At 53.1% G+C, this 57671-nt stretch carries 52 protein-coding genes and 1 other annotated feature (1 of these 53 running past the window's edge); of the genes, 40 read left to right on the top strand and 12 right to left on the bottom strand.

Annotated features, from left to right (window positions below):
- A protein-coding gene (arcA, locus tag PGR23_RS20110; protein WP_002887843.1) for a two-component system response regulator ArcA crosses the window boundary here: on the bottom strand, positions 1-653 show its 5' portion. Its footprint begins 64 nt before the window's first position; 653 of the gene's 717 nt are visible here — the first part of the coding sequence; it begins with the start codon at positions 651-653; the stop codon falls past the left edge of the window.
- A gap of 95 nt (positions 654-748) precedes the next feature.
- Between arcA and yjjY the strand changes: the two genes are divergently transcribed.
- The 7 genes from yjjY to PGR23_RS20075 all read left to right on the top strand — a co-directional run bounded on the left by yjjY (position 749) and on the right by PGR23_RS20075 (position 7510).
- Positions 749-889: a protein YjjY gene (gene yjjY, locus PGR23_RS20105; protein ID WP_001541509.1), complete on the top strand. Its 141-nt coding sequence runs from the start codon at positions 749-751 to the stop codon at positions 887-889.
- Between the two features lie 395 nt (positions 890-1284).
- Positions 1285-1971 (top strand): tRNA/rRNA methyltransferase, encoded by a 687-nt coding sequence (locus tag PGR23_RS20100; protein ID WP_396279941.1) that lies wholly within the window; start codon positions 1285-1287, stop codon positions 1969-1971.
- A 210-nt stretch (positions 1972-2181) separates the two neighbouring features.
- On the top strand, positions 2182-2250 hold the full coding sequence (thrL, locus tag PGR23_RS20095) for a thr operon leader peptide (RefSeq protein WP_004222578.1): 69 nt from the start codon (positions 2182-2184) through the stop codon (positions 2248-2250).
- Positions 2189-2307, top strand: a sequence feature (Thr leader region). (Overlaps the previous gene by 62 nt.)
- A gap of 25 nt (positions 2308-2332) precedes the next feature.
- Positions 2333-4795, top strand: a complete 2463-nt coding sequence (gene thrA, locus PGR23_RS20090) for a bifunctional aspartate kinase/homoserine dehydrogenase I (RefSeq protein WP_045395882.1) — start codon at positions 2333-2335, stop codon at positions 4793-4795.
- A 1-nt stretch (position 4796) separates the two neighbouring features.
- The gene (thrB, locus tag PGR23_RS20085) at positions 4797-5726 is read left to right on the top strand and encodes a homoserine kinase (RefSeq protein WP_045395879.1); all 930 of its coding nucleotides are present in this window, start codon (positions 4797-4799) and stop codon (positions 5724-5726) included.
- Between the two features lie 3 nt (positions 5727-5729).
- Entirely contained in the window at positions 5730-7010 is a 1281-nt protein-coding gene (thrC, locus tag PGR23_RS20080; protein ID WP_049060232.1) for a threonine synthase, read from the top strand.
- A gap of 194 nt (positions 7011-7204) precedes the next feature.
- Complete coding sequence (locus PGR23_RS20075) at positions 7205-7510, top strand: DUF2502 domain-containing protein (RefSeq protein ID WP_047078007.1); 306 nt, start codon at positions 7205-7207, stop codon at positions 7508-7510.
- A 38-nt stretch (positions 7511-7548) separates the two neighbouring features.
- Here the strand turns inward: PGR23_RS20075 and yaaA are convergent, their stop codons facing one another.
- A complete protein-coding gene (yaaA, locus tag PGR23_RS20070; RefSeq protein WP_045395869.1) occupies positions 7549-8322 on the bottom strand; it encodes a peroxide stress protein YaaA in 774 nt (257 codons plus the stop codon).
- A 77-nt stretch (positions 8323-8399) separates the two neighbouring features.
- Positions 8400-9830, bottom strand: coding sequence for an alanine/glycine:cation symporter family protein (locus PGR23_RS20065; RefSeq protein ID WP_396279940.1), 1431 nt, complete (start codon positions 9828-9830; stop codon positions 8400-8402).
- Between the two features lie 202 nt (positions 9831-10032).
- On the opposite strand from PGR23_RS20065, the gene tal reads away from it, so the two are divergent.
- From tal to PGR23_RS20050, 3 genes are all read left to right on the top strand, one after another.
- Positions 10033-10986 (top strand): transaldolase, encoded by a 954-nt coding sequence (gene tal / locus PGR23_RS20060; RefSeq protein ID WP_045395864.1) that lies wholly within the window; start codon positions 10033-10035, stop codon positions 10984-10986.
- Positions 10987-11096: 110 nt separating this feature from the next.
- Complete coding sequence (gene mog / locus PGR23_RS20055; RefSeq protein WP_047078005.1) at positions 11097-11684, top strand: molybdopterin adenylyltransferase; 588 nt, start codon at positions 11097-11099, stop codon at positions 11682-11684.
- Between the two features lie 113 nt (positions 11685-11797).
- The gene (locus PGR23_RS20050) at positions 11798-13102 is read left to right on the top strand and encodes an MFS transporter (RefSeq protein ID WP_045395857.1); all 1305 of its coding nucleotides are present in this window, start codon (positions 11798-11800) and stop codon (positions 13100-13102) included.
- Positions 13103-13142: 40 nt separating this feature from the next.
- On the opposite strand, the gene satP is transcribed toward PGR23_RS20050, so the two are convergent.
- Entirely contained in the window at positions 13143-13709 is a 567-nt protein-coding gene (satP, locus tag PGR23_RS20045) for an acetate uptake transporter (RefSeq protein ID WP_045395854.1), read from the bottom strand.
- A gap of 443 nt (positions 13710-14152) precedes the next feature.
- Here satP and dnaK point away from each other — a divergent pair, with 443 nt between their 5' ends.
- The 4 genes from dnaK to PGR23_RS20025 all read left to right on the top strand — a co-directional run bounded on the left by dnaK (position 14153) and on the right by PGR23_RS20025 (position 18884).
- Positions 14153-16069: a molecular chaperone DnaK gene (gene dnaK / locus PGR23_RS20040; protein ID WP_045395850.1), complete on the top strand. Its 1917-nt coding sequence runs from the start codon at positions 14153-14155 to the stop codon at positions 16067-16069.
- A gap of 87 nt (positions 16070-16156) precedes the next feature.
- Positions 16157-17299 (top strand): molecular chaperone DnaJ, encoded by a 1143-nt coding sequence (gene dnaJ / locus PGR23_RS20035; protein ID WP_020079653.1) that lies wholly within the window; start codon positions 16157-16159, stop codon positions 17297-17299.
- 170 nt (positions 17300-17469) lie between these two features.
- Positions 17470-18414, top strand: coding sequence for a LysR family transcriptional regulator (locus tag PGR23_RS20030; protein ID WP_047043928.1), 945 nt, complete (start codon positions 17470-17472; stop codon positions 18412-18414).
- Between the two features lie 125 nt (positions 18415-18539).
- Entirely contained in the window at positions 18540-18884 is a 345-nt protein-coding gene (locus tag PGR23_RS20025) for a phage holin family protein (protein ID WP_047078003.1), read from the top strand.
- A gap of 60 nt (positions 18885-18944) precedes the next feature.
- Here the strand turns inward: PGR23_RS20025 and PGR23_RS20020 are convergent, their stop codons facing one another.
- Together PGR23_RS20020 and PGR23_RS20015 are read right to left on the bottom strand one after the other, a co-directional pair.
- Positions 18945-19478: a glycoside hydrolase family 108 protein gene (locus PGR23_RS20020; protein ID WP_047043932.1), complete on the bottom strand. Its 534-nt coding sequence runs from the start codon at positions 19476-19478 to the stop codon at positions 18945-18947.
- Positions 19479-19493: 15 nt separating this feature from the next.
- On the bottom strand, positions 19494-19937 hold the full coding sequence (locus tag PGR23_RS20015) for a winged helix-turn-helix domain-containing protein (protein WP_047043934.1): 444 nt from the start codon (positions 19935-19937) through the stop codon (positions 19494-19496).
- A gap of 390 nt (positions 19938-20327) precedes the next feature.
- Between PGR23_RS20015 and PGR23_RS20010 the strand changes: the two genes are divergently transcribed.
- From PGR23_RS20010 to nhaR, 14 genes are all read left to right on the top strand, one after another.
- Positions 20328-22439, top strand: a complete 2112-nt coding sequence (locus PGR23_RS20010) for a glycosyl hydrolase family 18 protein (protein ID WP_396279938.1) — start codon at positions 20328-20330, stop codon at positions 22437-22439.
- Positions 22440-22527: 88 nt separating this feature from the next.
- The gene (locus PGR23_RS20005; protein WP_396279937.1) at positions 22528-25596 is read left to right on the top strand and encodes a chitinase; all 3069 of its coding nucleotides are present in this window, start codon (positions 22528-22530) and stop codon (positions 25594-25596) included.
- 320 nt (positions 25597-25916) lie between these two features.
- Positions 25917-26609 carry a winged helix-turn-helix transcriptional regulator gene (locus tag PGR23_RS20000; protein WP_047043940.1) on the top strand — a complete coding sequence of 231 codons (693 nt, stop codon included), beginning with the start codon at positions 25917-25919 and terminating at the stop codon, positions 26607-26609.
- Positions 26610-26923: 314 nt separating this feature from the next.
- On the top strand, positions 26924-27466 hold the full coding sequence (locus PGR23_RS19995; protein ID WP_047043942.1) for a fimbrial protein BcfA: 543 nt from the start codon (positions 26924-26926) through the stop codon (positions 27464-27466).
- A gap of 70 nt (positions 27467-27536) precedes the next feature.
- The gene (locus PGR23_RS19990; protein WP_380378242.1) at positions 27537-28223 is read left to right on the top strand and encodes a fimbria/pilus periplasmic chaperone; all 687 of its coding nucleotides are present in this window, start codon (positions 27537-27539) and stop codon (positions 28221-28223) included.
- A 7-nt stretch (positions 28224-28230) separates the two neighbouring features.
- Positions 28231-30834 carry a fimbrial biogenesis usher protein gene (locus PGR23_RS19985; protein ID WP_396280118.1) on the top strand — a complete coding sequence of 868 codons (2604 nt, stop codon included), beginning with the start codon at positions 28231-28233 and terminating at the stop codon, positions 30832-30834.
- A 30-nt stretch (positions 30835-30864) separates the two neighbouring features.
- Positions 30865-31842, top strand: a complete 978-nt coding sequence (locus tag PGR23_RS19980; RefSeq protein WP_396280117.1) for a fimbrial protein BcfD — start codon at positions 30865-30867, stop codon at positions 31840-31842.
- Positions 31842-32378: a fimbrial protein BcfE gene (locus PGR23_RS19975; protein ID WP_396279936.1), complete on the top strand. Its 537-nt coding sequence runs from the start codon at positions 31842-31844 to the stop codon at positions 32376-32378. Before PGR23_RS19980 ends, PGR23_RS19975 begins: the two co-directional genes overlap by 1 nt.
- Positions 32371-32907, top strand: coding sequence for a fimbrial protein BcfF (locus PGR23_RS19970; RefSeq protein WP_396279935.1), 537 nt, complete (start codon positions 32371-32373; stop codon positions 32905-32907). Before PGR23_RS19975 ends, PGR23_RS19970 begins: the two co-directional genes overlap by 8 nt.
- On the top strand, positions 32900-33598 hold the full coding sequence (locus PGR23_RS19965; RefSeq protein ID WP_396279934.1) for a pili/flagellar-assembly chaperone: 699 nt from the start codon (positions 32900-32902) through the stop codon (positions 33596-33598). The genes PGR23_RS19970 and PGR23_RS19965 overlap by 8 nt, the downstream gene beginning before the upstream one ends.
- A gap of 58 nt (positions 33599-33656) precedes the next feature.
- On the top strand, positions 33657-34496 hold the full coding sequence (locus tag PGR23_RS19960; RefSeq protein WP_047077994.1) for a DsbA family protein: 840 nt from the start codon (positions 33657-33659) through the stop codon (positions 34494-34496).
- A 60-nt stretch (positions 34497-34556) separates the two neighbouring features.
- A complete protein-coding gene (locus PGR23_RS19955) occupies positions 34557-34847 on the top strand; it encodes a hypothetical protein (protein ID WP_396279933.1) in 291 nt (96 codons plus the stop codon).
- 121 nt (positions 34848-34968) lie between these two features.
- A complete protein-coding gene (gene nhaA / locus PGR23_RS19950) occupies positions 34969-36144 on the top strand; it encodes a Na+/H+ antiporter NhaA (protein ID WP_045395807.1) in 1176 nt (391 codons plus the stop codon).
- Between the two features lie 50 nt (positions 36145-36194).
- Positions 36195-37094, top strand: coding sequence for a transcriptional activator NhaR (nhaR, locus tag PGR23_RS19945; protein WP_045395806.1), 900 nt, complete (start codon positions 36195-36197; stop codon positions 37092-37094).
- A 97-nt stretch (positions 37095-37191) separates the two neighbouring features.
- On the opposite strand, the gene rpsT is transcribed toward nhaR, so the two are convergent.
- Entirely contained in the window at positions 37192-37455 is a 264-nt protein-coding gene (gene rpsT, locus PGR23_RS19940; RefSeq protein ID WP_001518655.1) for a 30S ribosomal protein S20, read from the bottom strand.
- 330 nt (positions 37456-37785) lie between these two features.
- Between rpsT and ribF the strand changes: the two genes are divergently transcribed.
- The 6 genes from ribF (at position 37786) to rihC (ending at position 44590) form a co-directional block, all read left to right on the top strand.
- Positions 37786-38724, top strand: a complete 939-nt coding sequence (gene ribF, locus PGR23_RS19935) for a bifunctional riboflavin kinase/FAD synthetase (protein ID WP_045378895.1) — start codon at positions 37786-37788, stop codon at positions 38722-38724.
- 45 nt (positions 38725-38769) lie between these two features.
- On the top strand, positions 38770-41586 hold the full coding sequence (gene ileS / locus PGR23_RS19930; RefSeq protein ID WP_047043960.1) for an isoleucine--tRNA ligase: 2817 nt from the start codon (positions 38770-38772) through the stop codon (positions 41584-41586).
- Positions 41586-42083 carry a signal peptidase II gene (gene lspA, locus PGR23_RS19925; RefSeq protein ID WP_045395800.1) on the top strand — a complete coding sequence of 166 codons (498 nt, stop codon included), beginning with the start codon at positions 41586-41588 and terminating at the stop codon, positions 42081-42083. Before ileS ends, lspA begins: the two co-directional genes overlap by 1 nt.
- Positions 42084-42206: 123 nt before the next feature.
- Positions 42207-42656: an FKBP-type peptidyl-prolyl cis-trans isomerase gene (gene fkpB / locus PGR23_RS19920; protein WP_047043962.1), complete on the top strand. Its 450-nt coding sequence runs from the start codon at positions 42207-42209 to the stop codon at positions 42654-42656.
- A 1-nt stretch (position 42657) separates the two neighbouring features.
- Positions 42658-43608: a 4-hydroxy-3-methylbut-2-enyl diphosphate reductase gene (gene ispH, locus PGR23_RS19915; protein ID WP_015368325.1), complete on the top strand. Its 951-nt coding sequence runs from the start codon at positions 42658-42660 to the stop codon at positions 43606-43608.
- A gap of 67 nt (positions 43609-43675) precedes the next feature.
- Positions 43676-44590 (top strand): ribonucleoside hydrolase RihC, encoded by a 915-nt coding sequence (rihC, locus tag PGR23_RS19910; RefSeq protein ID WP_047043966.1) that lies wholly within the window; start codon positions 43676-43678, stop codon positions 44588-44590.
- A gap of 9 nt (positions 44591-44599) precedes the next feature.
- On the opposite strand, the gene PGR23_RS19905 is transcribed toward rihC, so the two are convergent.
- Positions 44600-45529: a LysR family transcriptional regulator gene (locus PGR23_RS19905; RefSeq protein WP_047065102.1), complete on the bottom strand. Its 930-nt coding sequence runs from the start codon at positions 45527-45529 to the stop codon at positions 44600-44602.
- Positions 45530-45799: 270 nt separating this feature from the next.
- On the opposite strand from PGR23_RS19905, the gene PGR23_RS19900 reads away from it, so the two are divergent.
- The 5 genes from PGR23_RS19900 to PGR23_RS19880 all read left to right on the top strand — a co-directional run bounded on the left by PGR23_RS19900 (position 45800) and on the right by PGR23_RS19880 (position 52570).
- Positions 45800-46855 (top strand): 4-oxalomesaconate tautomerase, encoded by a 1056-nt coding sequence (locus PGR23_RS19900; protein ID WP_063413954.1) that lies wholly within the window; start codon positions 45800-45802, stop codon positions 46853-46855.
- Positions 46856-46900: 45 nt separating this feature from the next.
- The gene (locus PGR23_RS19895; protein ID WP_045395790.1) at positions 46901-48334 is read left to right on the top strand and encodes an anion permease; all 1434 of its coding nucleotides are present in this window, start codon (positions 46901-46903) and stop codon (positions 48332-48334) included.
- Positions 48335-48425: 91 nt separating this feature from the next.
- Complete coding sequence (locus PGR23_RS19890) at positions 48426-49688, top strand: SLC13 family permease (RefSeq protein WP_063413956.1); 1263 nt, start codon at positions 48426-48428, stop codon at positions 49686-49688.
- A 54-nt stretch (positions 49689-49742) separates the two neighbouring features.
- A complete protein-coding gene (locus tag PGR23_RS19885) occupies positions 49743-52028 on the top strand; it encodes a hydratase (protein ID WP_059355901.1) in 2286 nt (761 codons plus the stop codon).
- A gap of 176 nt (positions 52029-52204) precedes the next feature.
- Complete coding sequence (locus PGR23_RS19880; protein ID WP_047050152.1) at positions 52205-52570, top strand: DUF805 domain-containing protein; 366 nt, start codon at positions 52205-52207, stop codon at positions 52568-52570.
- On the opposite strand, the gene PGR23_RS19875 is transcribed toward PGR23_RS19880, so the two are convergent.
- The gene (locus tag PGR23_RS19875) at positions 52515-53447 is read right to left on the bottom strand and encodes a LysR family transcriptional regulator (protein WP_396279931.1); all 933 of its coding nucleotides are present in this window, start codon (positions 53445-53447) and stop codon (positions 52515-52517) included. The genes PGR23_RS19880 and PGR23_RS19875 overlap by 56 nt on opposite strands.
- Before the next feature lie 92 nt (positions 53448-53539).
- Here PGR23_RS19875 and PGR23_RS19870 point away from each other — a divergent pair, with 92 nt between their 5' ends.
- Entirely contained in the window at positions 53540-54169 is a 630-nt protein-coding gene (locus tag PGR23_RS19870) for a hypothetical protein (protein WP_063413960.1), read from the top strand.
- Between the two features lie 5 nt (positions 54170-54174).
- Here the strand turns inward: PGR23_RS19870 and citB are convergent, their stop codons facing one another.
- From citB to PGR23_RS19855, 3 genes are all read right to left on the bottom strand, one after another.
- Positions 54175-54879 carry a citrate response regulator transcription factor CitB gene (gene citB, locus PGR23_RS19865; RefSeq protein WP_045395773.1) on the bottom strand — a complete coding sequence of 235 codons (705 nt, stop codon included), beginning with the start codon at positions 54877-54879 and terminating at the stop codon, positions 54175-54177.
- The gene (citA, locus tag PGR23_RS19860) at positions 54872-56500 is read right to left on the bottom strand and encodes a citrate sensor histidine kinase CitA (RefSeq protein ID WP_047065098.1); all 1629 of its coding nucleotides are present in this window, start codon (positions 56498-56500) and stop codon (positions 54872-54874) included. The genes citB and citA overlap by 8 nt, the downstream gene beginning before the upstream one ends.
- A gap of 427 nt (positions 56501-56927) precedes the next feature.
- Positions 56928-57671 (bottom strand): sodium ion-translocating decarboxylase subunit beta (locus PGR23_RS19855; RefSeq protein WP_430915650.1); only part of this gene is annotated, 744 nt, incomplete at its 5' end.

The raw sequence follows: 57671 nt of genomic DNA, 5'->3' as shown, positions 1-57671 counted from the left end.
GTATCCGGCGTGGATTCGAAATGCTTACGAATGCGACGAATGGTCACGTCCACGGTACGGTCATGCGGCTTCAGCTCGCGACCGGTCATTTTCTTCAGCAGCTCTGCGCGTGACTGGATTTTGCCCGGGTTTTCGCAGAAGTGCAGCATCGCGCGGAATTCGCTACGCGGCAGCTTGTACTGCTCGCCGTTTGGGCTCACCAATGAACGGCTGTTGATATCCAGTTCCCAACCGTTGAACTTGTAGCTCTCAACGCTGCGACGCTCTTCGCTCACGGTACCCAGGTTCATGGTACGGGAGAGCAGGTTACGCGCGCGGATAGTCAGTTCACGCGGGTTAAACGGTTTAGTGATATAGTCATCGGCGCCGATTTCGAGGCCAAGAATTTTATCAACTTCGTTGTCGCGGCCGGTAAGGAACATCAGCGCGACGTCAGCCTGCTCACGCAGTTCACGCGCGAGCAGAAGACCATTTTTACCTGGCAGGTTGATATCCATGATCACCAGGTTGATATCATTTTCAGACAGGATCTGATGCATTTCCGCGCCATCGGTCGCTTCGAATACATCATAACCTTCTGCTTCGAAAATACTTTTTAACGTGTTGCGTGTTACCAACTCGTCTTCAACGATAAGAATGTGCGGGGTCTGCATGTTTGCTACCTAAATTGCCAACTAAATCGAAACAGGAAGTACCAAAGTCCCTGACCTGCCTGGTACATGCCACAAATTAACATGTCCGGCGTAACATGACTAAAGTACGTAATTGCGTTCTTGATGCACTTTCCATCAACGTCAACAACATCATTAGCTTGGTCGTGGGTACTTTCCCTCTGGACCCGACGGTGTCAAAAACGGCTGTCATCCTAACCATTTTAACAGCAACATAACAGGCTAAGAGAGGCCGAACACCCAATAAAACTACGCTTCGTTGACATATATCAAGTTCAATTGTAGCACGTTAACAGTCTTGTGAAATCATTGCATCGATTTGCGATTTATCGTCACATTTCTTACACAGCTCAATTAGTTGCAGCTATGAATTAATAAATGCAATGAATCCAAAGCCCGTAGACAAATGAAAACTGAAATATCATTGCCAAACATATGGATAAATGCGTTCTGTTAACATACTCCGTATTGGTGTCCAATGTGAACAGTTTAGTTTTTTTTAAGAGTAATAAAGCTCATTTTTAGTGATTTTTGTTGCAAATTTGTAAATTTTCGCCGCGTAAAATGGGGGAGACCGCAGAGTCGCGCCGCGTAAGTGGATAAGGGAAGCATAATGCGTTTATCGATCATTTTAGTGGCCCCCGCGAGGGCTGAAAACATCGGCGCGGCGGCGCGAGCGATGAAAACCATGGGATTCAGCGAACTGCGGATTGTCGATAGCGAAGCGCATCTGCAGCCCGCCGCGCGCTGGGTTGCGCATGGTTCGGGAGATATTTTAGATAATATAAAAACCTATCCGACGCTTGAGCAGGCCCTGCACGATGTCGACTTTACCGTCGCCACTACCGCCCGCAGTCGCGCGCGTTTTCACTACTACGCCACGCCGCAGCAGTTGCTACCGCTGCTGGAAGAAAAAGCACAATGGATGAAACATACGGCGCTGGTCTTTGGCCGTGAAGATTCCGGATTAACTAACGATGAACTGGCGCTGGCCGATGTGCTTACCGGCGTGCCGATGGTCGCCGATTATCCCTCCTTGAATCTTGGGCAGTCGGTAATGGTGTATTGCTATCAGCTGAGCTCGCTGCAGCAGCAGACTGCGGTTCAGGCGCCTGAAACCGACGAAAAACAATTGCAGGCGCTACGTCAGCGGACGCTTTCGCTACTTGGACGCTTGGGTGTCGATGACGACATAAAACTGGCCGACTGGCTACAGCAGCGGATCGGCCTGTTACAACAGCGCGACACCGCCATGTTGCATCGATTGCTGCATGATATTGAAAAAAAACTATCTGAATAAAATCCTGTTATAAGTAATTTTTATGGTTGAATGTACTAATTTCAACGGCAACCGTCTGGCAATGCGGCGGAAATATCGGGGCGCTGTGGCGTAATGACGGTGTTGGTTGAAAAGTCGCCAATTTAGAAATTCGTTGACTTAAGCAGGCAGATACTTTAACCAATATAGGCAGGACACAAGACAGATAAAAATACAGAGTACACAACATCCATGAATCGCATCGGCATGATTACCACCATTATCACCACCACCATTACCACAGGTAACGGTGCGGGCTGACGCGTACAGGAAACAACAGAAAAAAGCCCGCACCTGAACAGTGCGGGCTTTTTTTTTGACAAGAGATCAAGGGGTAAGAACCATGCGAGTGTTGAAGTTCGGCGGTACATCAGTGGCAAATGCAGAACGTTTTCTGCGGGTTGCCGATATCCTGGAGAGCAATGCCAGGCAGGGGCAGGTTGCGACCGTGCTGTCTGCCCCGGCGAAAATCACCAACCATCTGGTCGCAATGATTGAAAAAACCATTAGCGGTCAGGACGCTCTTACCAATATCGCCGACGCTGAACGCATTTTTGCCGACCTGCTGCAGGGACTGGCCGACATTCAACCAGGCTTCCCGCTCGCACAGCTGAAAACTTTCGTAGACCAGGAATTCGCGCAGATTAAACACGTGTTGCACGGTATCAGCCTGCTGGGCCAGTGCCCGGACGGCGTTAATGCCTCGCTGATCTGCCGCGGTGAAAAGCTCTCTATCGCTATCATGGCGGCGCTGCTGGAAGCGCGCGGCCACAAGGTCAGCGTGATTAATCCGGTCGAAAAACTGTTGGCCGTCGGCCACTACCTTGAATCCACTGTTGATATTGCTGAATCTACCCGCCGTATCGCCGCCAGCCAAATCCCGGCAGACCACATGGTGCTGATGGCCGGCTTTACCGCCGGTAACGAAAAGGGTGAGCTGGTGGTTCTCGGGCGTAATGGTTCTGATTACTCTGCTGCCGTGCTGGCAGCCTGTATGCGCGCCGACTGCTGCGAAATCTGGACCGACGTTGATGGCGTTTATACCTGCGACCCGCGTCAGGTACCGGATGCGCGTCTGCTGAAATCCATGTCTTATCAGGAAGCGATGGAGCTCTCCTATTTCGGCGCTAAGGTACTGCATCCGCGCACTATTGCTCCCATTGCCCAGTTCCAGATCCCCTGCCTGATTAAAAATACCGGTAATCCGCAGGCGCCGGGTACGCTTATCGGCGCCAGCCTTGATGAAGACGGCCTGCCGGTAAAAGGGATCTCTAATCTTAACAATATGGCCATGTTCAACGTTTCCGGGCCGGGAATGAAAGGCATGGTCGGTATGGCGGCGCGCGTTTTCGCCACCATGTCCCGCGCCGGTATCTCCGTGGTGCTGATTACCCAGTCTTCTTCGGAATACAGCATCAGCTTCTGCGTGCCGCAAAGCGACAGCGCGCGGGCGAAGCGTGTGATGGAAGAGGAATTTTATCTCGAACTGAAAGAAGGGCTGCTGGAGCCGCTGTCAATCATGGAGCGGCTGGCGATCATCTCCGTCGTGGGCGATGGAATGCGCACGCTGCGCGGTATCTCGGCGAAATTCTTCGCCGCGCTGGCGCGCGCCAATATTAATATCGTGGCGATTGCCCAGGGCTCTTCCGAGCGTTCAATTTCGGTGGTCGTCAGCAACGACGACGCGACTACCGGCGTGCGCGTCACGCATCAGATGCTGTTTAACACCGACCAGGTCATCGAAGTCTTCGTGATTGGCGTCGGCGGCGTCGGCGGCGCGTTAATCGAACAGATTAAGCGCCAGCAGAGCTGGTTGAAGGGCAAGCATATCGATCTGCGCGTATGCGGCGTCGCCAATTCACAGGCGCTGCTGACGAACGTCCATGGCTTGAATCTGGAAAACTGGCGTAGCGAACTCGCGGAAGCGAAAGAGCCCTTTAATCTGGGCCGTTTAATCCGTCTGGTGAAAGAGTATCACCTGCTGAACCCGGTTATCGTCGATTGTACCTCCAGCCAGGCGGTGGCCGATCAGTACGCTGACTTCCTGCGTGAAGGTTTCCATGTGGTGACGCCGAATAAAAAGGCCAATACCTCTTCGCTGGATTACTATCACCAGTTGCGTCACGCCGCCAGCAGCTCGCGGCGCAAGTTCCTCTACGACACCAACGTCGGCGCGGGTCTGCCGGTCATTGAAAACCTGCAGAACCTGCTGAACGCTGGTGATGAGCTGGTGCATTTTTCCGGGATCCTCTCCGGCTCGCTTTCCTTTATTTTTGGTAAGCTGGATGAGGGCATGAGCCTTTCTGAAGCCACTAAACTGGCGCGCGAGATGGGCTATACCGAACCGGACCCGCGCGACGATCTTTCCGGCGTGGATGTGGCGCGCAAGCTGCTGATCCTTGCCCGCGAAACCGGGCGCGAGCTGGAGCTCTCGGATATTATCGTTGAGCCTGCGCTGCCTGCCGACTTCGACGCCAGCGGCGATGTCGAAAGCTTTATGGCGCGACTGCCGACGCTTGACGATCAATTCGCCTCGCGGGTTGCTAAAGCGCGCGACGAGGGTAAAGTCTTACGCTACGTCGGCAATATTGAAGAAGATGGCGTCTGCCGGGTGAAAATCGCCGAAGTCGACGGCAACGATCCGCTGTTCAAGGTGAAAAACGGCGAGAACGCGTTGGCATTTTACAGCCACTATTATCAGCCTCTGCCGCTGGTGCTGCGCGGCTATGGCGCGGGGAATGACGTGACGGCGGCTGGCGTGTTCGCCGACCTGCTACGCACCCTGTCATGGAAGTTAGGAGTTTAAGATGGTCAAAGTATACGCCCCGGCTTCCAGTGCCAATATGAGCGTCGGTTTTGATGTGCTGGGAGCGGCGGTGACGCCGGTTGACGGCACCTTGCTGGGGGATAACGTCTCGGTAGAGACGGCGGCGGAGTTTAGCCTACGTAATGTAGGCCGCTTCGCCGGCAAATTACCGTCGGCGCCGCAGGAAAATATCGTTTATCAATGCTGGGAAGCCTTTTGCCGCGAGATCGGTAAAACGGTTCCGGTGGCGATGACCCTGGAAAAAAATATGCCGATCGGCTCGGGCCTTGGCTCCAGCGCTTGTTCGGTGGTCGCCGCGCTGGTGGCAATGAATGAGTTTTGTGGTAAGCCGCTGAATGAAACCCGAATGCTGGCGCTGATGGGCGAGATGGAAGGGCGCATCTCCGGCAGCGTTCACTATGATAACGTGGCACCCTGCTACCTTGGCGGTATGCAACTGATGATCGAAGAAAATGGCATCATCAGCCAGCAGATCCCGGGTTTTGATGAATGGTTGTGGGTGCTGGCCTATCCGGGGATTAAGGTCTCTACCGCCGAAGCGCGTGCGATTCTTCCGGCGCAGTATCGCCGCCAGGACTGTATCGCCCACGGTCGTCACCTTGCAGGGTTTATTCACGCCTGCTATAGCCGTCAGCCGCAGCTGGCGGCAAAGTTAATGAAAGATGTTATCGCCGAACCGTACCGTACCAAACTGCTGCCGGGCTTCAGTGAAGCGCGTCAGGCGGCGATGGAGATCGGCGCGCAGGCTTGCGGTATCTCCGGCTCCGGCCCGACGCTGTTCGCGTTGTGCGATAAACCGGACACCGCGCAGCGCGTCGCCGACTGGCTGGCCGCGCATTATCTGCAAAATCAGGAAGGCTTCGTTCATATTTGCCGGCTGGACACGGCGGGCGCTCGAGTAGTGGGATAAGTGATGAAACTGTATAACTTAAAAGATCATAACGAACAGGTCAGCTTCGCGCAGGCCGTGACGCAAGGGCTTGGCAAACAACAGGGGCTGTTCTTTCCGCACGATCTGCCGGAATTCAACCTGACCGAAATCGACGAAATGCTGGAACAGGATTTCGTGACCCGCAGCGCGAAAATCCTGTCGGCCTTTATTGGCGACGAGATCCCGCAGAATGAACTACAGGCCCGCGTTGCCGCGGCGTTCGCCTTCCCGGCGCCGGTAAGTCAAGTACAGGATGATATCGGCTGCCTGGAACTGTTCCACGGTCCGACGCTGGCGTTTAAAGACTTTGGTGGCCGCTTTATGGCCCAAATGCTGACGCATATCGCGGGCGATAAGCCGGTGACGATTCTGACCGCGACCTCCGGCGACACCGGCGCGGCCGTGGCGCACGCCTTCTACGGCCTGCCGAACGTCAAAGTGGTTATCCTCTATCCGCGCGGTAAGATCAGCCCGCTGCAGGAGAAGCTGTTCTGTACCCTGGGCGGCAATATCGAAACCGTGGCGATTGACGGCGACTTCGACGCCTGTCAGGCGCTGGTTAAGCAGGCGTTTGACGATGAAGAGCTGAAGGTCGCGCTTGGCCTCAACTCCGCCAACTCTATTAACATCAGCCGCCTGCTGGCGCAGATCTGCTACTACTTCGAGGCGGTCGCGCAATTGCCTCAGGAAGCCCGCAATCAGCTGGTGGTGTCGGTGCCAAGCGGCAACTTCGGCGATCTTACTGCCGGCCTGCTGGCGAAATCGCTGGGGCTGCCGATTAAGCGTTTTATTGCCGCGACCAACGCCAATGACACCGTGCCGCGCTTCCTGCAGGATGGCAACTGGGCGCCGAAGGCGACGCAGGCGACCCTGTCTAACGCGATGGACGTCAGCCAACCGAACAACTGGCCGCGCGTGGAGGAGTTATTCCGCCGTAAAATATGGCGTCTGAATGAACTGGGCTATGCTGCGGTGGATGATGAAACTACTAAAGCGACCATGCGTGAATTGAAAGCCATCGGCTATACCTCGGAACCGCATGCGGCCATTGCCTATCGCGCGTTGCGCGACCAGCTGCAGCCGGGAGAATATGGGTTATTCCTCGGAACGGCGCATCCGGCTAAATTCAAAGAGAGCGTAGAAGAGATCCTACAGGAGACGTTGCCGCTGCCGAAAGAACTGGCCGACCGCGCCGACCTGCCGCTGCTCTCGCACAATCTCCCAGCCGACTTCGCCGCGCTGCGTAAGCTGATGATGGGCTAGCATTGCCATTCCGCTGTTCGTTAAACCGGGCTCCGCGCCCGGTTTTTTTACGCCCGAAAATGGAGAGATTGTGTAAAACTGACCAATAAATGCGGAAGAGCATAAATTCAGATTGCGGAGAATAAACAGGGTAGTTTTGCAGGGTTAATATTTTGTTATCGACCCATGATGGGGGCGAATAGAAGGGGTTGCTTATGACAATGCTGAAACCTGTTTTGCTGGCGCTTTCTCTGCTGCTGGTCGCTCCTGCGTTGGTTCATGCAGATGAAATTACCCTGATCCCGGCGGTGAAGCTGCAAATCGGCGACCGTGATGATTATGGACGCTACTGGGACGGCGATCGCTGGCGCGATCATGACTGGTGGGCGAGCCATTATGACTGGCGCGACGACCGCTGGCGTCCGCATGATGATTATCGCCGCCACGATCGCGATGACGATGACGATGACGATCAAGGCCATCATGGTCATGGCCACGAGCGGCATCACCACGACGACTAATCGTTCCGCCCCCGGCGCCATACCGGGGGCATTCAGGCTTACTGCTCGTGGCGTTTAAACACCAGTTCGCCGTTCTCCGATGCCTGCGCATCAAAGAAATAACCTTCGCTATCAAACTCCTGCAGTTGATCCGGACGGGTTAAACGGTTCTCTATGATAAAGCGGCTCATCAGGCCGCGCGCTTTTTTGGCATAGAAGCTGATCACCTTGAATTTGCCGTTTTTCTCATCGAGGAATACCGGCTTAATCAACTGTCCCTGCAATTTTTTCGGTTTTACCGATTTAAAATACTCATCGGATGCCAGGTTGATAACGATATCGTCGCCCTGCGCCTGCAGCGCCTGATTGAGCTTATCGGTAATGACATCGCCCCAGAAATGATACAAATCTTTGCCCTGCGGATTTTCCAACTTGATGCCCATCTCCAGACGATAAGGCTGCATCAAATCCAGCGGACGCAACACGCCGTAAAGCCCGGATAACATACGCAGATGCTGCTGGGCGAAATCGAAATCCGCTTCGCTAAAGGTTTCAGCCTGCAGTCCGGTATAAACGTCGCCTTTGAAGGCCAGTATCGCCTGACGGGCATTCTGCGGGGTAAAGTCCGGATGCCAGTCGTGAAAACGGGTGGCGTTGAGGTCGGCAAGCTTATCGCTGATGCTCATCAGCTTACCGATTTGCGGCGCCGTCAGCTTACGGGCGATACCGATAAGCTGTTGAGAATACTCCAGGAGTTCGGGCTGAGTATAGCGCGTCGTTGCCAGCGGGCTTTGATAATCGAGCGTTTTAGCAGGTGAAATCAGAATCAGCATATCCAGTCCTTGCAGGGAATTTCGACGAATTTTAACAAAAAAAGAGTACGGTGGGAGCGATTGCTGCGATTACCGCGCTATTCACGCGGTATCTCATCCCAGGCGCCTGGCGCCAGATGTTGCTGAATTTCCGGATAGCGAGCGGGATCGAAGACCGGCTGTACGCCGAGTTTACGCTGGCGCAGATAATCGCTGGCGAGGATCCGTACCGTTGGCGACAGCAGCAAAATCGCCGTTAAGTTAGTGATAGCCATCAGCGCCATAATAATATCCGCCAATTGCCAGACCACCGGCAGGCTTACCAGAGTGCCTGCCAGTACCATGAATACGGTAATGACCCGGAGCGTCCAGATATGCAGCGGCTTAGTGAGCCGCAGGAAGATCAGATTATTTTCGGCATAAATATAATTGGCGACAATCGAACTGAAAGCGAAAAGCAGTAGTACGGCAGCCACCAGACCAGGACCCCAACTGCCAATGAGATCGCCCATCGCGTGCTGCATGGTTTGAATCCCACTGACCACATTATCGCGGTTTTCGCGCGGCGCCAGCAGGATAATCACCGCGCTGGCGGTACAGATAACGATGGTATCAATAAAGACGCCAATCATCTGGACGATGCCTTGCGCCGCCGGATGCGGCGGCCATGAAGCCGCGGCGGCGGCGGCGTTTGGCGTGGAGCCCATCCCCGCTTCATTGGAAAACATCCCGCGCTGAAAACCGCCGGTAAGCGCCTGGCTGATGGTATAGCCCACCGCGCCCGCCGCCGCTTCCTGCCAGCCGAAAGCGCAGCGGAAGATGGTTTCAAAGACCGCGGGTAGGGCGGAGAAGTGCCAGAGGCCAATCAACAGGCTGGCGCCCACCCACAGCAGGGCCATCAGCGGGACAAACCACTGCATCAATCGCGCCACGCCGCGTAATCCATGAACGATGATTAACAGCGTCGCGGCGGCCAGCGCGGCGCCGACGGCGACCATCGGAAAATCGAAGGCATAGGCCATGGCGTGCGCCACCGAGTTGGCCTGCACGGTATTGAAAATCACCCCGTAGGCAAGCAGAAGTAGAATCGAGAAGACCACGCCCATCCAGCGCATCTCAAGGCCGCGAGCCATATACCACGCCGGGCCGCCGCGGAACTGGCCTGCGCTATCGCGCTCTTTGTACAATTGGGCAAGCGAGCATTCAGCGAAGCTACTGGCCATACCGAGTAGCGCGGAGACCCACATCCAGAACACCGCGCCGGGGCCGCCGGCGGCAATCGCTAACGCCACGCCCGCCAGATTACCGCTGCCGACGCGCGCCGCCAGACTGGTGCACAGCGCCTGAAAAGACGTTAAGCCGCCGGGCTGCGGGCGGAGGCTTTTTTTAAGGCTTTTGCCAAACTGACGAATATAACGGAACTGCACAAATTGCGTTCGCCAGGTGAACCAAATACCGGCGCCCAGTAATAGATAAATCATTACCGAGCCCCAGAGTATTTCATTGATAAACGAGAGAAAATCAGGCATTAAACGTCCTCTTGTCCATGCCGGCGCGCGGTGTAAGCGCTACCACTCCGGTGACAATCCTTTAGCATTCAGATAATTAATATGTCGAGTTTATCACACTCTGCGCTCTTGCATTGTCGGCGGTTGCGCTGACCCTATGGCGTGTTATCATCTTGGCAGACCGGTTACATCCCCTTAACTGCTGTTTAAGAGAAACACTATCATGACGGATAAATTGACTTCTCTGCGTCAGTACACCACTGTCGTAGCTGACACCGGAGATATCGCGGCAATGAAGCTGTATCAGCCTCAGGATGCCACCACCAACCCTTCTTTGATCCTCGGCGCGGCTCAGATCCCTGAGTACCGTAAGCTGATTGACGACGCTGTTGCCTGGGCTCGCAGCCAGAGCAGCGATCGCGCACAGCAGATTATCGATGCTTCCGACAAACTGGCGGTGAACATCGGTCTCGAAATCCTTAAACTGATCCCGGGCCGTATTTCTACCGAAGTTGATGCCCGTCTGTCCTACGACACCGATGCTTCCATCGCTAAAGCGAAACGCCTGATCAAACTGTATAACGATGCCGGTATCGGCAACGATCGTATCCTGATCAAACTGGCTTCGACCTGGCAGGGCATTCGCGCCGCCGAGCAGCTGGAAAAAGAAGGCATCAACTGTAACCTGACCCTGCTGTTCTCCTTCGCTCAGGCTCGGGCTTGCGCCGAAGCGGGCGTCTTCCTGATTTCTCCGTTTGTTGGCCGTATCCTCGACTGGTACAAAGCGAACACGGATAAGAAAGAGTACGCGCCGGCAGAAGATCCGGGCGTGGTTTCCGTTAGCGAAATCTACGAGTACTACAAGCAGCACGGCTATGAAACCGTGGTAATGGGCGCAAGCTTCCGTAACGTTGGCGAAATCCTTGAGCTGGCCGGCTGCGACCGTCTGACCATCGCCCCTGCGCTGCTGAAAGAGCTGGCGGAAAGCGAAGGCGCTATCGAACGTAAACTGGCGTTTAGCGGCGAAGTGAAAGCGCGCCCGGAACGCATCACTGAATCCCAGTTCCTGTGGCAGCACAACCAGGATCCGATGGCGGTAGACAAACTGGCGGAAGGTATCCGTAAGTTTGCCATCGACCAGGAAAAACTGGAAAAAATGATCGGCGACCTGCTGTAATCATCCCAGCGTGACCGGGCTGCCGGTCACGCTACTTCTTTTGAATCCTGTCTGTAATTCTCTCCAGCGTGTATCATTCCGCTTAATTGCACTATTTGAACGGAATGAATATGAATAAATTACGCATCGGCTTAGTTTCTATTTCTGACCGCGCCTCCAGCGGCGTTTACCAGGACAAAGGTATTCCTGCGTTGGAAGAGTGGCTGTCGCGTGCGCTGACAACGCCCTTTGAACTGCAGACTCGCCTGATTCCCGATGAACAGCCCATCATTGAACAGACGCTGTGCGAGTTGGTTGACGAGATGGGCTGTCATCTGGTGTTAACCACCGGCGGCACCGGCCCGGCGCGTCGTGATGTGACCCCGGACGCAACTTTAGCCATTGCCGATCGTGTGATGCCCGGTTTCGGTGAGCAAATGCGCCAGGTTAGCCTACACTTTGTGCCGACGGCTATCCTATCCCGGCAGGTTGGCGTCATCCGCAAGCAGGCGCTGATCCTCAACCTGCCAGGCCAGCCGAAAGCCATTCAGGAAACCCTCGAAGGGGTGAAAGACGCTGAAGGTAAAGTGCTGGTGCATGGTGTCTTTGCAAGTGTACCTTATTGTGTACAGTTGCTTGAGGGGCCGTATGTGGAGACGGAAGCGAGCGTTGTAGCAGCTTTTCGCCCGAAAAGCGCACGGCGTGAAACTTTATCCTGAATTTAATGCATTGCTGATATAACCTGTATTGCCGGTGGTGTGCTGTTTTATTTACGGTATAGTGTTTTTTACTTTACACATTGCGTAATATTACTGCGGACGAAACGTCAGTTATGTCACAACACACCCGAGCACTGAATCGACAAGATTATAAAACTCTGACGCTGGCCGCCCTCGGCGGGGCGCTGGAGTTTTATGACTTCATCATTTTTGTCTTCTTCGCCGCGGTCGTCGGCGAACTATTCTTCCCGGCGGATATCCCGGAATGGCTACGCCAGGTACAGACCTTCGGTATTTTTGCCGCGGGTTATCTGGCGCGCCCTCTTGGCGGCATTATCATGGCCCACTTTGGCGATCTGGTCGGGCGGAAGAAAATGTTCACCCTCAGTATTCTGCTGATGGCGCTGCCGACGCTGGCGATCGGCCTGCTGCCGACCTATGCCTCAATGGGCATCGTTGCGCCGCTGCTATTACTGCTCATGCGTATTTTACAAGGGGCGGCGATTGGCGGTGAAGTGCCGGGTGCCTGGGTCTTTGTAGCCGAACATGTCCCGGAAAAACGCATCGGTATCGCCTGCGGCACCCTGACCGCGGGGTTGACCGTTGGGATCCTGTTGGGATCGGTAGTGGCGACGCTTATCAACACCAGCATGACGCCGCAGGGTATCCACGACGGCGGCTGGCGTATTCCTTTCCTGCTGGGTGGCGTGTTCGGTCTGGTAGCCATGTACCTGCGTCGTTGGCTGCAGGAGACGCCGATATTTCTTGAGATGCAACAGCGCAAAGCGCTGGCGCAGGAGCTGCCGGTGAAGGCGGTGGCGCTCAAGCACCAGAAGGCCGTTATCGTTTCGATGCTACTCACCTGGCTGCTTTCCGCCGGGGTGGTAGTGGTGATCCTGATGTCGCCGGTGTGGCTGCAAAAACATTATGGCTTTGCGCCGGCGATTACCCTGCAGGCCAATAGCATCGCCACGATTATGCTGTGTATTGGCTGTTTACTCGCCGGTCTGGCGGCAGACCGATTCGGCGCCAGCCGCACTTTTATCGTCGGTAGCCTGCTGTTAGCGGCGGCCAGTTGGGCCTTTTACCACCTTTCCGGCGCCAGCCCGCAGCGGCTGTTCCTGCTGTATGGCACGGTTGGACTGTGTGTCGGCGTGGTGGGGGCGGTACCTTACGTAATGGTGCGCGCCTTCCCGGCGGAAGTGCGTTTTACCGGCATCTCGTTTTCCTACAATTTGTCATACGCCATTTTCGGCGGCCTGACGCCGATTGCCGTCACGATGCTGATGGGGGTTTCGCCGATGGCGCCGGCCTGGTACGTACTGGCGCTGTCGCTGATGGGGCTGGGTCTGGGTATTTGGCTGCGTCAGGGGTTGACGGCGCAGGCGGTTTTACCGCAAGGAGAACTGCAGCGTTAAATTTAACGCCGCCGCCCGCGTTGTGGGCGGCGGCAGGCCATTAGCGTGGCTCGCCAATCGGCAGGACGGTACGGCCGAACTGCTCGTTCAACACTTCACCCATCGCCAGGTAAATAGCGCTCGCGCCGCATACCAGGCCGATCCAGCCGGCAATTTTAACAATGCCTTCGTTATCAACCAGGTGGCCAATCGCCAGCAGCGCGAACAGCACCGTCAGGCTCAGGAACACGAACTGCAGCATGCGCGCGGCTTTCAGCGTGCCGAAGAACATGAACAACGTAAAGATACCCCACAGGCCAAGATACATGCCCAGGAAATGCGGATTCGGCGCATCAGCCAGGCCCATTTTCGGCATCAGGAGGATCGCGACCAACGTCAACCAGAAGGAGCCGTAGGACGTAAAAGCGGTTAAACCAAAGGTGTTGCCTTTTTTATACTCGAGCAGGCCGGCAAAAATTTGCGCAATGCCGCCGTAAAAAATGCCCATCGCCAGGATAGCTACATCGAATGCGAAAAGGCCGCTATTCGCCAGGTTAAGCAGAATAGTGGTCATGCCGAAACCCATAAGGCCCAGCGGTGCCGGATTAGCCAACTTAGTGTTGCCCATAATTCCTCAAAATAATGATTAGAAAGGGAAGCATTACCCCGCCACTTGCGGTGGGGCGCGGCATAATAATGAGGCGTGCAGAGGCTGTCTATGATCTGGCGGGGTATTTTTCAGCAATTTACCTTTCGCGGCGATAATGGCGAACTCTTTGGCGAACTCGTGCGATATCCAGTGAATATGTTCTTATTTACTATTTATTTTTTTGTATGGATTATGACGGCTATTTTGTCCGTCTGGCATGTTGTTCGCTCTCGCACCTGTGCTCTGCCATAAAAATTTTTTTTGGCCTGCCCCTTGATGAAAACCAGCGCGACCCCATCTTGTAGTCAACCGCAGTGAAGAACCTGAAAAAAAATGATGTCAGGGTAGTTGAAACCGCACGTTTCGCCCTTATTACAGGTTCACAACCACATGTTGATCGAATTTTTAGTGGAGACGTTTAGATGGGTAAAATTATTGGTATCGACCTGGGTACTACCAACTCTTGTGTAGCGATTATGGATGGCACTACCGCTCGCGTGCTGGAGAACGCCGAAGGCGATCGCACCACGCCTTCTATCATTGCCTATACCCAGGATGGTGAAACTCTGGTTGGTCAGCCGGCTAAACGTCAGGCAGTGACAAACCCGCAAAACACCCTGTTTGCGATTAAACGCCTGATTGGTCGCCGCTTCCAGGATGAAGAAGTTCAGCGTGACGTTTCCATCATGCCGTACAAAATCGTTGCCGCAGATAATGGCGACGCATGGCTTGATGTGAAAGGCACCAAAACCGCGCCGCCGCAGATTTCTGCTGAAGTGCTGAAGAAAATGAAGAAAACCGCTGAAGATTACCTGGGTGAGCCGGTAACTGAAGCTGTTATCACCGTACCTGCGTACTTCAACGATGCTCAGCGTCAGGCAACCAAAGATGCCGGCCGTATCGCGGGTCTGGAAGTCAAACGTATCATCAACGAACCGACTGCCGCTGCGCTGGCATACGGTCTGGATAAAGAAGTCGGCAACCGTACTATCGCGGTATACGACCTCGGTGGTGGTACCTTCGATATTTCTATTATCGAAATCGACGAAGTTGACGGCGAAAAAACCTTCGAAGTTCTGGCAACCAATGGTGATACCCACCTGGGTGGTGAAGACTTCGATACTCGTCTGATCAACTACCTCGTTGACGAGTTTAAGAAAGAGCAGGGCATTGACCTGCGCAACGACCCGCTGGCGATGCAGCGTCTGAAAGAAGCTGCAGAAAAAGCGAAAATTGAGCTGTCTTCCGCTCAGCAGACCGACGTTAACCTGCCGTATATCACCGCAGACGCGACCGGTCCGAAACACATGAACATTAAAGTGACTCGCGCGAAACTGGAAAGCCTGGTTGAAGATCTGGTTAACCGTTCCATCGAGCCGCTGAAAGTTGCCCTGCAGGATGCCGGTCTGTCCGTTTCCGATATCAACGACGTGATCCTCGTTGGTGGTCAGACTCGTATGCCGATGGTGCAGAAGAAAGTTGCCGAGTTCTTTGGTAAAGAACCGCGTAAAGACGTTAACCCGGATGAAGCTGTGGCTATCGGCGCAGCGGTTCAGGGTGGTGTTCTGACTGGTGAAGTTAAAGACGTTCTGCTGCTGGACGTTACCCCGCTGTCGCTGGGTATCGAAACCATGGGCGGCGTGATGACCGCGCTTATCAGCAAAAACACCACTATCCCGACCAAGCACAGCCAGGTGTTCTCTACTGCGGAAGACAACCAGTCCGCGGTAACCATCCATGTGCTGCAGGGTGAGCGTAAACGCGCTTCTGATAACAAATCTCTGGGTCAGTTCAACCTGGATGGTATTAACCCAGCGCCGCGCGGTATGCCGCAGATCGAAGTAACCTTCGATATCGATGCTGACGGTATCCTGCACGTTTCCGCGAAAGATAAAAACAGCGGTAAAGAGCAGAAGATCACCATCAAGGCTTCTTCCGGTCTGAATGAAGAAGAAATTCAGAAAATGGTTCGCGAAGCGGAAGCTAACGCTGAATCTGACCGTAAGTTCGAAGAGCTGGTTCAGACCCGTAACCAGGGCGACCATCTGCTGCACAGCACCCGTAAGCAGGTTGAAGAAGCAGGCGACAAACTGCCGGCTGATGACAAAACTGCAATCGAGTCTGCGCTGACCGCGCTGGAAGCTTCCCTGAAAGGTGAAGATAAAGCGGACATCGAAGCGAAGATGCAGGCGCTGGCCCAGGCTTCCCAGAAGCTGATGGAAATCGCTCAGCAGCAGCATGCACAGCAGCAGGCTGGCGGTGCTGACGCTCAAGAGAACAGCGCGAAGGACGACGATGTTGTCGACGCTGAGTTCGAAGAAGTGAAAGACAAAAAATAATCGCCCTTTGAACGGGTAAAACACTGGCACGGGCGAAGAGGTTTCCTCTCCGCCCGTGCACGCATGTTAAGGGGCTGAAAAACACCAATGGCAAAGCAAGATTATTACGAGATTTTAGGCGTTTCCAAAACAGCGGAAGAGCGTGAAATCAAAAAGGCGTATAAGCGCCTGGCCATGAAGTATCACCCGGACCGTAACCAGGGTGACAAAGAGGCCGAAGCCAAATTTAAAGAAATCAAAGAAGCGTATGAAGTCCTGACTGATGCCCAGAAGCGTGCAGCCTACGATCAGTACGGCCACGCCGCGTTTGAACAAGGCGGCATGGGCGGCGGCGGTTTCGGCGGCGGCTTCGGCGGCGGCGCGGATTTCAGCGATATCTTTGGCGACGTGTTCGGCGATATCTTCGGCGGCGGTCGTGGCCGTCAACGCGCGGCGCGCGGCGCAGATCTACGTTACAACATGGAATTGACGCTGGAAGAAGCGGTCCGCGGCGTTACCAAAGAAATCCGCATTCCAACGTTGGAAGAGTGCGATGTCTGCCACGGCAGCGGCGCCAAATCCGGTACGCAGCCGCAGACCTGTCCAACCTGTCACGGTTCCGGTCAGGTCCAGATGCGTCAGGGCTTTTTTGCCGTTCAGCAAACCTGTCCACACTGTCAGGGACGCGGTACGCTGATTAAAGATCCGTGCAATAAATGTCACGGTCACGGTCGCGTTGAAAAAACCAAAACCTTGTCGGTGAAAATCCCGGCTGGCGTCGATACCGGCGATCGCATTCGTCTGGCTGGCGAAGGCGAAGCCGGCGAGCATGGCGCTCCGGCGGGCGATCTGTACGTTCAGGTTCAGGTCAAACAGCACGCGATCTTCGAGCGTGAGGGGAATAATCTGTACTGCGAAGTACCGATCAACTTCACCATGGCTGCGCTTGGCGGCGAGATTGAAGTACCGACGCTGGATGGCCGCGTTAACCTGAAAGTGCCTGGCGAAACGCAAACCGGCAAACTGTTCCGCATGCGCGGCAAGGGCGTTAAGTCCGTTCGCGGCGGTGCTCAGGGCGATCTGCTGTGTCGCGTGGTGGTTGAAACACCGGTCGGTCTTAACGATAAGCAGAAGCAATTGCTTAAAGAGCTGCAGGAAACTTTCGGTGGCCCGACGGGGGAGAAAAACAGTCCGCGTTCCAAAAGCTTCTTCGATGGCGTGAAAAAATTCTTTGATGATTTAACGCGTTAATTGCGTTTAATCACCTTATTAGCACAAGCCTGAACATTTTTGTTCAGGCTTTTTTCTATCCCAACTTCGGTCGCTGGCGGAAAACGCTATACTGCGTATAGCGAGTCAGGATTTGCTTTATTTTGAGTATTATCTATATTGCTTTTTTCGTTATTAGAGGCTGACAGTGGATGGGATCGAAAGGTGCCAATAAGGGCTTTGATTATAATTTAATCAAGGTTCTTGACGCTGTCATTTCGGCAGGTAATGCCGCGAAGGCGGCGAAAAAATTGGCCATTACACCTGCCGCGGTCTCTCTGGCATTAAGACGACTACAAAACTTCTATCACCAGGAGCTGTTTGTCAGAAGTAAAGATGGTTTACTGCCAACGGCGAAAGCGCTTGAGATCCACCATAGTTTTCGCCAGGCCATGTTGCTTGTCGATAATACCTTTCTGACAGAAAACAAGGATGATGATACCCGGATTACGATCCTTGGTAGCGACTTCATTGAAAGTTATTACCTTTCCCAACTGTACGGTAGCGCGCTTTTTGAACAGGGCGTTATCAATCATTTTTCATCCCGCAATATTAGCCGCGATAAAGCTAAAGAGCTTTTACTGACGGCGCAATGCGATTTATCGATCGGATCTGAGCCGCTGGTTGAGCCCGGGCTCGATAATCAAATGATTGATAGCTTCAGAAATTTCGTCTGTATTTGTGCCAAAAGTCACTTATTCAGCGAACTATCGCAGCTTTCTTTGCATCAGTTCTACTCTTCCCGCCATGCCATGTATCAACCCGGCATTTCCTCGCCTTCCATCATCACTGATAACGGATTATTTAAAGATGATGTTTATTATGACGGTTCACGTACCATGGGCTATTGCAGCGACTCTATCACCGGGCTGGTTGGCATGGTAGAAAGAACCGCGTTGATTGCGTTATTGCCTTTAAAGCTGGCGCTATTTTATAAAAATCAGCGTAAATACGATATAAATTTTATCCAACCGCCACCAGAGTTAATGTTCAAGTCCGTGCAGGTTTATGCTTCATGGAACAAAAATAGCAAAAATATATCAGCGATCAATGAAACGGTTTCCATGTTACATACGCTGTCATCATTCAGACGGTAAGTTCCATCATCTTACCGTCATTAAGATGATGTGGTTAGTCTTGATATTCTTTGATTACCTTTCCCCTATTGCGCCACTTACACTCCTGATGAATCTTTTTTAACTTTAGTGATGCAGGAGCGATTATGTCTATACCTAATCATTTAGAAACAACGGAAGTTGTATTACTGGAAGTAGAAATACTTCTAACCATTATTTCTATCGGCGCCTGGGGTGGATTCGTCAGTTTCCTTCTCCGTAAAAATAAGGAAGAGAGTAGCGAAGCGCATCAGGGAATTATGAACTGCCTGACCCAGGTGGTGATATCTTGTTTTACCAGTTTTCTCCTTAGCGCTCTCGCAATCGAAAAAGGATTTAGCTTTAATATGGTACTGTTAGCCGCAGGGTTAGGCGGCGTTTTTGCCGGTCCAATTTTAAAAATACTGGGCGAGAAAGTAAAAAATACGCTTGGTGGTACTAAGCTTAAGTAGTATTACTACGTAATAAAAGGCTCATCCTTGAGTCTTTTATTACCGATGCGCGCGCGTCAACTATGTCACCCGGTTTTTAATCCAGCCGTAAATGAACTCTTCATTTTGTCGATGCTTTTCGCCGATCTCCAGGTAATAAGCCCCCTGGCTGCAGTTCAGCGCTTTGACTAACACCTGTTCTCCTTCTTTACCTCGTCGCGTCAAATAGTCATTCAGCGCATTCAGGGTTAGCGGGCCGATGTTGCCATCTGTTTTTATATCCGGGTAGTATTGCTGCTCGCGATTCATCACGTTAAGCCAGCGCTGTAGCCACATGCAGGGATGGTGAGGACCAATATTCACCGCAGCGTCGCACAGCTCAAATGCTACCGACCAGGAGAGTTGCGATACCTGCTCGAAGCCGGGTTTGATCCAGTAATCGGTCTCCAGAATCGTATAGGCCTCATTGTGAGAAAGCTCGCTCATCTTTCCCTGATAACCGTGCGCTCGCGCCGTTGCTTCGGTGATACCCCAGTTAGTTTCTCCGCCTTTGTCCTTTGGATTGGCGCTATAGCCGCCTTCCAGCCCCAGGATCCCATCAATAATTGGATTCATTTTATTCTCCCTGAATTAATGAATGTGCATGTACATCATTGTACCTAGCGTGACGGAAAAGACGGTGGTGAGAGCCGCCAGGGTTTTACGGAAAAACTGCTTTCTGACTTTCGGTTTCCTGGATTCGACTTTCTCAATGGCGATGTCTTTGTTTACCTGCAGCCCCTGGCGCGGGATAGTGATGAAAAGATCGTTTATACCGAGTGCTTTGAGATCTCGTCTGATTAAATACAGTATCTGCGTTAGATTGGCATCATTCACAAAATGACTTCTGCTACCCCATAACTCATTGGCGATTTTCTGCCGTTCGATAATCTCCAGATGAGCGTTTTCAATAATGAAGCTAAGACATTTAGAACGCATTGCTGTCATTCGAATAACTTGCGAATTTGAGCTCGTTCTTAGTTCATATTTCTGTTCGTTGTAGATGCAGTTGTTATTGATGAGATAAGTTTTCATAACGTCTTCCTTTAGATTTGCACATCCTGATTGTCGTCGATGAATATATTGCACAAGAAATGGCTTAATCCATTTTTTGTCATCGGTTTTATTGTAGTGTTGTTTGTTGGGGAGACCTTTGTCACATAATCTCATGTAAGTTAAATGACAGTTAATTACTACCTAAATCATACTTAATATGCTGTCTGTTTTTTACTCTTCAGGTGGGTTTGGTAGCCTGTTAGACCCGATGATGTCGGGCTGATGTTCCTCATCGATGTCTCAGTACGATAATTATCTGGCGTTGATGAATTACTGATGGTTTGTGATTAGCTAATTTTTTATGCGCAATGGATTATTGCTCTCGCAGAACGAACTGCGATAATTTTTAAACTTAAAAGGAAATTTAAAATGGCTACCAGCAAACTGATTAAAGGCGATACTCTTACCGAAACCAGCAACGCCGCTGATGGTTTTAATCCAGCAACTGAAGTCAGCAACTATAGCTATACTTCAGCGCGTGTCGCAAAGCCGGTCTATAACAAATATAAAGCAGCAACCACTAAGCCGAAGGTATTTGGCTATTATACCGACTGGTCTCAGTATGATGGTCGCCTACAAGGAGACGACTCTAAAGATAACCGCGGTCGCGGCTATGACCTGACCAATATATCCCCGACGGCTTACGATAAAATCATCTTTGGCTTCGTCGGCGTAACCGGCTTCCATAAAGTGGATGGTCTGTATCGCGATGTGGTGGCCGAAGGGGCAGAGCAGTGCGGCAAAGTGAAGTACGAACCGACCTTCCTCGACCCGTGGGGCGACTTCCAGTCTTACGTCAACGTTGGACATAGCGTTAGCGGCTGGGACGTTGATCCGAAAACCGTAACCCAGGAGAACACCAAAGGCCTGCTCGGAGGTCTGCGTGACCTGCAGGCGAAAGCGAAACAGCAGGGCCACAACCTGGTACTGTCGATGAGCATCGGCGGCTGGACCATGAGCAACGGTTTCCATGAAACCGCAGCGTCTGATTCCGCCCGTAAAACCTTCGCCAAAGGCGTGGTGAAACTTTTCAAACAGTTCCCGATGTTCAGCGAAGTGGATATCGACTGGGAATATCCGAATGCCGAAGGCGCCGGTAACCCTTGCGGTCCGGAAGATGGCGAAAACTACGCCTTGCTGATTGGCGAACTGCGTAAACAACTCGATTCCGCCAACCTGAGCAATGTGAAAATCTCCATCGCCAGCTCCGCGGTCGTGAAGACGTTTGATTACTCCAACGTGAAAGCGCTGATGAAAGCGGGCTTGTACGGCATCAACCTGATGACCTATGACTTCTTCGGCACCCCGTGGGCGGAAACCGTTGCCCATCATACTAACCTGAATGCGCTGGAAGCGGGCGGTTGGGGTGTAAACACTATTGTGGAGCATCTGCTGTCCGAAGGTTTCCCGGCTGAAAATATCAACATTGGTTATGCCGGCTATACCCGTAATGGCCGTAACGTTGAGCTGGAGTCGCTGTATCCGCTGAAAGGCACCTATAACCCAGGTAACGGCGATACCACCGGTACTTTCGAGTCCGGTACCAATGAATGGTATGACGTGATCTACAACTACCTGGATCTGGAAAACCAGAAGGGTCGTAATGGCTTCAACGTTTATACCGATCGGGTGGCTGACGCTGACTATCTGTACAACCCGGAATCCAAACTGTTTATGTCGCTGGATACTCCGCGCAGCGTCAAAGCGAAAGGCGAATACGCGGCGAAACTGGGTCTGGGCGGCATGTTCACCTGGACTATCGACCAGGACAACGGCGTGTTGCTGAACGCGGCTCGTGAAGGTCTGGGTTATGAAATTGAGTCTGAAACTATCGATATGGACCCGTTCTACTTCGAAGGCATCAATGTTGAAAAAGATGAATCTGAAGAAGACGATCAGAAAACGGACGTCAATCATGCGCCGAAAGCGGCTATTGAGCTGCTGGTTGTGGGCGGCTCTACCGTTCAGTTGTCCGGCGCCGGTTCTTCCGATGAAGATAAAGACGAGTTGACCTTTAGCTGGGGCGTGCCGTCAGAAATTAGCGTCGCGGATAAAACGGCGGAAGTGATTGAGTTCGTCGTGCCTGAGGTCAGCGCGAAAACGGCGTTCCAGTTCACCTTATTCGTTCGTGACTGCTACAACGAACCGTCCACTCAGCAGCGTTTTGTGTTGACTGCGGTTCCGGCTGCTGCCCAGGTTGAACCAAAACCGGCTGATGAAGAAGATGAAACCGACGTTATTCCGCTTCCTGACGAAGATACCAAACCGGCTGAAGATGACTCCTCTTCCGATGATGCGGCAGGCCAGGATGCGCCTCACGCGCTGTGGGATGCCAACACCGTGTACGGCGCAAGCTGGGGTACCTTCGAAACCGTGAGCTGGAAAGGTCACAACTACCAGGTGAAATGGTGGTCCCAGGGCGACCAGCCTGACCTGAACTGCGGTCAGAGCGGCGCATGGACTGACTTAGGCGCTTACTAATATTTCTGCGCTTAACGAGGTATGGGCTCCATGACAAAGCCCCGGTTTACCGGGGCTTTTTTCCACCAGGGAATGAGGAATCGAGTTGATGACCGTTGTAATTAAAAATAGCCGGATTGATGTGAATAGTTGGTATCAGAAAGTCACATTAACCTTCACAAACGAAAGTAACCGCCCGGTAGATCTGAACCAGGCTGCAATTAGCTTTACCGCCTCCGGGCATCCGGATCCGTGGGGAAATACAGGAGGTACGCTGAAAGGGGATCGTTCGCTAACGTTGCGTGATACCGCTCAGGGAACCCTGGAATTCAATGAAATCATTATAAACAACAGCAGTGAGCTGCTGCTGCAGGCTGGGGAAAGCGGTACCCTATACTTTAGCCTGGCGGCCACCCAGGTACCGGTAAAATTATCTACCTTCACCCTGACTCTGGCGGCTTCCGATAGCGCAGATGAGGTTCAACCAGAACCTGAAGAACCGGCGGATGACACCGCTGATGAAGTTGAACCAGAACCTGATGAACCGGCGGATGACACCGCTGATGAAGTTGAGCCAGAAACTGAAATACCCGCGGATGATTCTGCTGATGAAGTTGAACCTGAAGCGCCCGCCGATGAGGCGATTACCGGCGCAGGACTGACCCTGGTTTCCGGAGAGGTAAAAGCCGCCAGCTGGTATCAACGCATAGCCCTGACGCTGACGAATCAGTATTCGCAGTCCGTCGATATTAATCAGTTGAAATTAGGCTTCACGGCGACAGCGCATCCCGATCCGTACAGCCCATTTAGCGGCACCATGATGGGTAACCAGGCGGTAACGCTAGCCAGCGACGGTGGCTGGCCGACAGAAAAAAATACCATCACAATCAATAATGACGGCGAGTATCTGTTGGCTGCTGGTAAATCGGCGGTACTGGAGTTTTATCTTTCGGCCACGCAAACGCCCGTCGTGCTGAGTGACCTGACGGCGACGCTGGCTCACGACCCTGGACGCCAGGGACAAATTATTCTGCAATTCCCGACGCAGGCGCAGAGCACCTCGCTGAAGCCGGAAATTGAGCTGCAATACTCTGATGGCCGCCAGCAGCGCTTTACCGGAGAGTGGGGCGCGACGCTGACCATCGGCGATCTGAGCGCCGGTAGCTACGTTATTACGGTACTGGAACTGTGTAACGATGAGATGAGAATTTCGCCCGTTACAGAATGCTATACGCTGGCGCTTGCTGCAGGTAATGCCGTTGAGCGCTGTCAGATTGCCTATCAACCGCCGGTAATTTTTGCCGCGATCGATCTGCTGCTGGCGGACGATGATCTGGCGGGCGCGGAAGTCGTTGTTGAGCTATGGTCGGAAGCAGGCGTGTGCGAAAGAACGCTGACGCTGATAGCGAATCAACCACAGCGCGTTACCCGGCTATTGGCCAATCATCAATATGCTATCTGTCTGCAGCCGACGACGATGAACAACCAGTTGCTCACCACCGCGGCGCAGGCCGCAACCATTGTGCCGAAGGTCGACACGACGTCGCAGGTTAACGTGGCATTACAAAAAACGCCCGTTGCGAGCGACAGCTTTGTTGAGGTCGCGGTGACGGTATTAGGCTTACCGCAGGGGACGGCCGCGCAGCGTTATCGTTTCTGCTGTGGCAGCTATCAGTATAGTTTCGTGCTGCAAAGCGACGCTCGCCAGCAGAAGCTGCCGCTGCGTTTGGCCGCCGGGGAATATAGCGTACAGGTAGCGGATGTGTATATTGCCGGTACGCCGTGGCGTTGCGACATCAGCGCGCCATTGCGTTTACTGCAAAGCGTTAATAGTGTCGCGCTTGAATTTGTCCAGGGCGTTCCGCTGCAGGTAAAAGGGTGGCCGAATTATCTGGCGCACGGCGGTGTGACGGTGAATGCGGCAGAGACGGTTGATTTGTATCGCAATGTGCCTTGCAGCGCGCTGTTTAAATATGATGGTTTTGATGGCGGCGGCGATCCGATCCCGGCGGCGGAAGTGGACAGCAATGGCGATGGTTTCCTGGATTATGCTTCGCTACCGATCCACAAAACGGTGCCGCTGGTTCGCCAGATCGAAGCCGAAGCGGGCCGCGCGGTAATGCCGGTAATGGTGGTTTATACCGCCAATGCCAGCGGCGGCAGCGCGGTATCGGATCTGCAGGATGAACAACGTTTACGCAATCACTTTGGTAACTTCATTACCCAGTGTCTGGCGGCACAATCCTGGAAAGATGAGCAGCATCCGGTTCCGGCAACCTTCGTCCTCAATCCGGACTTCCTGGGCGCTATGCAGCAGGAGCCTTATGGCTATACCGCGCTGCGGAAAGCCAATAGCGTGCAGGTGAACGTACAACTGGCGGCGGCGATTAACGCGCTTCCTGCGATTCCTGGTTTCAGCGCGCCGGTACTGCCGACCTTCAGCAACGATTTGCATGGCTACGTGCAGGCGATTAACTATATCGTTCGCCAGTTCGCGCCTGATATCGCTTTTGGTTGGCAGACTAACGTCTGGGCGACGGGCACGGCAGATTGGCTGCTGCGCGCCAATGCCGCACCGGTTGAACAAGGGGCGGCGATTGCTGAATTCATTAATGAATTGGGCGTGTACAGCGGCGACTATGCGCCAGACTTTATCGCATTTGATAAATTCGAACGCGACTGCTTCAGCCCGGATGCCTTAGCCCACTACGGTTGGAACGCCACCTGCTGGTTTAACTATCTGGGTATGGTGAAGGAGACGGCCAGAGCGTTGCAGAAACCAGCGATGTTGTGGCAGATCCCGGGCGGCCATATGCCGACAGTGGCTGAGGGGACCAGTAAAATCGCTGCGGCGCATTTTGCTTCCGGCGGGACGTTCTTCATGGGGGATTCGCGGATTGGCAGCGATATCAACGCCATTACTCCGGCGTTGTTAAATACCGCGGTGAACAGCACGACGTATGGTGTAGCGACGGTAGGCGATTTTCTGCGCCGGGATGGCGGATACGATTGGAGCCAGATGCAGGCGTTAAATCTGCCGGACTATAACGTCTTTGCCGTGCTGTGGGGCGGCGGTTCTACAGTCAGTATCACTACCATTCATTCCAACGGTGAAGATGGCGGTTGGTTAGCGGAGAAAATGGCGGAGTACTACGCGGCCCCGCGCTATTTTAATTAATTGAGCTTTATTCCATGTAGCGTAAAGGCGGTGATTCAGCATAGGTACTATTCTGGATCGCTGCCTTTTCACTTTCTTGTTATATCATAAAAAATAATTTCATTTGTCATGAATGGCTGATGTTAAAAATGATTAATGATATTTTGAGAACTTTGTTGGTTATTTGTTTGAGGATTATCTTATTTGATAAATGATTGATTATTTGTGCTTTCATCATACATTTATACTATGTTTAATATTTATTTATTATTAATTGCAGGCTAACGAATGTGCGTATATCTTTATTTCTCATATGATTATGGATATTTAATGAAGATATAATGAAATTAAATGGTTTCGAAAATGATAATGAGAATGCCTTGCACTCATATATTTTCTCTCAGCAGGCTAAACCTCATGCTGCGATTGATGCCTTATTTTCTGCACTTCTGCCATTTGGTAAGCCTTTCATCGTGCAGCCGGGTGAAGAATTTTCGCTGTATACCGAGCAGAGCAGCCGCATTGTGTTGCTGGAGTCCGGCATCTTCTCTATTTGTCGCAGCGACAGAGGGTTGAATGTGTTATCGGTTTTTGCTCCGTCAATTGCAGGGCTGATTGATAGCTACGGCGTCACCTACGATGTTCCTACCCGCCCGGAACATTTTTTGATTGCTGAAACAGAATGCTGTGGTCGCGCGGTCCCGCTAGCGGATTTCATTAAGGTCACAGATGAGTGCAATCTTTGGCACGATGTCGCCCGTTTTCTCGCCTATCGTTTGATGGTGATGAACGTTCGCGATCGGGAACTGGTTGGCGTTGACTCTTATCTCAAGGTTCGTGCGTTATTAATCGAAATTGCCGCCTATAGCGACGAATATCGCCAGAGTATTAATGTTCTGAATTTTATTCAACGACGAACCGGAATATCGCGAAGTCGTACTATGAAGCTACTTTCTGAATTGCGCAAGGGCGGTTATATCAATATAGATGGCGGACGTTTGTTAGGGGTTAAGAAACTGCCTCTGGCCTACTAAAGACTGCATTAAATAACAGATTCAAGAAATTATTTCCTGGAAAAACATGTAGTTAAGAAAGGTCCTATAAAAACAGTCATTGTAGATTGCAACTCCCTGGCCAATTTATAATAATTAAATAACGGCAGAAATTTATTCTCTATTAGCGCTTATAAATCAGTGCAGGGCTTGCTATTCATTGAATATAGTATTTCTGTACGCTACAACTTTTAACGTTTTTGCGCCCGGTACCAGCATGAGATCTCTGTGAAGAGGGCTCGGTACTAAAATTCGTTATTAATTTATTTTCGACTTGTGTATTTAAAAGGTTATTTATGAAAAAACATCTTTTAGCGATGGTAATAACTGCCATGGCGGCGAGCGGTATGACCTGCGCTGCGAATGCGGACACCACGACGGTCTCCGGCGGTACGGTGAATTTTACGGGGCAGGTTGTGAATGCCGCATGCTCCGTTTCCGCTGACTCTATCGATCAGACCGTAATCCTGAGCCAGGTTCGCACCAGCAAACTGACGGCATCTGGAATGGTTGCCAATCAGAAAGAAGATTTCTCAATCAAACTGGAGGACTGCGACACCACGGTCAGCCAGAATGCGGCGGTGATTTTTAATGGTCAGCAGGACAGCACGCTCGCGGGTTCGCTGGCGAATACCGCTGGCGCGGGTGCGGCGACTAACGTTGCGCTGCAGTTATATGGCCCGGATGGGCAGGTTCTGAATATCGGCGATACCTCCGGCACCATCACCCTGATTGATGGTGAAAACACCGTACCGCTGAGCGTGGATTATGTCGCTACCGGCGCGGCCACGGCGGGTAACGTTGCGGCAACCGCGACCTTCAGTATGGTCTATTCCTGATTGGTATCCGCATCTCCTCCGTTGTTGTCAGCGGAGGGATGCATTTCATCTTCTCCCTGGTTATCAAATAATGAGTACGCGAATTACCCCGATTTTATTTTCGTTATTGCTGCTGGCGGCGTTGGGAATGACTCAACTGGCCCATGCGGGTGGCATCGCGCTGGGTTCGACCCGGGTTATTTATCCGCAGGGCGATAAGCAGGTTTCTCTGCCGGTGATTAACTCTTCCAGCAATAATGTATTTTTAATCCAGTCGTGGGTGGCGAACGCCGATGGCGGCAGAAGCGCCGATTTTGTCGTTACCCCGCCGCTGTTCGTCATTCAGCCGGGAAAAGAAAATCTGCTGCGTATCATGTACGTTGGCCCCTCGTTGCCGACAGATCGCGAAAGCGTCTTTTATCTCAACAGTAAGGCCATCCCTTCGGTTAATAAAAGTAAGCTGGCGGCTAATTCACTGCAAATCGCCACGCAAAGCGTTATTAAACTGTTTATTCGCCCTAAACACTTGTCTGTTGCCTCGGTAGACGCGCCGGGAATGTTACGCTGTCAGCGTGCCGGTGACCGCCTGAGTATCGCCAATCCTTCCCCGTATTATGTCTCGCTGGTTGATATTCATGTGGGCGGGCAGAAATTAGCCAATGCGATGGTGCCGCCGAAAAGCGAGATAAACTTGCACGGCGGAACAGGGCAGGTGACTTTCCAGTCGATTAACGATTTCGGCGCCACCACGCCGCAGCAAACCTGTCTGAGCCAGTAAGATTGTGTTGAAACTCGATGTCGCCGCTCGCCAGTTGACGGTGGGTAGACTACCTGCGCTTATCAGCCTGGCTCTAATTTCGGCAAGCGTATGTACGCTGCCGCGCGGCTGGGCGGAAAACTATTTTAACCCTGCCTTTTTATCTGACGACCCGTCGAAAATCGCTGACCTGTCGCATTTTGAGGGTAACGGTCAGGCGCCGGGAGTTTATCGGGTCGATGTCTACCTTAATGGCGCATTGCTGACGACGCGCGATATCGCTTTTCGCGCGAACCCGCAAGCTACCGATGGCTCAGGTCTACGCGCCTGCCTGACGCCCGAAATGCTCAACGGCATGAACGTGAATATCAGCGCGTTTCCACCGTTGGCGAAGGCAAGCGTGGGGGACTGCGTCGATCTCGCGGCGGCGATCCCTGCCGCCTCCAGCGCTTTTGACTTTAATCAGCAGCGGCTGAATATCAGCATTCCGCAGGCGGCGCTGAACACCCGGGCGCGGGGCTATATTCCGCCGCAAAACTGGGATGAAGGTATCAATGCATTGCTGCTCAACTATACGTTTACCGGCGCGAATAGCCGGGACCGTAGCGCTGGCGGCACCAATAGCGACAGCTACTTCCTGGGGCTTAACAGCGGCTTAAATCTTGGCGCCTGGCGTTTACGTGATTACTCGACATGGAACTACAACAGCGGTAATCAGCAGAATAAAAGCGACTTGCAGCACATCAGCACCTACGTTGAACGTGATGTAGCGAAGTTAAAAGGCGAACTGACGGCAGGCGACAGCTATACCCCTGCAGGCGTTTTCGATAGCCTGCCGTTTCGCGGGCTACAGCTGGCGTCTGATGACAATATGCTGCCGGACAGCATGAAAGGCTTCGCGCCGACTATCCACGGCATCGCGAAAAGCAATGCCCAGGTGACGATTCGCCAGAATGGCTACACCATCGACCAGCGCTATGTACCGCCTGGCGCCTTCACTATTGACGATCTCTATCCGACCTCCTCCAGCGGCGATCTCAACGTCGAGCTCAAGGAGTCCGATGGCAGCATTTCCAGTTATAGCGTCCCTTATGCCGCCGTACCGGTTTTGCAACGCGAGGGGCGGGTGAAATACGCCGCCACCGCGGCGACCTATCGCGGCGATAGCAGCCAGAAGCGGGATGTGAGTTTCGGCCAGGCGACCCTGATGTGGGGGTTGCCGCACGGCTTTACGCTGTACGGCGGAACGCAGTTTGCCTCCGATTACCGCGCGCTGGCGCTGGGTACAGGGGCTAACTTCGGCGACTGGGGAGCGATTTCCGTCGATCTTACCCAGGCTTACAGCACTCTGGCGGATGAGAGCGAACATCAGGGACAATCGCTGCGCTTTTTATATGCCAAATCATTGAACGACCTGGGCACCCATTTTCAACTGTTGGGCTATCGCTACTCGACCTCTGGTTTTTATACGCTCGATGATACTGCGTGGAAGCGAATGTCAGGCTATAACGGCCAGCAGGACGACGACGGCGAGCGCGATGCCGGCGATGAATACAACCTCTATTACACCAAACGCGGCAAGGTACAGGTCAATATCTCTCAGCAGTTCGGGCATTTTGGCTCGCTGTACATCACCGGCAGCCAACAGAGCTATTGGCACACCGATGAAAGCAATAAATTACTGCAAATTGGCTACAGCGACACGCTGGCCGGGGTCTCGTGGAGCCTGTCATATAGCAGCAGCCGCGCGCCCGGCGAGGAGGAACGCGACCAGGCTCTGGCGCTTAATATCTCGCTACCGCTCAGCCAGTGGCTTACCCACGGCGACGATATCACCCAGCGTCGTCATAACGTTTATGCGACGTTTTCCACCAGTAGCGATGGACACGGCGGCGTAACGCAAAATAGCGGTATCAGCGGCACGTTGTTGGATCAAAACAATCTGAGCTACAGCGTGCAGCAGGGCTACCAGAATCAGGGCGTTGGCGAGAGCGGTTCCGCCAGCCTGGAATACGATGGCGCGAAGGGTAACCTGAATGTCGGCTACAACAACAGCAATCATGGCGATTATCGACAACTGAACTATGGCCTCAGCGGCGGCATGGTCGCGCATGCTCATGGTCTTACCCTCAGCCAGCCGTTGGGCGATACCAATGTTCTTATCGCCGTGCCGGGGGCTGGCAACGTTAATATCGAAGATCAGCCGGGGATCCACACCGATGGTCGCGGCTATGCGGTGGTGCCGTATGCCACGACCTATCGCCAGAACCGCATGGCGCTGGACGTTAATTCGCTAAAAGACGATGTCGATATTGATGATGCGGTGATCAATGTCGTTCCCACCCAAGGGGCGCTGGTGCTGGCGAACTTTACCGCTCGAATCGGCGAGCGCGCGCTGTTGACGCTAAACCATGAAGGAAAACCGCTACCGTTCGGCGCCACGGTCACTATTGCTGGCGCGCCTGAAGAAGGCATCGTTGGCGACGACGGTGAAGTGTATCTTTCCGGCCTTAGCCCGCAGGGCACGCTGAAAGCGCAGTGGGGGCCGCAGCCTGACCAACAATGCCTCACTCATTATCATCTCCCCGACGTGAGCCAACCGCTGGCGCGTCAGCATCTGGAATGTCGCTAAATGAAGCCTGTCTCTTTTCTTGTTCTGTTCATGGGGTTGCTGCTGGCCCGCGGTAGTCTGGCAGCCATTTGCCAGAATACCAATGGCTCGCCTGCGACGGTCGATTATGACCTGACGACGACGCTGACGGCAGCGCAAAATCAGGCCGGTTCGACCACTCAGCTGAGTAAAAACCAGGATGTAAACGTGCAGGCGATTTGCCCTGCGGGTTCTTCAGATTCCGGGCGGACGTTTCGTTCGTATGTCGCTTCTTCATCGATAGTGGAAACCAACGGCGACTGGAAATATATGCAGCTGGACGGCACCTATCTTGAAGGGGCGATGCGCATCGAAGACTCGGCGGCAGGGGAATTTTATCCGCCGATTGATTATGTCTATATGGGTTATGACGCCAACGTTAACAATGGCTCACCATTCCCGGTACATGATTCAAACCTGGTATTTCAGCTTAAGGTGGTTAAACCATTTATTGGCACGGTAAATATCGAACCGAAGACCATGTTTAACGTTTATGTCACCACCACCGGGGATGATCCGCTGAGTACCGTGGTATACAGCATTGTCTACAGCGGCAGCGTGACCGTGCCGCAAAGCTGCGAGATTAACGCCGGGCAAACCATCCTCGTTGATTTTGGCTCACTGTACAGCGGCGGTTTCAATCGCGTCGGAGAAAAACCAACCGGTGTCCGTAATAAAAGATTCACCGTGCCGGTGAAGTGCAGTGGGGTGGATTCACAGGTTAGCCTGAGTCTGCGGTTGATAGCCACCGCCGATAGCCACTTAAGCCAGGCTATCGCCACCGATAATCCTGATGTTGGCGTGGTGGTCGAAAGCAGCGATGGCACGGTATTAACACCCAATGACGCCAGCAGCGTCGAGCCTTTTACTACCGATGAAAACGGACAGGCGACCCTTTCCCTGCAAGCGTATCCGGTCAGCACCACCGGCCAGACGCCGGCGGAAGGCGCTTTTACCGCGTTGGCTAACTTACGGGTGGATTTCGATTAATGCGCCTGTTTCAGTACTTTATCTTACTTATCCTGCTGTGCGGTAACGGCTGCTACGCCGACGATAGCGGTTACAACCTGGAATTTACCGGCACGATTGTCGCGCAAACCTGCGATGTCGAAATTTCCAGCCTCAGCCAGAGTATCGATTTAGGTCAGTTCTCGGTGGAGGATTTCCCCTCTACCGGTACGACGACGAAGTTCAAGCCGTTCAACATCAATCTAAAAAACTGCTCGCGGGGCATTACCGGCAGCAAAATCTGGTTTACCGGCACTGCCGACAGCGACAACCCGGCGCTACTGGCGCTGAGTGACACCGGGATGGGTAGCGAAAAAATGCTGGCTGGCGGCGTTGGCGTGGAGATCCTTGATGAGGACCAGGATGCCGTCAGCATCAATAACACCAGCTCGGTAGTCTATCCGCTGAAAACGGGCCGCAACACCTTATCGTTTTATATCCGCTACAAATCTACCCGACCAACCGTGACCTCCGGCAATGCGACGGCGGTGATGTATTTCGATATGCAATATGAATAGGCGAGCGGCAATGATCAAACAACGGTGCTTCTGCTGTGGGCTTCTTCTGGCGGTAAGCGGCGCGCTGGCGCATGACGGGAGGGTTTATGTGACGGGAACAATTACCGACAACACCTGCACGCTGTCGCCGGATTCCGAAAATATTCAGGTCGATATGGGAACCGTCAGCAACCGCCAGTTTTATCAAACCGGGGCCGGCGCGGAATGGCAGCCATTTTCAATCACGCTGCAAAATTGCGGTAGCACCGCCAGCGGCGTAACGCTGAGCTTTAACGGCGTCAGCGACTCGCAAAGCGGCGACCTTTTCGCATTGGATAGTGGAGCGAACGCGGCCTCTGGTATCGGGATTGCGTTATACGACAAGAACAAACAACAGATCGCGCCGGGGGCGCAAAGCGATGTGCAGGCGCTAAGCGCGGGCGCTGCGTCCCAACGTTTACAGTTTTATGCCCGCTATGTGGCTGATGGCGCCCCGGTGGCGCCGGGTGTAGCCGATGCTTCCGCGACTTTTGTGCTGAGTTATGAATAGACGACTTTTTTGCTGGTTTTGGCTCTGGCTGTTGCCCTTTGGAATAGGTCATGCGGGCGTGGTGATTGGCGGTACGCGTTTTATTTATCACGCTGAGCGGACGACGCTGAGCGTTCCGCTACGCAATACCTCTGAGAGCGACTGGCTGGTGGACAGCCACGTGCTGAGCGGTGGACGCTGGCCAGGCGCTGATAATTTGTCACCCCGTAAACCGCCATTCGTGGTCACGCCGCCGCTCTTCTTATTGCGCGCAGGGCAGGAGAACACGCTGCGTGTCGCGTGGAGCGGCGAGGCGCTGGCGCAGGATCGTGAAACTTTGTTCACCCTGAGTATTGCCGCTATTCCATCGGGAAAAACCGGCGTCAATAGCGTGCAGATGGCCTTTCGCTCGGCGTTAAAGCTGATTTATCGGCCCGTAGGGCTAACCGGCGATCCGCAGCAGGCTTATCGCCAATTAGCCTGGAACTTAACGGCGGATGGTCTGACGGTACGCAATGCCGGGCCCTACTACGTCACCCTCTTTTCAACCCGCGTCAACGGTGCGCCTATAGACGCCGCGGGGGTGGTCGCGCCCTTTTCTACCCGCCGCACGTCGTGGTGTCGACAGGCGACGCGCTGCGTCGTGCGCTGGCAAAGTCTCAACGATGCCGGAGGAGTAATGCCGCCGGTTACGGTAACGGCGCAACGGTGATGACGATTTTACTCGGCCCCTGTGGGCATCCCCTGAACTTAATAATGAGAACTCAATAATGCGCAAACTTTCCTGTAAATCGGCGGTGTGCATGGCGCTTGGCGGCGTCATCTCTTTTTCCGTACTGGCGGCGAATACCACTCCAGCTGCCAGCGATATTGGACCGGCAGCTGAAGCCTATATCGCCAGCCATCCTGATAAAGTCGGCGAAGCGGTGGCGACGTATCTGGCGGATCATCCGGAATTCCTGATTGCCGCCAGCGAAACGCTACATCAGCGCCAGCAGGTCGCCCAGAAGCAGGCTTATGCGCAGCTGGCGCTGCAGTACCGCTCTGAGCTGCTGAGCGATAGCTCTCCCTCCGTTGGCCCGGCGGATGCCAAAGCAGCGGTGGTGATGTTTTTTGATTACCAGTGTTCCTGGTGCAGCAAGATGTCGCCCGTGGTGGAGGAGCTCGTGAAATCCAATCCTGACACGCGTTTTATCTTTAAAGAGTTCCCGATTTTTTCATCCCGCTGGCCGGTGTCAGGTCTGGCGGCGAGGGTCGGTGAACAAGTGTGGTTGAAGGATGGCGGCACGAAATATTTGGCCTGGCATAATGCGCTGTACGCTACCGGCAAAGTGGAGGGGCAGTTAACCGAGCAGGATGTTTACACGCTGGCGTCGCATTATCTCACCCAGCCGCAAATGACGGCGGTAAAAACCGCCGAGCAGAGCGGGGCGGTGCATGACGCGCTGATGAGCAATCAGGCGCTGGCTCAACATATGAACTTTTCCGGTACTCCGGCTTTTGTGGTCATGCCGCAGGCTGCCGCTCCGGATGCCGGTCGTATCTCGGTAGTGCCGGGCAGTACGTCGCAGGATGCGTTGCAGATGGCGATTCAGAAAGCTAAAGGCTAAGTCTCAGCGACCGGGGCGCGGTTCCCGGTTATCTGCTTCCTCCGACCGAGGATTTCGCGTATGCAATTCAAGAAACGCTGGTTAGGGCTGGCGACCATTTCACTGTTCACGATCGGCGGCGTGCGGGCGCACACTGTCGGTAATATCCAATTTTTTGGCAACGTAGTTACTGAAAGCTGCTGGAACGAAACGGAAAGTAGCGAGATTTTTTGCCAGCGCGCCGATCGCATCGAACGCCACGTGATTGTGGAAAATATCACGACTTCGCTGGCCTCAGCTTACGCGACGGTGGAAAAAAGCTATCTCGATACCGACAAGCAGCTCACCCTGCTACGGGTGGCCTATGATTAACGAGAGGCGCTTATAGCTCGGAAAAAATGAGTGTAATGGCAACTTAAATCTGATTTTTTCGATGTGTTAGCGGTTGTATCATACTTTTATCGAGTTATTGACCAACAAGGTGAGAGTAAAAGTGAAACATCTGCAACGATTTTTCAGTAGCGATGCTTCCGGGGGCATTATCTTAATCTGCGCCGCCGCGCTGGCGATGATGATGGCCAATAGCGGCGTCACCAGCGGTCTGTATCATGCTTTTTTGGAAACGCCGGTACAGCTGCGCGTCGGTGCGCTGGAAATTAACAAAAACATGCTGTTGTGGATCAACGATGCGCTAATGGCGGTGTTTTTCCTGTTAATTGGTCTGGAGGTTAAGCGTGAGATGATCCAGGGGGCGCTTGCCAGTCGCCGTCAGGCGGTGTTCCCGGTGGTTGCCGCGATTGGCGGCATGGTGGTGCCTGCGCTTATCTACTTAGCCTTCAATGCCCAGGATCCCGTTGCGCGGGAAGGGTGGGCGATCCCGGCGGCGACAGATATCGCCTTCGCGCTTGGCGTTTTGGCGCTATTAGGCAACCGTGTACCAACGGCGCTGAAAATTTTCCTGATGGCGCTGGCTATCATCGATGACCTTGGGGCGATCGTTATTATTGCGCTGTTTTATACCAACGATCTATCGGTGCTATCGCTGGCCGTCGCCGCAGGCGCGATTGTGGTGCTGGCGGCGCTTAATCTGAGCGGCGTGCGGCGCACCGGTATCTATATACTGGTAGGCGCGGTGCTGTGGACGGCGGTACTGAAATCCGGCGTACATGCGACCCTGGCGGGGGTTATCGTCGGTTTTATGATTCCGTTGAAGGAGCAGAATGGCAAATCGCCAGCGAAGCAGCTTGAACATGTGCTGCATCCGTGGGTCGCGTTTCTTATCCTGCCGCTGTTTGCTTTTGCCAATGCCGGAGTTTCGCTGCAGGGCGTCACATTCGCGGGGCTGACCTCACTGCTGCCGCTGGGGATTATCGCCGGGCTGTTTGTCGGTAAGCCGCTTGGCATCAGCCTGTTCTGCTGGCTGGCGCTGAAGTTTAAGTGGGCCTCGCTGCCGCCAGGAACCCGCTTCCCGCAGATTATGGCGGTCGGCGTACTGTGCGGAATCGGCTTCACCATGTCGATTTTCATCGCCACGCTCGCTTTTAGCAGCGTGGATCCCGGATTGATCAACTGGGCTAAGCTGGGCATTCTGATAGGGTCTATCCTGTCTGCCGTCATCGGCTACATGATTCTGCGTAAGCGCGAAACGGATCTTACTCACAGCGTGTAACTTCATCGGGAGGGCCTGTGGGCTCTCCCGGACATATCAGGGAGGGATGCATGTCGCATATCAATTACAACCATTTGTACTACTTTTGGCACGTCTACCGTGAAGGCTCGGTCGTCGGCGCCGCCGAGGCGCTCTATTTGACGCCGCAGACGATCACCGGGCAAATAAAAGCGCTGGAGGAGCGACTGCAGGGAAAGCTCTTTAAACGCAAAGGGCGAGGTCTGGAACCGAGCGAATTGGGTGAGCTGGTATTTCGCTACGCGGATCGCATGTTTACGCTGAGCCAGGAGATGCTCGATATCGTCAATTACCGCAAAGAGTCGAACCTGCTATTTGATGTCGGCGTCGCCGATGCGCTTTCCAAGCGGTTAGTGAGCGGCGTGCTGGATGCCGCAGTAGTGGAAGATGAGCAAATTCATCTGCGCTGTTTTGAATCCACCCACGAGATGCTGCTGGAGCAACTGAGCCAGCATAAGCTGGATATGATTATCTCCGATTGCCCAATTGACTCTACTCAGCAGGAAGGGCTGTTCTCGGTGAAAATCGGCGAGTGCGGGGTCAGCTTCTGGTGTATGAATCCGCCGCCGGAAAAAGCGTTTCCCGCCTGTCTTGAGGAGCGTCGCCTGCTTATTCCCGGCCGTCGTTCAATGCTCGGGCGCAAGCTGCTGAACTGGTTTAATTCGCAGGGGCTACAGGTGGAAATTCTCGGCGAGTTCGACGATGCGGCGCTCATGAAAGCCTTCGGCGCGGCGCACAACGCGATTTTTGTGGCGCCAACCCTCTATGCTCACGATTTTTATGCCGATGAGTCGATTGTGGAAATCGGGCGCATGGAGAACGTGATGGAGGAGTATCACGCTATTTTTGCCGAACGAATGATTCAGCATCCTGCGGTACAGCGTATCTGCAATCGCGATTATTCATCGCTGTTTGCGCAGCCGCAAAGTTAAGCGCGACTATGGCCGGCAGAGGTCGGCCCAGACGAACAACAGACATAAAAAAACCCGCTTTCGCGGGTTTCTTTAACAAAGTTCAGCAAGCGGGCGATTAAGCCAGTTTGTTGATCTGTGCAGTCAGGTTTGCTTTATGACGCGCAGCTTTGTTTTTGTGGATCAGACCTTTAGCAGCCTGACGGTCCACGATTGGTTGCATTTCGTTAAATGCTTTCAGTGCAGCAGCTTTGTCGCCAGCTTCGATAGCTGCGTATACTTTCTTGATGAAAGTACGCATCATAGAGCGACGGCTTGCGTTGTGCTTGCGAGCCTTTTCAGACTGAACGGCGCGCTTCTTAGCTGATTTGATATTAGCCAAGGTCCAACTCCCAAATGTGTTCTATATGGACAATTCAAAGGCCGAGGAATATGCCCGTTTAGCCTTCTTTTGTCAATGGATTTGTGCAAATAAGCGCCGTTTAAGATAACGAGGCTTCATTACGTAGTGATGGCGCAAGATTCTACCAGCTTGTTGTAGTCGAATACAGTCTTTCCACCATAAAAATCGACGGCCGCGTATAGTTTTTCCTGCATTCTTACGCTGAGTGAATGAATTAGCAGGAACTTTCGTAATCGAGGTGCAATCGCTGGTTAACGTCGCCTGTTGTACAAGGTATACTCGGACGATTTTCACTGTTTTGAGCCAGACATGAAGCTGATACGCGGCATACATAATCTCAGTCAGGCCCCGCACGGGTGCGTGCTGACCATTGGAAATTTCGACGGCGTGCATCGCGGACATCAGGCGCTGCTGCAGCGCCTGCGCGCAGAGGGCCGCCAGCTCGGTCTGCCGGTTGTGGTGATGATTTTTGAGCCGCAGCCGCTGGAGCTGTTTGCCGCCGATAAAGCGCCGGCGCGGATCACGCGGCTGCGTGAAAAGCTGGGCTACCTGGCGGAAAGCGGCGTCGACTACGTGCTGTGTGTCCGTTTCGACCGGCGTTTCGCCGCGCTGACGGCGCAAGATTTTATCAGCGAACTGCTGGTGCGCCAGCTTGGCGTGCAGTTCCTTGCCGTGGGGGATGATTTCCGCTTTGGCGCTGGTCGTCAGGGGGATTTCTTGTTATTACAGAAGGCCGGGGCGGAGTACGGTTTTGACGTCACCAGCACTCAGACCTTCTGTGAAGGCGGCGTACGTATTAGCAGCACCGCGGTGCGTCAGGCGCTGGCCGACGATGACCTCGCGCAGGCGGAAAACCTGCTGGGGCATCCATTTACCATCTCTGGTCGCGTCGTCCACGGCGATGAGCTGGGGCGCACCATAGGTTTCCCGACGGCGAACTTACCGCTGCGTCGTCAGGTTTCCCCGGTTAAAGGGGTCTTTGCGGTAGAAGTGGCAGGGCTCGGCGATAAGCCATTACCCGGCGTCGCCAACATTGGCACTCGTCCAACGGTCTCTGGCGTGCGACAGCAGCTGGAAGTTCACCTTCTGGACGTTGTAATGGACCTCTACGGTCGCCATATAGATGTAATACTGCGTAAAAAAATACGTAACGAGCAGCGTTTTGCGTCGCTGGATGAGCTAAAAGCGCAAATCGCACGAGATGAGTTAACGGCCCGCGAGTACTTTGGGCTCACCAGGCAGGGATAATCCTACTGGTATTTATCAAACCGAAATAACGGAACCGAGAATCTGATGAGTGACTATAAATCCACCCTGAATTTGCCGGAAACAGGGTTCCCGATGCGTGGCGATCTCGCCAAACGCGAACCGGGAATGCTGGCGCGTTGGACCGATGATGACCTGTACGGCATCATCCGTGCGGCGAAAAAAGGCAAAAAAACCTTCATTCTGCATGATGGCCCTCCTTATGCGAATGGCAGCATTCATATTGGTCACTCGGTTAACAAGATTCTGAAAGACATTATCGTTAAGTCCAAAGGACTGACGGGTTTTGACTCGCCGTACGTTCCGGGTTGGGACTGCCACGGTCTGCCGATCGAACTGAAAGTCGAGCAGCAATACGGTAAGCCGGGCGAGAAATTCACCGCCGCAGAATTCCGCGCCAAGTGCCGTGAATATGCCGCCGAGCAGATCGACGGCCAGCGTAAAGACTTTATCCGCCTGGGCGTACTGGGCGACTGGTCGCGTCCGTACCTGACCATGGACTTCAAAACTGAAGCCAATATCATCCGCGCGCTGGGTAAAATCATCGGCAACGGTCACCTGCATAAAGGCGCTAAGCCGGTTCACTGGTGCGTTGACTGCCGTTCCGCGCTGGCGGAAGCGGAAGTGGAGTATTATGACAAAACGTCTCCGTCTATCGATGTGGCGTTCCACGCGGTAGATAAAGCCGCGGTACTGGCCAAATTCGGCGTAGCCGACGTCACTGGCCCGGTTTCGCTAGTTATCTGGACCACGACGCCGTGGACCCTGCCGGCTAACCGCGCCATCTCTCTGTCGCCTGAGTTCGACTATGCGCTGGTACAGGTTGACGGTCAGGCGCTGATCCTGGCGAAAGACCTGGTTGAAAGCGTGATGCAGCGCATTGGCGTGGCGGATTACACCATCCTGGCGGCGGTACAAGGTTCCGAACTTGAACTGATGCGCTTCAAGCATCCGTTCCTCGATTTTGACGTGCCGGCTATCCTTGGCGACCACGTGACGTTGGACGCGGGTACCGGTGCGGTGCATACCGCCGGCGGCCACGGTCCGGACGACTACACTATCAGCCAGAAATACGGTCTGGAAATCGCCAACCCGGTTGGCCCGGACGGTTCTTACCTGCCAGGTACTTACCCGTCTCTGGACGGTATCAACGTCTTCAAAGCCAACGACATCATCGTTGAGATGCTGCGTGACAGCGGCGCGCTGCTGCACGTGGAAAAAATGCAGCACAGCTATCCGTGCTGCTGGCGCCACAAATCGCCGATCATCTTCCGCGCCACCCCGCAGTGGTTCGTCAGCATGGATCAGAAAGGCCTGCGCGCGCAGTCTCTGAAAGAGATCAAAGGCGTGCAGTGGATCCCGGACTGGGGCCAGGCGCGTATCGAATCGATGGTAGCCAACCGTCCTGACTGGTGTATCTCCCGTCAGCGTACCTGGGGCGTGCCGATGTCGCTGTTCGTGCATAAAGAAACTCACGAGCTGCATCCGCGTACCCTCGAACTGATGGAAGAAGTGGCGAAACGCGTTGAAGTTGACGGCATCCAGGCATGGTGGGATCTCGATTCCCGCGACATCCTGGGCGATGACGCCGACAGCTACGAAAAAGTGCCGGATACTCTCGACGTGTGGTTTGACTCCGGGTCTACCCACTCTTCGGTGGTTGATGTGCGTCCGGAATTCGCCGGTCACGCCGCGGACATGTATCTGGAAGGCTCCGATCAGCATCGCGGCTGGTTCATGTCTTCGCTGATGATCTCCACGGCAATGAAAGGCAAAGCGCCATATCGTCAGGTACTGACCCACGGCTTCACCGTCGACGGTCAGGGCCGCAAAATGTCCAAGTCTATCGGTAACACCGTTAGCCCGCAGGACGTGATGAACAAACTGGGCGCCGATATTCTGCGTCTGTGGGTGGCTTCCACCGACTACACCGGCGAAATGGCGGTCTCCGATGAGATCCTCAAACGCGCCGCGGACAGCTATCGTCGTATCCGTAACACCGCGCGCTTCCTGCTGGCGAACCTTAACGGTTTCGATCCGGCAAAAGACATGGTCAAACCGGAAGAGATGGTCGTTCTGGATCGCTGGGCGGTCGGCTGCGCGCAGGCGGCTCAGGAAGATATCCTCAAAGCCTACGAATCCTACGATTTCCACGAAGTGGTGCAGCGCCTGATGCGCTTCTGCTCCATCGAGATGGGTTCGTTCTACCTCGATATTATCAAGGACCGCCAGTACACCGCGAAAGCGGACAGCGTGGCGCGCCGCAGCTGCCAGACCGCGCTGTTCCACATTGTGGAAGCGTTGGTGCGCTGGATGGCGCCGATCATGTCCTTCACCGCGGACGAAATCTGGGGCTACCTGCCGGGCGAGCGTGAAAAATACGTCTTTACCGGCGAGTGGTATGAAGGCCTGTTCGGCCTGGCCGACGACGAAGCGATGAACGACGGTTTCTGGGATGAACTGCTGAAAGTGCGCGGCGAAGTCAACAAGGTGATTGAGCAGGCGCGTGCGGACAAGAAAGTTGGCGGTTCTCTGGAAGCGGCGGTTACGCTGTATGCCGATGCCGAACTGGCGGCCAAGCTCAACGCGCTGGGCGAAGAATTGCGATTTGTCCTGTTGACCTCCGGCGCTAACGTTGCCGATTATGCACAGGCGCCGGCTGATGCCTGGCAGAGCGATCTGCTGAAAGGGCTGAAAGTGGTCCTGAGCAAAGCCGAAGGCGAGAAATGCCCACGCTGCTGGCATTACACCAGCGACGTCGGCAAGGTGGCGGAACACGCGGAAATCTGCGGTCGCTGTGTCAGTAACGTCGCCGGTGACGGCGAGCAACGTAAATTCGCCTGATGAGTAAATCGATCTGTTCAACGGGGCTACGCTGGCTGTGGGTCGTCGTAGCCGTGCTGATTATCGATCTGGGCAGCAAATTCCTGATCCTCCAGAACTTCGCTCTGGGGGAGACGGTATCGCTGTTTCCATCGCTTAATCTGCATTATGCGCGCAACTACGGCGCGGCTTTTAGCTTCCTCGCCGATAGCGGCGGCTGGCAGCGCTGGTTCTTCGCCGGGATTGCGGTCGGCATCTGTGTGGTGTTGACGGTGCTGATGTACCGTTCGAAGGCGACGCAAAAGCTGAACAACATTGCCTACGCGCTGATCATTGGCGGCGCGTTAGGGAATTTGTTCGACCGCCTGTGGCACGGCTTTGTGGTCGATATGATCGACTTTTACGTCGGCGACTGGCATTTCGCCACCTTCAACCTTGCCGATAGCGCCATCTGCATCGGCGCGGCGCTGATTGTGCTGGAAGGTTTCTTGCCTTCCAGTGATAAAAAAACAGCATAAAAAATTGCCGGATGGCGACGCTAAAGCGTCTTATCCGGCCTACAGTATACATCGGCCCTTATTGCCCGGTAAGCGCAGCGCCACCGGGCAACAAGTGGCGGTAATGTAAAAGAGCAAACCTGCATGTCTAACTCTGTACAGAGCAACAGCGCGGTGCTGGTGCACTTCACGCTAAAACTGGATGATGGCTCCACCGCCGAGTCCACGCGCGGCAACGGTAAACCGGCGCTGTTTCGTCTCGGCGACGCCTCGCTTTCCGAAGGGCTGGAACAGCATCTGCTGGGGTTGAAAGCCGGCGATAAAACCACTTTCTCGCTGGAACCTGACGCCGCATTCGGCGTACCGACTCCGGACCTGATCCAATATTTCTCTCGCCGCGAGTTTATCGACGCCGGCGAGCCGGAAATTGGCGCAATTATGCTCTTTACCGCAATGGATGGCAGCGAAATGCCCGGCGTGATCCGCGAAGTGAACGGCGACTCTATTACCGTTGATTTCAACCATCCGCTGGCCGGGCGCACCGTTCATTTTGATATTGAAGTGCTGGAAGTCGATCCGGCGCTGGAGGGGTAAGATGCAGATCCTGTTGGCTAACCCGCGCGGTTTTTGCGCCGGCGTTGACCGCGCTATCAGCATTGTCGAAAACGCGCTGACGCTGTACGGCGCGCCAATCTACGTTCGTCACGAAGTCGTCCATAACCGCTACGTCGTCGATAGCCTGCGTCAGCGTGGAGCGATTTTTATCGAACAGATTAGCGAAGTGCCGGACGGCGCGATCCTGATTTTCTCTGCTCACGGCGTTTCACAGGCGGTACGCAATGAAGCGAAGAGTCGTGACCTGACGGTTTTCGACGCCACCTGTCCGCTGGTGACCAAAGTCCATATGGAAGTCGCCCGCGCCAGCCGCCGCGGCGAAGAGTCGATCCTGATCGGCCACGCCGGGCATCCGGAAGTTGAAGGCACCATGGGTCAGTACAATAACCCGGAAGGGGGCATGTACCTGGTTGAGTCGCCGGAAGATGTGCTGACGCTGGAAGTGAAAAACGATGCCCGACTGTCGTTTATGACTCAGACCACGCTCTCCGTCGACGATACTTCTGACGTTATCGACGCGCTGCGCGAGCGCTTCCCGAAAATCGTCGGCCCGCGTAAAGACGATATTTGCTACGCCACGACTAACCGTCAGGAAGCCGTACGCGCGCTGGCGGAACAGGCTGACGTGGTGCTGGTGGTCGGTTCGAAAAACTCCTCTAACTCTAACCGTCTGGCCGAACTGGCGCAGCGGATGGGGAAAGCGGCTTATCTTATCGACGATGCCACCGATATTCAGGAACAGTGGGTGAAATCCGCTGCCTGCGTTGGAGTAACGGCGGGCGCGTCGGCCCCGGATATCCTGGTGCAGAACGTGATTGCCCGCCTGCAGGAGCTGGGCGGCGGTGAAGCGGTGCCGCTGGAAGGCCGTGAAGAGAATATCGTTTTTGAAGTGCCGAAAGAGCTGCGTGTGGATGTCCGTGAAGTAGAGTAAGTTCTTTCATCCATCAGTATGAGAAGATGCCAGACTTAACGTCTGGCATTTTTTTTGGGAGAAAACCATGCGCTTACCGATTATTCTCGACACCGATCCGGGTATTGACGACGCGGCGGCGATCGCCGCCGCGCTCTTCTCACCGCAGCTGGATTTGCAACTCATGACGACGGTCGCGGGTAATGTCTCGGTGGAGAAGACGACCCGCAATGCGCTGCAGTTGCTGCATTTCTGGAATGCTGATGTACCACTGGCGCAAGGGGCATCGATGCCGCTGGTGCGTCCGCTGCGCGATGCCGCCTCGGTGCACGGCGAATCCGGCATGGAGGGCTATGATTTCGTCGAGCATAACCGCCAGCCACTGGCTAAACCGGCTTTTCAGGCAATTCGCGATGCGCTGATGCACGCGCCGGAACCCGTGACACTGGTGGCCATCGGCCCGCTAACCAATATTGCTCTGCTGATTACGCAGTATCCTGAGTGCCTGTTTAATATTCGTCGACTGGTGCTGATGGGCGGCTCGGCCGGTCGCGGCAACTTTACCCCTAACGCCGAGTTTAATATCGCCATCGATCCGGAAGCCGCCGCGAAAGTCTTCCAGAGTGGGTTGGACATTGTGATGTGCGGACTGGATGTCACCAATAAGGCGCTGCTGAGTGCGGACTATCTGGCAACCCTGCCGACGCTCAATCAAACCGGTAAAATGCTTCATGCGCTGTTTAGCCACTATCGCAGCGGCAGTATGAGCAGCGGCCTGAGAATGCACGATCTCTGCGCTATCGCGTGGTTGGTTCGCCCGGATCTATTTATGCTCAAACCCTGCTTTGTAGCGGTGGAGACGCAGGGGACCTGGACGGCCGGCACCACCGTGGTGGATATCGAAGGGCGTTTGGGACAACCGGCCAACGCCCAAGTGGCGCTGGATTTGGATATCACTGGTTTTCAACGTTGGGCGGCGGAGGTTTTCGCTCTCGCGCCGTGACAGGTAAAGCTAGTGTGAATCGACCACATTACACCATAACTCGCTCGCTTCATCCGTCCACATGAGTAGCAATAATGAAGCGAAGCGTTCAGCCGCCGCGGAAAGAGGACGGTTTTTAACGCGAATCATGCCAAGCGTGCGCCTGATGACCGGTTCAACCAGCGGCACGCTGACGACAGCGCTGTTAGCGTGATGCGGCATGGCCAGGCAGGGCAGAGCCGATATGCCAAGCCCCGCCTCGACCAGACCCAGAGAGGTGGATAAATGTCTGACTTCGTAAAACCAATCTAACCTCCACGGTTTATCCTGCAGGCAACTTTCAATAAGTTGCCGATTACCGCTTGAGCGTCTGACGCCTATTAATCTCTGCGAGACGAGCTCGCGCCATTCCACTAATTTTTTACTGGCGAGCGGATGATCCTGCCGGCAAGCCAGCACGAAGGGTTCGTTGACCAGCGGGCTAAATTCGATGTCGGGATGTGTGATGAAGTTCATATTTATTCCAAAATCGACTTCGCCTTTTCTCACCGAAGCCATGCAATTTTCTATACCTTGTTCATAAATTCGAACTTTGATGTGGGGATAGCGCTGATTAAATTGAACGATAGCACGTGGTAAAAAATAAAATACCGCCGTCGGGATACAAGAAAGCGTTACCGTATCATGCACATTCGAAGTCAGATTGCTGATGTTGAAAATGGCGGCATCAAGGCTGGCAATCAGTGATTTCGCTTTAGGAAGGAGCATTTGTCCTGCCTGGGTGAGCATGATTTTTCGGGTGGTTCGTTCGAAAAGCGGGGTATTAAGATTACTTTCTATTTTCTGTATTTTTCGGGTTAGGGCGGGTTGCGTCAGGTTAAGTACTTCAGCGGCTTTGCTAAATGAACCCAGTTCGGCAACAGTGACAAAGGCTTTCATACCGGATAGTTCATTGTTCATTGTTACTCCGTAATCTGAGATGAATTATTAATATATAGAATGGCCTTGTTAATTATTACCGTGTCGATGATTATTATTAATGTTTTGTAGGTATAAGTCTTATTTTCATATTTTATCAATCACTATCCGCCTTGCAAGTAGAATCAGATGGTGAACGGTTGTGCGATTAATGAATAATAAAGTAAATAAAAAACTTTAAATACATTAAGTTCATTAAATTCACGCCCCGTTTATTTATTCTTTTTCTTCTATATTTGTAAGGAGCGTGTTATGAAACAAATTCCGTGTGTTCTCATGCGTGGAGGAACGTCAAAAGGGGCTTTCCTTTTAGCGGATGATCTACCTGAAGATATTCAAAAACGTGATGAGGCGTTATTAACCATCATGGGTTCTGGCCATGAACTGGAAATTGATGGTATTGGCGGTGGTAGCCCGCAAACCAGTAAAGTGGCTATTGTCAGTCAATCGTCCAGCCCACAAGCAGACATTGACTATTTATTTGTGCAGGTCATTGTCAATGAACGGCGGGTCGATACCACGCCTAATTGCGGCAATATGCTGTGCGCGGTAGGTGGATTTGCTATCGAAAAAGGTCTCATCGCGGCGAATTCACCGGTAACGCGGGTGCGTATCAGAAACGTAAATACCAATACCTTTGTCGATGCTGACATTCAAACACCGAACGGCCAGGTCGTTTATGAAGGGAATACCCATATTGATGGCGTTCCCGGGCAGGCGGCTCCCGTTGCTCTGACATTTCTAAACGCCGCCGGGGCGAAGTCGGGCCAACTTTTCCCCACCGGTAACCGGGTCGATATTTTTGATGATATTCGCGTCACGTGTATTGATATGGCGATGCCGATGGTGATTATCCCTGCACACAGTCTCGGTAAAACCGGATATGAATCTGCTGCTGAATTAGACAAGGACAGTGCATTTTTCCAGCGTCTTGAATCTATACGTCAACAAGCTGGCGCGGCAATGGGGTTTGGCGATGTATCCAACATGGTTATACCTAAACCGGTACTGGTTGCTCCACCGCAACACGGCGGAACAATGAGCGTGCGTTATTTCATGCCCCACAGCTGCCATAAGTCTCTGGCGATTACGGGCGCTATCGGTCTGGCGAGCTCTTGTGTTATCGCCGACACCGTGGTTAATGAGCTTACGCGAATGTCTGGTGAAGGATTAATTAGCGTTGAACACCCTAGCGGCAGCATTGAGGTGAACTTAAGTAACGCGAATGGAAATCCTGAAAATATTCGCGCATCGGTTATTCGTACCGCACGTAAGATTCTTTCTGGCATGGTTTATCTCCCTGAATAACTTAATCAGTGTTCTTCTATAATTTTATTCAGGTAAGGGATCGAAATGGATAAAAAAACAGTATGCAAGCTATTAGTGCTTGTCGCCATCCCATTGCTTATTAGTCTATTTCCGGCTCCAGCGGGATTGACCAAACTGGCTTGGGTGCTATCAGGGATTTATCTGGCGGCGATTGTTGGTTTGGTTATTAAGCCGTTTTCTGAACCGGTAATATTGTTAGTCGCTGTCGCCACATCAATGGTCGTTATTGGTAATTTAGGTGATGGCGTAATAAAATCATCGAGTGTATTAAGTGGCTATGCATCGGGAACTACCTGGCTGGTTTTCTCAGCGTTTACCTTAAGTGCTGCCTTTGTTATTACTGGTTTAGGTAAGCGGATTGCTTATATTCTTATTGGCAAGATAGGGAGTACCACGCTTGGCTTAGGCTATGTTACCGCCTTTCTTGATCTCATCCTTTCCCCCGCGACACCGTCGAATACGGCTCGCGCCGGCGGTATCGTCTTACCTATCATCAATAGCGTGGCTGTTGCGTTAGGCTCGGAACCGGAGCATACGGCAAAACGCGTTGGCCATTATTTGATGATTAACGTCTATATGGTTACCAAAACGACCAGTTATATGTTCTTTACCGCAATGGCTGGGAATATACTGGCGCTCAAAATGATTGAAGATATTTGTCATATCAAATTGAGCTGGGGCGGATGGGCATTAGCCGGAATATTACCTGGCATTATTATGCTGTTATTAACACCGCTCATTACCTATAAGTTATATCCACCAGAGTTAAAGAAAGTGGATAATAAGGCAATTGCCAAAGAGGGTCTTGAGTCTTTAGGGCCGATGACCTTACGTGAAAAAATGCTCTCCTGCCTGTTTGTCATGGCATTAGCCGGTTGGGTATTTAGTAAGTCGCTTGGCGTTAACGAATCAACGGTAGCTATTTGTGTCATGGCATTGATGCTGGTGTTAAAAATCGTCACCTGGGATGATGTGATAAAAAATAAAGGGGGATGGAATACCCTGATTTGGTACGGCGGGATCATTGGCTTGAGTTCACTATTATCTAAAGTGGGCTTTTTCTTGTGGTTAGCTGAATTGCTGAAGGACAATATATCGTTTGGCACTCATAGCACGCTGGCTTTTGTCGTTATCGTAGCATTAAGTATATTAGTGCGTTATTTCTTCGCCTCCGGCAGCGCTTATATTGTGGCGATGGTCCCGGTCTTCGCTATGTTGGCGAATGTTTCCGGTGCGCCAGTGATGTTAACCGCATTAGCCCTGCTGTTTAGTAATTCGTATGGCGGTATGGTCACCCATTATGGCGGGGCCGCTGGCCCGGTGATATTTGGCGTTGGTTATAATGATATTAAATCGTGGTGGATTGTCGGCGGTATATTGGCGCTGCTGACGTTCATCCTGCATATCACCATCGGGGTATGGTGGTGGGAGTTATTAATGTACTGGAAGGTAATCTAATAAATTAAATCTTGATTTTGACCTTTTTTATAATCTGCGTTCATGGAACAAGGATATATTTTAAAAACGCTAAATGGAGTGTCGCATTTTTATGTCTCCAGTAACAATTACATTGTCACTATTGTTATTTTCAATTGTGATGTTTATTTGGGAGAAGATCCCGCTGGCGGCGACCGCGATGATCGTATGCATTGTCCTGGTCGTAACCGGCGTGTTTGATGTGAAAACGGCCTTCTCGGGGTTTATTAACCAGAATGTCATTTTATTTGTCGCCATGTTTGTGGTTGGCGGCGCCTTATTCGAAACTGGCGTCACAGATAAAATTGGAGGAATAGTTACCCGTTACGCACGCTCGGAGAAGCAACTCATCGTTATTATCATGTTGGTTTGCGGAATACTCTCCGGCTTTCTGTCTAACACGGGAACGGCCGCGGTACTGATCCCCGTAGTTATCGGCGCCGCGGTGAAGTCTGGCTATGCGCAATCTCGTTTGTTGATGCCATTAGCGTTTGCGTCGGCGCTGGGTGGAAACTTATCGCTTATTGGCTCGCCGGGTAATTTGATCGCCCAGTCGGCGCTGGAACAAGTCGGGCAACGCTTCGGTTTTTTCGAGTATGCCAAACTGGGTATCCCTATGCTGCTTTGCGGGATCATCTACTTTTTGACAATAGGTTATAAATTGTTACCGGCACAATCTGTGCGTACCGAGGGAAAAGCAGAAAAGAGCAGGAAAGTTGACTGTTCTAAATATAAGCAAGTTATTGCGGTTTTAGTGTTGGTATTTACCGTACTGGGCATGATTTTTGAGAGCGTCATTGGTTTGCCAATTGCAATTATTGGTTCAATTGGCGCCTTATTTTTGGTTATTACGCGAGTGATTACTGAAAAACAGGCCTACCAGTCAATTGACTCACAGACGATTTTTCTGTTTGGCGGTACTTTAGCTTTAGCGAAAGCACTCGAAACCACTGGCGCGGGTGAAATCATGGCCCGTTCTATTATCGATCTGCTGGGTCAACAGGCTTCGCCGTTCTTACTGTTAAGTGCTGTGTTAATCATATCCTGTGTATTAACGAACTTCATGTCGAATACCGCAACAGCGGCCTTGCTGATTCCTATTGGTCTGTCTATTGCGAATTCCATGGGGGCCGATCCGCGAGCGGTGCTAATGGCTATTGTCATTGGTTGTTCATGTGCTTATGCGACCCCGGTGGGGACGCCGGCGAATATGATGATTTTTTCCGCCGGAGGATATCGGTTTATGGATTATGTCAGGGTCGGATTACCGCTGATTATTATATCTGTGGTGGTGAGCTTTATTTTACTGCCGATATTTTTTCCTTTCTATTCGTAATAATACGGATAAAAGCATCGCCTAATTATTTAATCTATCTGAAGGACACAAGTCATGATTAAATTACATGATAGTGGGGTATATTTATCCCATCAGCATGGGATTATCCCAGAACAGGAATGCGCCAATCCTGTCGCCAAAGAGATTGCACGAAAGGGAACCATAACATGGTCAATTTTGTCATCTCATAGCCACTCGGGAGATGAACTGAAATTAAAAATTAAATTTGATTCTATGACCTCCCATGACCTTACCTTTGTTGGCATCATCCAGACGGCAAAAGCCTCCGGCATGACCCGCTTTCCATTGCCGTATGTTTTAACCAACTGCCACAATTCACTTTGTGCGGTGGGAGGAACCATTAACAGCGACGATCATATTTTTGGTCTCACTTCCGCGCAGAAATATGGCGGGATTTACGTTCCGCCACATATTTCGGTTATTCACCAGTATATGCGTGAAATGATGGCTGGTAGCGGCCAAATGATACTGGGATCGGATAGTCATACGCGTTATGGCGCGCTGGGGACGATGGCCGTCGGTGAAGGCGGCGGTGAGCTAGTTAAACAACTGCTGGGAAACACCTGGGATATTGATTATCCCGATGTCGTCGCGGTGTATTTAACTGGCAAACCTGCCGCTGGCGTTGGCCCTCAGGATATTGCGCTGGCATTAATCGGCGCGGTATTCAAAAACGGTTATGTGAAGAACAAAGTGATGGAATTCGTTGGTCCCGGCGTGGCCAGTATGTCGACCGACTATCGAAACAGTATTGATGTCATGACTACTGAGACGACCTGCTTATCCTCTATCTGGCAGACCGATGAAGAGACGCGGCATTTTTTACGCCTTCATGGTAGAGAGAAAGATTATCGTGCGCTGTCAGCAAAAGAGATGGCCTACTACGATGGTTGTATCGAAATCGATTTAAGTACCATCAAACCGATGATTGCGCTACCGTTTCACCCAGCCAATGTCTATGAAATTGATACACTTAATCAGAATTTACCGGACATTTTACGCCAGGTTGAAATTGAAGCTGAGAAAATCTCGCTGGGACGCGCGAAGCTTTCACTGCTGGACAAAATAGAGAACGGTAAATTACGCGTTCAGCAGGGCATTATTGCTGGTTGCGCCGGGGGAAACTATGTCAACGTCGTACAGGCGGCGAATGCCCTGAGGCATCACTCCTGTGGCGATAATATTTTCTCGCTTTCAGTTTACCCCTCCTCACAACCGGTGCTGATGGCGTTAACGAAGAAGGGAATGATCAATGACTTAATGAGTGCGGGCGCCATTATTCGTACCGCGTTCTGCGGTCCTTGCTTCGGCGCCGGTGATACCCCGATGCATAATGGCTTAAGTATCCGTCATACGACGCGTAACTTTCCGAACCGTGAAGGTTCCAAGCCGGGAAATGGGCAGATGTCGGCGGTGGCATTGATGGACGCGCGTTCAATTGCCGCGACGGCCGCTAACGGGGGATTGTTAACCTCGGCGGCGGAGCTCGATTGCTGGCATGATGCTCCGGAATATGAATTTGATGTTTCCCCCTATAAAAACCGGATTTATCAGGGATTCGTTAAAGGCGCTACACAGCAGCCGCTAATCTATGGCCCGAATATAAAAGATTGGCCGGAAATGAATGCATTAACGGATAATGTTCTGTTAGTGGTCGCCGCAAAGATAATGGATCCGGTAACGACTACCGACGAGCTGATACCGTCAGGGGAAACATCATCGTTTCGTTCGAACCCCCTGGGGCTGGCGGAATTTACGCTCTCCCGTCGCGATCCGCAGTATGTGGGGCGGGCTAAAAAAATTGCCGTTATGGAGCAACAACGCGTTAAGGGTGAAGATCTTTGCCGTTTAAATCCACAGCTGGAAAATATATTTTCCCAGATACGTCTGCTACCGGGTCAGGAAAATATTAGCGCGGCACAGACTGAGATAGGTAGCATGATCTATGCGGTCAAACCCGGTGATGGCTCAGCGCGAGAGCAGGCCGCTAGCTGCCAGCGCGTGCTTGGCGGGCTGGCCAATATTAGCCAGGAGTATGCGACCAAGCGCTATCGTTCCAATGTGATTAACTGGGGGATGCTGCCGCTGCAGATGAAAGAGGCGCCTGATTTCGAGGTCGGCGATTTTATCTATATCCCGGCAATAAAAAGCGCACTAACCGGTGAGTTTAGTGATATCACCGCTTTTGTAGTCAGCGATAATCGACCTGTGAAGCAGATAACGCTTTATATGGAGAAATTAACCTCGTCGGAGCAGGAGATTATTAAGGCCGGTGGTCTTATTAATTATAATAGAAATCAATTAATCCTCGCTAATTAATATCTGGTCATGCTGGCAGTGTTTCTCTGCCAGCAATCCTTTCAACATTAATATATCTTTTCTTGTGCCAGCACATTAATTTATGCTGAAGCGTTGTTTAGGCTAAGGAGTGTTTGGTTTGAAGGGGGCTCCGATGTGCCCCGCTGTCATTAATTCGTTCTCATGGAGAGAATATCATGACCTATGGACAGGCCTATCTTAAAGGCTGGAAACAGGCTTTTAATTTCGTTGGACGCTCTGACCGCCGTGAGTTCTGGTCATTTTTTCTTATCAACGCCCTGATTGTGGCAACCCCTTTACTCATCTGGTATCTGGCTACGCTTTATGACTACCGGTATGGCGTTTTGAGTCTGTTTCTCTTCCCGTTGGCTTTTGTGCTTCATTTACCGATGATTATCCCAATATTGGCGGTAGGTTTTCGCCGGATGCATGATATTGGCCGCTCTGGTTTCTGGTTTTTACCGGGGATCGTTTTCCCGGTGTTTATTATTTTATCTTTGGCAATGTGCTGCCTGCGTTCAGCGCCGGAACCGTCTCGCTAAGAAAATCAATCATTGCCCGCATTCTGGCGGGCATATGCTTATGCCCCGCCCATAACAGCCACAGATTGCCAGAGTAGCTGCTGATAAACTCCCACTCCGCCAGCACCTGCACGATTTCACCCTTTGCCAGCGCTTCACGGGCGGTAAACAGTGGCAGACTGCCAATCCCCAGATGCTGTTTAACCGCATCAAGACGCACCGCAGTGTGGTTAGCGGCGTAGCGTCCGTACGTCTGCACCGTTTCGTTTTTGCCTTCGCGGCGAAATTTCCAACACGCGTCGGCGGGCGTTTCGCCAAGACTGATACAGCTATGCGCGCGCAGATCCTGCGGGGTACGCGGCATTCCGTGGCGCTGTAAGTACTCTTTAGTGGCGCAGATGACATGAACAATCGGCATCAGCGGTTTGCCATGCAGTCCAGGGGAAGGGGTATGGGTAATACGCAGCGCGAGATCGATGCCGTCATCAATAAAGTCGAGATCGCGATCTTCTAAACGTAAACAGACGTCAACCTGCGGATAACGGTTGAAAAAGTCGATCATTAGCGGATGAATGACAAAGCGCCCGACGGCTTTTGGTACGCTCAGCGTGAGTTTACCCTGCGCCACCGTCTGGGTACTTCCGGCGCAGTCCATAGCCTGGCGCGCCGCTTCCAGCATTTCCAGCGCATGTTCATATACCGCTTTCCCGGCATCGCTCAGCCGCAGCTTGCGGGTGGTTCGGTGCAACAGTTTGCAGCGCATCTCCTGTTCCAGCCGCGAGACGCTGCGACTGACGGCGGATGGCGTAATCCCGCTCTGACGGGCGACGGCGGAAAAGCTGCCTTGTTCGACAATCTGTACGAAGAGGGCGAGGTCGGGGAGAAGGTTCAGATTCATTTGTGCCCTCAAAGCAAAAGTGCATTGGTTGTGGAGGCCATTATCGCGGTCAATATTATCAATATACTGTGCTGACAGAGAGGGGAACAATCATGACTGAACGTGTTTATTACGCCAGCGACGCCACCGAAGGGCGCGCACAAATTATCAGCTGCAGCGCTGAAGCCGATGGTGGTTATGCCATTGAACTTGATCGCACGTTGTTCCATCCGCAGGGCGGCGGGCAGCCGTCCGATCGCGGCTGGATCGATGAGCAGCCCGTAATGGCGGTCACGACGCGCGGCGATAGTGTCCTGCATATCGTTGCCCAGCCGCTGCCGTTAGGCGAGGTGGAGCTACGAATTGATGCGCCTGTGCGGCAACGGCATGCCCGTTTGCACTCTGCTGGTCACTTGCTGGGACTGGCCGGCGAGCAGTTCGGCTGGCGACCGGTGAAGGCGCATCACTGGCCGGGAGAGGGACGGATTACGTTTGCTGCCGGCGCTGGCGCCGCGTTACCGGAAGCCAGCGCGCTGCTGGCGCAGGTGAGCGCGTGGCAGAAGCAGGATTTACCGCGCCGCATCACCTTCGCTAATGGACTGCGCGCCGTAGGATTCGGCGAACTGGCAGCTTATCCCTGCGGCGGTACCCATGTCGCTAGTCTGGCGGCGTTGGGAAATATCGTCATCAGCCAGCTGAAAATGAAAAAAGGGCAGATGATCGTCAGCTATACCCTCGAATAAGCGTTTCAGACGTGCTCAGGGTAGGGATGTTTGCCGCGATAAATACGTTCCGGCCGGCCGACTTTGCCATAACTGATTTCCGCTTCCAGAAAATCGTTTTTAACGCCTTGTTCGAGATAACGGCGGGCAGTGGTTTTACTGCTGCCGAGGATGCGGGCCAGAGAGTCGGCGGTATGCACGACTTCCGGGTCGGAGAACAGCTGCAGCACGCGGTGAAAGGTGCTTTCATCGATCCCGCGCAGCGGCGCGTCAGCAGGTTCAGTGTGCTCGCGAGCCTGGATATTAAACAGGGCGTCGACGTGGGTCTGGCTGGCCTGTTCGCTCGAACGCAATGAGCTGCGGTAGCGGGCGAAACGCTCGAGCGTATGTTGTAAACGTTGATAGTGTACGGGCTTAATCAGGTAATCGAATACTCCCAGTCGCAGGGCTTCGCTGATGGTCTCCATATGATTATCGGCGGTAATGAAAATGATTCGCCCTTTGTAGTTAGTGCTGACAGCGTGGCGAATCAGATCCAACCCCTTGCCGTCAGGGAGAAAGTTATCCAGCAGGATCAGCTGCGGCTGGTAGAGACGCATCAGCTTTTTCGCGCTTTCCAGTTTATCCGCGATGCCGATTACGTTGAACTGGGGGAACTGTTTGATGGTATCCACCAGGATTTCCGCCAGCATAGGTTCGTCTTCAACGATAAGAGTAGTAATGCTATCCATGATGTTCATCTCGGGTCAGGGGGATATAAAGGGTAAAGATGGTGCCAAAGGGAATGTTATTTTCGACGACGATAGTGCCGCCTGCTTGTTCTACGTAACTGCGCACCAGCCAGAGCCCAATACCGTGCTCGGCGCTGGCGCTACTGGTGACGCCACGCTCAAAGATGCGATCGCGTAGCGTCTCGTCAATGCCGCATCCCTGGTCGGCGATCTCGACGATCAGTTCATGACCGTCGCTATTTATTAAACACTCGATCTGCTTCGATCCCAGCGGCTGGCGTAACGAGGCATTGTAGGCGTTATCGAGCAGATTCCCTACGATCGAGATCCATTCGCTGGGAGAAAGCGCGGTGGGAAGGATATCGACGAAGCAGGCGGGGTCGAATACCAGTTCAAGACCAAGCTCTTTGGCCCGATAATATTTACCGATCAGCAGCCCGGCAAGGTGGTTATCCTGGAAATTACGCGCAATAAAATCGAGCACCTTCTGGTGGCTTTCTGACTGTTGCTGAATCAGATCCAGCGCGTGATCGTAGCGTTTAAGAAACAACAGTCCGGCGATGGTCGAGATCAGGTTGCGGTGTTCATGCTGCACGGCGCGCAGATTATCGGCGTACTGCTGTACCTGGCTGAGCTGCAGACTGAGGGTGTTGATATCGTCTTTACTGCGAAAACTGATGACCCAACCTTGTGGGGCATTATTTAAGATCACCGCCATCCGGCTGGCGATCACTTTGATCTGATTAAAAGTGACGATCGCGTCTTTCTTATTCTCATGCGGCGCATCGTAGAAGAATGCCTCTTGCGCAATGACGCTACTGATCTTTTTACCGATCAGTACGGGCTCCGGCTGGCTTAGATTAAGCAGACGACGGGCGGTCTGATTAATGGCGGTTATCTTATAATTTGAGTCGATGGCGATGAGCCCTTCAAACACCGATTCAAAGAGCACGCTTTGCTGGATGAGCAGCTGCGAGAGCTGCTGGGGCTCCATATTGAGCATTTGCTTTTTGATATGCAGCGAGAAGCGGCGAGCGCAGTACAGCAGCAATAGCAGGATAATCGCCATCGGGATCAGTAGCGAGCTTATCTGCAGGCTGAGCCAGTTTTCTAACTGTTCAATGGTATAACCGACCGACACGATGCCGATGACTTTCCCGGTGGCGTCCTGCACCGGCGATTTACCCCGTAATGATGAACCTAGCGAACCTTTGCGTACCGAGACATAGCTTTTGGCGTTATACAGCGCCTCATCGCTATCGCCACCTTCCATTGATTTACCGATTTCGTCCGGGTTGACGTGATAAAGACGCTGTCCGTTGGCATCGCCGACGGTGATGTAGGTGGCGTCTGAGAATGAACGCATGGGGTCGATAAGCTCTTTAATTCTGGCGAGATCGCGCTTCTGTACCGCTTCCACTAGCTCCGGCATTGCTGAAATCTGCATCGCCTGAATCAATGCCCGTTGCCCGACCTGGTAATGAAGACGTTCTTCGGTAATATCTGTTAGATACCAGGACATACCCAGCATGACGACAGTTGAGGTAAATAATATCAGCAGGAAGATGCGGTTCTGAAAGGACCGCCGCGCAAACCAGTGGGTTATTTTTCGGGTGTACATAGGGCCGATAGACATTAAATGGCTAGTTTCCTCGTTTGGCGGTCCGGGTACCTGCAGATGGCGCACAGATCCAAAAAATTCAGAAAAACGCCCGTTCAAAACCATTGAATCGGGCGCTGGTGTGGTAGCCCGGCTAAGGCGCCAGCCGCTATCCGGCAACCTCTCCCCGGTGGCGCTGCGCTTACCGGGGCTACAAACCGGAGCGGACCGGTCGCCCGGCTAAGGCGCCAGCCGCCATCCGGCAACCTCTCCCCGGTGGCGCTGCGCTTACCGGGGTTACAAACCGGAGCGGACCGGTCGCCCGGATAAGGCGCCAGCCGCCATCCGGGAACCTCTCCCCGGTGGCGCTGCGTTTACCGGGGCTACAAACCGGAGCGGACCGGTAGCCCGGATAAGGCGTAAGCCGCCATCCGGGAAGGATGCCGGCCTACATCGCCAGCACGTACTTGAGCATCACCCCGGCGGCGATCGCCGAGCCGATCACCCCGGCCACGTTCGGGCCCATCGCGTGCATCAGCAGGAAGTTCTGCCCGTCCGCTTCCAGACCCACCTTGTTGGACACCCTCGCCGCCATCGGCACCGCCGATACCCCGGCGGAACCAATCAGCGGGTTGATCTTGTGCTTACTGAACACGTTCATCAGCTTCGCCATGATCACCCCGGCGGCGGTGCCCACGCAGAAGGCGATCACCCCCAGCAGCAGGATCCCCAGCGTCTGCGGCTGCAGGAACTTGTCCGCCACCAGCTTGGCCCCCACCGACAGCCCGAGGAAGATGGTGACGATATTGATCAGCGCGTTCTGCACCGTATCGCTCAGCCGATCCACCACCCCGCTTTCGCGCATCAGGTTGCCGAAGCAGAACATCCCCAGCAGCGGCGCGGCGTCCGGCAACAGCAGCGCCACCAGCAGCAACAGCACCGCCGGGAAGAGGATCTTCTCGCGTTTGCTCACCGTACGCAGCTGCACCATGCGGATCTTCCGCTCTTTGTCGCTGGTCAGCGCCTTCATGATCGGCGGCTGGATCAGCGGTACCAGCGCCATGTAGGAGTAGGCGGCCACCGCGATGGCCCCCAGTAGCTCCGGCGCCAGCTTGCTCGACAGGTAGATGGCCGTCGGGCCGTCGGCGCCGCCGATGATGCCGATGGCCGCCGCCTGCGGCAGGGTGAAGGA

It is taken from the genome of Klebsiella sp. 141162, assembly GCF_050600755.1.
In the GTDB taxonomy this organism is placed as follows: Bacteria; Pseudomonadota; Gammaproteobacteria; order Enterobacterales; family Enterobacteriaceae; genus Klebsiella; species Klebsiella aerogenes.
Note: the sequence above shows the minus strand (reverse complement) of the source record. Positions and strands in the feature narration are given on the sequence as shown.

Bases quoted from the DNA above. Each gene is read 5' to 3' on its own strand.
- mog (WP_047078005.1), top strand. From the start codon at position 11,097: ATGAATAAATTACGCATCGGCTTAGTTTCTATTTCTGACCGCGCCTCC.
- PGR23_RS19955 (WP_396279933.1), top strand. From the start codon at position 34,557: ATGCAATTCAAGAAACGCTGGTTAGGGCTGGCGACCATTTCACTGTTC.
- PGR23_RS19975 (WP_396279936.1), top strand. From the start codon at position 31,842: ATGCGCCTGTTTCAGTACTTTATCTTACTTATCCTGCTGTGCGGTAAC.
- PGR23_RS19960 (WP_047077994.1), top strand. From the start codon at position 33,657: ATGCGCAAACTTTCCTGTAAATCGGCGGTGTGCATGGCGCTTGGCGGC.
- rihC (WP_047043966.1), top strand. From the start codon at position 43,676: ATGCGCTTACCGATTATTCTCGACACCGATCCGGGTATTGACGACGCG.
- PGR23_RS20075 (WP_047078007.1), top strand. From the start codon at position 7,205: ATGACAATGCTGAAACCTGTTTTGCTGGCGCTTTCTCTGCTGCTGGTC.
- PGR23_RS19965 (WP_396279934.1), top strand. From the start codon at position 32,900: ATGAATAGACGACTTTTTTGCTGGTTTTGGCTCTGGCTGTTGCCCTTT.
- PGR23_RS20020 (WP_047043932.1), bottom strand. From the start codon at position 19,478: ATGAATCCAATTATTGATGGGATCCTGGGGCTGGAAGGCGGCTATAGC.
- PGR23_RS19905 (WP_047065102.1), bottom strand. From the start codon at position 45,529: ATGAACAATGAACTATCCGGTATGAAAGCCTTTGTCACTGTTGCCGAA.
- dnaJ (WP_020079653.1), top strand. From the start codon at position 16,157: ATGGCAAAGCAAGATTATTACGAGATTTTAGGCGTTTCCAAAACAGCG.
- tal (WP_045395864.1), top strand. From the start codon at position 10,033: ATGACGGATAAATTGACTTCTCTGCGTCAGTACACCACTGTCGTAGCT.
- citB (WP_045395773.1), bottom strand. From the start codon at position 54,879: ATGGATAGCATTACTACTCTTATCGTTGAAGACGAACCTATGCTGGCG.
- thrA (WP_045395882.1), top strand. From the start codon at position 2,333: ATGCGAGTGTTGAAGTTCGGCGGTACATCAGTGGCAAATGCAGAACGT.
- PGR23_RS19875 (WP_396279931.1), bottom strand. From the start codon at position 53,447: ATGAATCTGAACCTTCTCCCCGACCTCGCCCTCTTCGTACAGATTGTC.
- PGR23_RS20030 (WP_047043928.1), top strand. From the start codon at position 17,470: ATGGGATCGAAAGGTGCCAATAAGGGCTTTGATTATAATTTAATCAAG.
- PGR23_RS19995 (WP_047043942.1), top strand. From the start codon at position 26,924: ATGAAAAAACATCTTTTAGCGATGGTAATAACTGCCATGGCGGCGAGC.
- PGR23_RS20010 (WP_396279938.1), top strand. From the start codon at position 20,328: ATGGCTACCAGCAAACTGATTAAAGGCGATACTCTTACCGAAACCAGC.
- satP (WP_045395854.1), bottom strand. From the start codon at position 13,709: ATGGGCAACACTAAGTTGGCTAATCCGGCACCGCTGGGCCTTATGGGT.
- yaaA (WP_045395869.1), bottom strand. From the start codon at position 8,322: ATGCTGATTCTGATTTCACCTGCTAAAACGCTCGATTATCAAAGCCCG.
- PGR23_RS19895 (WP_045395790.1), top strand. From the start codon at position 46,901: ATGGATAAAAAAACAGTATGCAAGCTATTAGTGCTTGTCGCCATCCCA.
- yjjY (WP_001541509.1), top strand. From the start codon at position 749: ATGACTAAAGTACGTAATTGCGTTCTTGATGCACTTTCCATCAACGTC.
- nhaR (WP_045395806.1), top strand. From the start codon at position 36,195: ATGTCGCATATCAATTACAACCATTTGTACTACTTTTGGCACGTCTAC.
- PGR23_RS20050 (WP_045395857.1), top strand. From the start codon at position 11,798: ATGTCACAACACACCCGAGCACTGAATCGACAAGATTATAAAACTCTG.
- PGR23_RS20015 (WP_047043934.1), bottom strand. From the start codon at position 19,937: ATGAAAACTTATCTCATCAATAACAACTGCATCTACAACGAACAGAAA.
- PGR23_RS19970 (WP_396279935.1), top strand. From the start codon at position 32,371: ATGAATAGGCGAGCGGCAATGATCAAACAACGGTGCTTCTGCTGTGGG.
- lspA (WP_045395800.1), top strand. From the start codon at position 41,586: ATGAGTAAATCGATCTGTTCAACGGGGCTACGCTGGCTGTGGGTCGTC.
- PGR23_RS19885 (WP_059355901.1), top strand. From the start codon at position 49,743: ATGATTAAATTACATGATAGTGGGGTATATTTATCCCATCAGCATGGG.
- PGR23_RS19890 (WP_063413956.1), top strand. From the start codon at position 48,426: ATGTCTCCAGTAACAATTACATTGTCACTATTGTTATTTTCAATTGTG.
- ileS (WP_047043960.1), top strand. From the start codon at position 38,770: ATGAGTGACTATAAATCCACCCTGAATTTGCCGGAAACAGGGTTCCCG.
- PGR23_RS19990 (WP_380378242.1), top strand. From the start codon at position 27,537: ATGAGTACGCGAATTACCCCGATTTTATTTTCGTTATTGCTGCTGGCG.
- thrC (WP_049060232.1), top strand. From the start codon at position 5,730: ATGAAACTGTATAACTTAAAAGATCATAACGAACAGGTCAGCTTCGCG.
- fkpB (WP_047043962.1), top strand. From the start codon at position 42,207: ATGTCTAACTCTGTACAGAGCAACAGCGCGGTGCTGGTGCACTTCACG.
- ispH (WP_015368325.1), top strand. From the start codon at position 42,658: ATGCAGATCCTGTTGGCTAACCCGCGCGGTTTTTGCGCCGGCGTTGAC.
- thrB (WP_045395879.1), top strand. From the start codon at position 4,797: ATGGTCAAAGTATACGCCCCGGCTTCCAGTGCCAATATGAGCGTCGGT.
- PGR23_RS20005 (WP_396279937.1), top strand. From the start codon at position 22,528: ATGACCGTTGTAATTAAAAATAGCCGGATTGATGTGAATAGTTGGTAT.
- PGR23_RS20100 (WP_396279941.1), top strand. From the start codon at position 1,285: ATGCGTTTATCGATCATTTTAGTGGCCCCCGCGAGGGCTGAAAACATC.
- PGR23_RS20000 (WP_047043940.1), top strand. From the start codon at position 25,917: ATGAAATTAAATGGTTTCGAAAATGATAATGAGAATGCCTTGCACTCA.
- PGR23_RS19880 (WP_047050152.1), top strand. From the start codon at position 52,205: ATGACCTATGGACAGGCCTATCTTAAAGGCTGGAAACAGGCTTTTAAT.
- PGR23_RS20025 (WP_047078003.1), top strand. From the start codon at position 18,540: ATGTCTATACCTAATCATTTAGAAACAACGGAAGTTGTATTACTGGAA.
- PGR23_RS19980 (WP_396280117.1), top strand. From the start codon at position 30,865: ATGGGGTTGCTGCTGGCCCGCGGTAGTCTGGCAGCCATTTGCCAGAAT.
- PGR23_RS20065 (WP_396279940.1), bottom strand. From the start codon at position 9,830: ATGCCTGATTTTCTCTCGTTTATCAATGAAATACTCTGGGGCTCGGTA.
- PGR23_RS19870 (WP_063413960.1), top strand. From the start codon at position 53,540: ATGACTGAACGTGTTTATTACGCCAGCGACGCCACCGAAGGGCGCGCA.
- PGR23_RS19900 (WP_063413954.1), top strand. From the start codon at position 45,800: ATGAAACAAATTCCGTGTGTTCTCATGCGTGGAGGAACGTCAAAAGGG.
- citA (WP_047065098.1), bottom strand. From the start codon at position 56,500: ATGTACACCCGAAAAATAACCCACTGGTTTGCGCGGCGGTCCTTTCAG.
- dnaK (WP_045395850.1), top strand. From the start codon at position 14,153: ATGGGTAAAATTATTGGTATCGACCTGGGTACTACCAACTCTTGTGTA.
- ribF (WP_045378895.1), top strand. From the start codon at position 37,786: ATGAAGCTGATACGCGGCATACATAATCTCAGTCAGGCCCCGCACGGG.